This window comes from Mesorhizobium sp. BR1-1-3 (assembly GCF_020165455.1).
GTDB classification, from domain to species: Bacteria; Pseudomonadota; Alphaproteobacteria; order Rhizobiales; family Rhizobiaceae; genus Mesorhizobium; species Mesorhizobium ciceri.
This window is the reverse complement of sequence record NZ_JAIUIC010000012.1, coordinates 1-53,552: the sequence shown is the minus strand read 5'-3', so window position 1 is coordinate 53,552 and position 53,552 is coordinate 1. Positions and strand designations below refer to the sequence as shown.

The following is a 53,552-nucleotide window of genomic DNA, read 5'->3' as shown; positions in this document are numbered from 1 at the left end:
GGAAAGCGTCGCGGCCGTCGGCAAGCACAAGACCGTGGATGTGGTCGAGATGGGTGTGGGTGAAACAGACGGCACGAACTCGTCCGGCATCGATGCCAGCTTCGTCCAGCGCCTCGGGAAGTCGGCCCATGGTGGGATGCCAGGCGTTCGAGGCACCGGTATCGATCAGGATGATTCCGTCTCCATCGTCAATCGCGAAGGCATTGACGGACAGTCTGAGTTGACCATCAACCAATGCGACTTGTTGCGGCAATTCATCGCCAAATGGCTTGTCGCCGGGTTGCCGAAGCCGTCCGATCGGCATGTCGACATAGCCATCGCGCAAGGAGGTGATGCGCAAGTCACCAAGATCGTAGGTCTGATAAAGGTCGCCCGAAGCTATGCGGTGCATTTTTTCCGATCCGTTCTGCAGACAACCGGCAACATGCGACGGGCCAGCTGCGTCGGCAACCCGCCCCCTCAATTCGATCTGTGCCATGTGTGCGTGCGTCGCCTGCCGTGGCCGGATGATGCAGTCGGCGAGGCGGTCAGTTTCGTTCAACTCGCCGGCATGGTGCTGATACCCTGATGTCGCGATAGCCTCGGCCCAATCGGGGTTGGACTGCTACATCGACCGGGCTGCCATCTGGTCGCGCCCTTTGCCCTGATATATCCGGCTGCGATCCGTCACATGAGTGAAGCCGTGAAGACATCCAGCCCGACCGGCGCCGTTTCCCCGATGATCCCGGTGCTCGTATGCGCGCTTGCGATCTTCCTGCTGTCCGGGATGGATGCGGCGATGAAGATCCTGGTCATCGCGGTCGGGGTCTACAACACTTTGCTGTGGCGCAGCATGGTCGCGGCCGTGGTCGCGGGCGCAGCCTGGTTGGCGGGACCACGCTTAAAGCCGACCATTCCGGTGCTGAGGCTGCATGCGCTGCGTGCCGCAATTGTCGGCGTCGTGCTGATATCCTTCTTCTGGGGCTTGGCCAGGCTGCCGCTCGCGGAGGCGATCGGGCTCAGCTTCGTGGCGCCCTTGTTTGCGCTGTTTCTCGCCGCGCTGCTGCTGGGCGAACGGATCCGACGCCAGGCTGTCTGGGCATCGTTGGCCGGCATCGCCGGCGTCGCCATCATCATGGCCGGCCAGTTCGGGCAGGCAGACTATTCGCAGGACGCCATGCTCGGCACGGCAGCGGTGCTCGTATCAACCGTGTTCTACGGATACAATCTGATCCTCGCCCGGCAACAGGCGCAGTTGGCCAAGCCGATCGAGATCATGCTGTTCCAGAACCTTTGCGTTGCCATCCTGCTCGGCCTCGCGGCACCCTGGCTTGCCGTCGCCCTGCCGAGCGATCTTTGGCTTCCTTTGGCAGGGGTGACGGTGCTGTCGCTCGCCGGGCAATTCCTGATGAGCTGGTCCTACGCCCGCGCCGAAGCGCAATATCTGATCCCGACGGAATACTCGGCCTTCATCTGGGCGGTCGCGCTTGGCTGGTTCTTCTTCGGCGAGGAGGCGACCTGGACCACGCTGACGGGAGCGTGCCTGATCGTCGCCGGCTGCCTGATCGCCGCGCGGGCCAATCCCAGGCTTGCCGAGCCCATCGAAGTGGCGGTTTGAACGTCGACGTTCAACGCCCCGCAGGATCGCGAAATACCCCAGTCTCCACCTCGTGCATAAAGTGAGCGATGAGAGCCGCGCATTGGCGATGATGCGTTTCGAGAAGCATGTGCCCGCTCTCAAAGACATGGATTTCGACGGCGTCGAGATCGCGGCTGTAGGCCATGATCTCGTCCAGCGCGAAGAAGGCGTCGTGGCGCCCCCACAGCACCAGGCATGCTGGCTGTTGGTCGCGGAGATAGGCCTGGATGGCCGGGAAGCGCGCGATGTGCGAGCCATAATCGGTGAAGAGTTCGAACTGAATGTCGGTGTTGCCGGGCCTCGCCAGGCGCTCCGCATCGAGATACCAACCCTCGGGCGGAAACAACACTTTCAGACGCTCGGGGAGACCGCCGATATATTGGTTTCGGGTCCCCTCGAAATTCATCCAGTCCGGCAGTTTGGCGCGGTTTTCTTCAGTCGGTTCGGCGAAGAACGCCTTCGGCGCGTCCCATTCCGGTCCCAGCCCCTCGTCATGAGCGTTGCTGTCCTGGGCGATCAGGCCGAGGATGCGATCCGGCCGCCGTGTGGCGAGATGATAGCCGACGGGCGTGCCGAAGTCAGTGATGTGGAGGAAGAATCGCTGGAGGCCGAGGGCCTCGATGAAGGCTTCGATCGTGCTGGCCAGGTTGTCGAACGTGTAGTCATAGGCATCGATGGAAGGGGCGGACGAAAAGCCGAAACCGGGCAGATCCGGAGCCACCACATAGGCTGTCTCCGCCAGCGGTTCGATGACATTGCGATAGACGTGCGACGAAGTCGGATATCCGTGCAGCAGCAGGATTGCCGGTCTGCCGGGATCGCCGGCATGACGGTAGAAGATGTCGAGGTCGTCGACATTGATGGTTTCGTGGCGGGTCTTGTAACGATTGCTGCACATCCTCTCCCTCCCAGGGTTCCGCGCCGATCTGGCGACGCGCTGGCTTTGACACCACGTATCCGTATGATAGTGGTTACATCATGTAACCGTATAATCCAGTTAATGAGGTTATGTTCCATGGGCGATGAATACACCGAATGGGTACCGGATCACTTCATAGGCGGGCATCCCGCTTTGGACCTGTCGAACGCCGTGTTCGACCGGCGGGCGCCGGCAGCAGACAATGAACTCTTCAAGTCCGTCCGGGATGTTGCGAACTGGTTCAGCGCCTCAGGGCTTGCCGACGATCGTCAGGCGCAGGCCGTTGCCGAGATAGCGGATGGGCGGTTCGTGGAAGGGGTCCGCGAAATGCGGGAGGCGTCATTTCAGGTTTTCGATCCAATCGCCGCGGGCAAACCGGCTGCGGTCGAACCGCTCGGCGTGTTGTTCTCGCGCACGGCAAGCTCGCTTGCCGCCGGGTCTATCGAGCTGGATGGCACCAGGCCGGAGCTTGCCCTTGGCCGGTGGCGCGATCCGGACGCCGTCACCGCGTTGCTGGCCATGCTGTCCATCGAAGCGTTCTTCACCCTGCCGCGCGACAGGCTGCATTCCTGCCCTCGCTGTGGCTGGCTTTTCCTCGATACGTCGCGAGGTGGCAAGCGGCGCTGGTGCAGCATGCGCACCTGCGGCAACCGCGAGAAGGTGTCGCGCCACCGAGATCATACCGACGTCTAGACTGGGTTAGCGCACCACGTCGCCTTTGCAGCGGGCGGGCCGGATGCCGGCGCGTCACTCCGGAAGACCGGCCTTGCGAAAACCATCGACGAAATGCTCGAGCGTAGCGGCGTCGCGGAATGGCTCGGTCGTCGCCCAGTGATGGGTTGTGAAATGCGGGTTGCCGACGAGGAACAGTTCAGCCTCTGCGCGCGCCTCGTCGAGCCGGCCGAGTTGGGCCATGCTTGCCGCCAGGAAACGGCGTGAGCTTGTGCGATAGGTCTCGTCACGGCGCAACGTCTCGATCGCGGCTTGGTAGTCGCGCGCCGCATATTGCGCCTGGCCGAGCGTCAGATAGTACCAGCTCGCCGGAAACGGGTTCAGCCGGAACGCCTTGCCGATGTGCTCGAGGCCCTCTTCGACCCGTCCGGCCAGGACCGCGATGTCGGACAATGCCGCCCAGGTGTCGGCCTCGTTCGGGTCGAGCTCGATCGCTTTGGCGAATTCCGCATCCGCTTCAGTGAAGCTGCGCTCATAGGCAAGCAGATAAGCCAGGATCCAGCGACAGCCGGCATCGTTGGGATCGATCGCCACCGCCTTGCGCGCCAGCTCCAGGGCAACGCTGCGGGCAGCCTCGGTTGGTCCGCCCCAATGCACCTGTCCCATCCAGTGGTTCATGGCAAGCCAACGATAGGGCTCGGCATAATCAGGATCGAGCGACACCGCGCGCGTCAGCATCAGATGCGCTTCCTGCGCCATCTGCGGCGAGTCGTCGATCAGCTTTCGCGCCCGCACGCAGAGGTCGTAGGCCTCCAGATTTCGCGGCCGATTGCGCGGCGGCGGCGCGCGCAGCCGGCCAAGCAGCGCTTCCACGATCTTGGCCGTCACCTCGTCTTGAACGGCAAAGATATCCTCCAGGCCGCGATCGAAGCGTTCCGCCCACAGATGATCGCCACTCATCGCGTCGACCAGCTGTGCGTTGATGCGCACGCGCCCCGCGGCGCGTCTTGCACTGCCTTCCAACAGGTAGCGCACGCCAAGATCCCCGGCGATCTCGCGCACGTCCATCGCTTTTCCCTTGTAGGCAAAGGTCGAGTTGCGGGCGATGACGAACAGGCCGGAGATTCTGGACAGGTCGGTGATCAGGTCTTCCGTCAACCCATCCACGAAGGGATCCTGCTCGGGATCGTTGCTGAAATTGACGAAGGGCAGCACGGCTATCGACGGTTTGTCGGGCAGCGGCAAGGGTTTTCGCCTGGCCTCGCCCAGCTGTTCGACGGCCCCCGTGAAACGGTAGCCGACGCGCGGAACGGTGGATATCCATTCGCCGTTGTCGCCGACGGGGCCAAGCAGCTTGCGCAGTTGCGCGATCTGGACGGTGAGATTGCCTTCCTCGACGACCGTGCCCGGCCACGCGGCGTCCATCAGTTCGGCTTTTCCGAGGATTTCGCCGGGCCGCCCGACGAGTGCCGCAAGCAGGCTCAGCCCGCGATAGCCGACGGCAACGGGGACATCGTTCCGAAGCAGCGTTCCCGCATGCGGATCAAGCACGAACGGACCAAAGGCAAAACGCGATCCCTGCATAGGCGCATCTATAGGGCCGCTCTAGCTCGTTTGGAAGTTTTGGGAACTATTTGGGAGGGCTTAATTACGGCGCCGTCCGTATCGCGCAGAATTCAACCTCATCGAGAGCCCCAGGCCCTCAAACCATATGGAGGTTGCCATGACCAATACCCTCACTTGTGCAGCGCGGCCGGGAACGCCCGTGCGGCCGGCATCGCGCCGGCTCCTAAAGACCCTGCGAAGCATCATCGCGAGCTGGCACGATCGGACCTGGCGCGAGCGGATACGCTTTCGCTGGCAGCTCAGGCAAATGTCGAAGGACAATCCGCATCTGATCGACGATATCGGCCTGACGATACTGCAGGTCGAGGGAGAGATCGCCAAGTCCTTCTGGGAACGATAGAGCGAAATGCCGCAATTGCGTCGACCGTCAGCGCACCGGGGCGCCGGCCAGGCGGGTGGCGATCAGCTTGTCGATGCGGCGGCCGTCGAGATCGACCACCTCGAAGCGCCAGCCCTGCGCGTCGACGCATTCGCCAGTCGCCGGCAGATGGTGCATATGCGACAGCACATAGCCGGCGACGGTTTCGTAATCGCGGTTTTCCGGCAGGTCGATGCCGAGAATGTCGGCCATCTCGTCGGCCTGCATGTAGCCGGCGAGCAGCCACGAGCCGTCCTCGCGCTTGACCGCGTTTTCCTCGTCGCCGGCGTCGGTGTCGGCGCGGAACACGCCGGTGATGGCTTCCAGAATGTCGGCCGGGGTGACGATGCCTTCGAAATGGCCGTATTCGTCATGCACCAGCGCCATCGGCACGTCGGATTCCTTTAGCTTCTGCAGCACATCGAGCGCGTCGGCCTGGTCGTAGACGATGGGGGCTGCGCGCACATGCCTGCGCGGATCGAGCACGCGGCCGGCAAGCAGTGCGGCCAGCACATCACGCGTCTGGACGACGCCGACCATGACGTCGACGCCGCCGTCGCCTGCCGGCAGGCGCGAATGCTGGGTTTCCATGAGCAGCTTGCGGATGGCCGCCTCGTCGGATTGCAGATTGACCCAGTCGACTTCGGTGCGCGGCGTCATCACCGCGCGCACGGCGCGGTCGCCAAGCCGCATGACGCCGGCGATCATGCGCCGCTCGTCGGATTCGATGGTGCCGTGATGCTCGGCCTCGGCGACCAGCATCTTGATCTCCTCGTCGGTGACCTTTTCCTCGCTTTCGCCGCGCTGACCGAGCAGCCACAATATGGTGCGGCCGGAGAAGTCGAGCAGGAAGACCAGCGGCGCCGACACCGTGGCGAGGATGGTCATCGCCGGAGCGACCCTGGCGGCGACCCGCTCGGGATCACGCAACGCGATCTGCTTGGGCACCAGCTCGCCGACGATCAGCGAGAAATAGGTGATGATAGCAACGACGATGCCGACGCCGAGCGGGTCGGCGACAGTCTCGCGGATGCCGGTCGAAGCCAGGAACTGCGCCAGCCGTTCGCCGAGCGTGGCGCCGGAAAAGGCGCCGGAGAGGACGCCGACCAAGGTGATGCCGATCTGCACCGAGGACAGGAACTTGCCGGGATTTGAGCCAAGATCAAGGGCGCGGCCGGCGCCATTGGTGCCGCGGTCGATCATCGCTTTCAGCCTGGCCGGGCGCGACGAGACGATGGCGAGCTCGGACATCGACAAAAGGCCGTTCACGCAGATGAGGACGACCACGATAGCGATTTCGACGTATAACATGAGCGGTCAATAGCATTGTGGCGCGGTCTTCGAAAATAGTCCGGCGTGATTTTTGAGAAATGACCGGTATTTCGCTCACGCGGCATCCCAGGGCGGCGCCGAAAAATGTTCGACGAGGGCGTCGACGACAACCCGCACCTTTGGCGTGAGCGCGCGCGTCACCGGCCAGACGGCATGCACGACGATGTTCTCGACCAGGCATTCCGACAGCACCATTTCGAGATCGCCGCTTTTGAGGCTGTCGGCGGCCAGCCATGTCGGCAGGAAGGCGATGCCGCAGCCGGCGAGCGCCGCATCCAGCATCGGTTCGCCATGGCCGAGAACGAGCCGCGCCTTGGGCACGAAGGTTGCGAGATGGCCGTCGGAATGTCTGATCACCCAGGGGCGGACGATGCCCTCGCGACCGTAGCCAATGACGCTGTGATCGGCGAGATCCTCGACCGATTGCGGCCGGCCATGCCTGTCGAGATAGTCGGGAGCCGCGCATATGGCCGAGCGCTGAGCATAGAGGCGCCTGGCCGCTAGCGACAGGCTGTCGTCGAGTTCGCCCATGCGGATCGCCAGGTCGATGCCCTCCTCGATCAGGTCGACGCGGCGGTCATTGAAGGAGATTTCAACCGTCAGGTCCGGAAATTTCCTCGAAATCTCGAACAGCACCGGGGCGACGCAGCGTCGGCCGAAGGCCAGCGGCACGTCGACCCGAAGCCGGCCAGACGGGACCTGCCGACGCGAGGCGAGCAGCGACTGTGCGGCTTCGATCTCGGCCAGGGCCCGGACGCAGGCTTCATAGTAGCCGATGCCTTCGCTGGTCGGGCTGAGACTGCGGGTGGTGCGGTTCAGCAAGCGAACGCCGAGCCTCTGCTCCAGCTGCGCGATCGATTTGCCGATCGCCGACTTCGTCACATGCAGCCGCTCGCCGGCGCTAGTGAAGCTGCCGGCCTCCACCGCCTGAACAAACGCAACGGTGCCTTGCAGGTCGGCCGTTTCCATGGCAATTTCCTATTGTCGACTTTTAGTCCGCAATCAGTGTCAAATTATACCGCACGGAAGCACTATTTTCTATAGTCGAAAGGCATAAATGTCTCGCCTGGCATCAATGCACGGAGCGCGAGACGACATGAGCACCCCAATCAACAGATCCTGGCAGATGAGCGGTTTTGGCCTGTCGAGGCTAAGCCAGGTGGAAGGCAAGGTGCCCGAGCCAGGGCCGCACGATTTGCTGGTCCGGACCAAGGCCGTATCGCTCAACTACAAGGACAAGATGATCGTGGACGGCGTGCTGATCCCCGACCTTGCCTTTCCCTTCGTGCCGACATCCGACGCGGTGGGCGAAGTGGTGTCCGTCGGCAGTGCCGTCAGCCGCTTTCAGGTCGGCCAGCGCGTGCTTGGCCAGGTGATCGCCGATTGGCCGGATGGCGACGCACCGCCGGTGCTGCATAAGCACACTCTGGGGTCGTCGCTGTCGGGCATGCTTTCCGATCATGTCATCTTCGGCGAGGACGCCGCGGTGCTGGCGCCGCCGTCGCTCGGCGACATCGAGGCCGCGACATTGCCGATCGCGGCGCTGACGGCCTGGTTCGCCATGGCCGAGGCGACCAAACCGGTGCCGGGTCAGACCATTCTGATCCAGGGCACCGGCGGCGTGTCGCTGTTTGCGCTGCAGTTCGCCACTGCGTTCGGCCTGCGCGCCATCGTCACCTCAAGCAGTGATGAAAAGCTTGAGCGGGCGAGAAAGCTTGGCGCCTGGCAAGGGATCAACTACCGCACGCAACCGGCCTGGGACGATGCCGCGCGTGAACTGACGAACGGGCTGGGCGTGAACCACGTGCTGGAAATGGTCGGCGGCGACAATGCAAGGCGATCTCTGAACGCGCTGGCCGCCGACGGCCGGCTGTCGATCATCGGCCTGCTGGGCGCGATGGAGCTCAGCTTCCCCATCCTGCCCTTCATGCGCAACCGCATCACCGTGCAGGGCCTGTCGATCGGCCATCGCCGTGCTTTCGAGCGTATGAATCAGGCGATCGAGGCGCTGGCGATCAAGCCGGTCATCGACAAGGTCTTTGGCTTCGATGAGGTGCCGCAGGCCTTGCAACATCTGGAGAAAGGGCCGTTCGGCAAGATCGTGATCACCACGACCTGACTTTTGCGATGTCATGGCAACTGCTTCAACACGCCGACAATTGCCTCGCCGTCCGTAAAATAGGGATCGCCGCCGCCATTGCGTCCCGCCTTGGTGGCGCCGACGCCCGATATGTCGCTGGTCGAGAGCAGCATGCCGGCAGTGGCCAGGTCGCGCATCAGGAAATCGCGCTCGGCGTCGATGTCGGGGCCGATATGGTGGGTGACGGCGCCGGTGTCGTGGCTGAAGCCGACGCCGCGATCGAAGCTGGCCGAGCCCAGCCACAGCGGCCGGCCATCGTCGCCGCTTGCATCGGTCTGCCAGAAGCGGACATGATGCCGTCGGTCGGCGCTGATGCCCTCCGGCTTTTCGAAGGCGAGATCCTGGGCACGGCCATCGAACAGCAGCCTGCTGACCGGCGCATCGGGATAGGGGTGGTCGAACAGCACGCTTTCACCGATCTCGATCGCGGTCTTCAGGGTGACGGCGTCGGCGGTGTCCCAGCCGGCAACGGCAAAGGCGTGGACCACCTCCTTCTGCGTGCCGACAAGGCCGACATTGATCGGGTCGCCCGGAATGCCTTGCGGCGTGTGCGTCAGCATCTCGAAGCGATGCGTGCGAAAACCTCGATCGCGGAACGTCCAGAATTCCGGTGCGACGAAATAGGCGAGCGCCAGATACGCGGCCAACAAGGTCGCCGCCCAGATCATAATGCGTCGCCGAACGCTTCGTTGACCCATGAATGCCGCTCAAATGTTCCGGCATCACATTAGGCGTTGTCATGGCATTCAGGCAAAGGATACCCGGCACCGATCTAACGGCAGGCGCGATAACCGTTCTTGCGGTTCTTGATGTCGAAATGAAAATGGTTGCGGTGGTCGTAATTGTAGCCGGGGCCGAGCACGGTGGTGAAGTACTGGCAGCCGTCGGCGCGCACATTGTTGAGGAAGCCACGGGTGCGGAAGGCGAACAGGCCGGGCTTGCGCACGTCGATGTCGTCGCCATTGTTGAGCTCGATGCTCATGACGTCGAGCGCATTGCCCTTGCCGTGTTCGGACAGGACGCCTTCGCCGGCAATCCGGCGGCAGGAATAGCTGGAGCCCTGGTGTATGGTCCTGACGCCGGAGAAATAACGCCAGCGGGCGGAGGGAACGAGTTCGTTCTTCGTCCAGCCGGCAAAGGTAGCTGCCATGTCGCAGGTCAGGGTTGCGGCGGGTTTCATCTGGATGTTGCCGATGGCCGAGACCTTGACCGGATAATCGATGCCGCACTGGCCTTCATGGATCGGCGCCAGATCGGTGTAGGCGACATCGAGGCGCTTCAATTGCTGACGGCAGTCGGTTTCGCTGGCCGGCATCTGCTCGACGGGCGACATCGGCTCGTCCATGCGCGGATAAGCGGCCTGCGTCATGTACGGATTGGAAGGGACAAGCTTCTGCATGCCGGCATATTGCGGCACGGCAGCCGTCTGCGCGCCGACGTCGACGGCCGGCTGCAGCGACAGCACACTGCCGGTGTTGCAGGCGGAAAGCGCCGCCAGCGCCAGACCGGCGGTCAGCATTGCTGCATATTTTGACTGGCGCGCGGTGGCGAAAAACACGGCCCGAAATTTGCCGGCCATTGGCGGAATCCCGTTGATGGATATCCGGCATTTTAACGATCAAGGGTAAAGGAAAACTCAGCGTCCGCGTTCATGCCTGCGGCCGAATTGCGGCACGCGGCCTGGATCAGCCATGATCACTGGCAGAACGTTCCGCCATGACGGCGCGGTTCGAGATCGAGATGGAAATGCAGGGAATGATCGGCGTCGGCGCCTGGGCCGAGCACTGTCTTGAAGGGTCCGCAGGCGGCCTTGCGAACATTGTTGAGGAATTTGGCGTCTTTCTCCGGCGGCGCCGGGCCGACCTCGATCTTCTTGCCGTCCGACAGCGTGAAGCTGGCGATGTCGAGCGCGTTGCCGAACGCGTGTTCCGACAGTTTTCGTGTGCCGTTGCGTGGCCGGCAGACAAAAGCCGATGCCTGGCCGATCGATTTCAGGTCCGCACCGAATTCGGCCTTTGCCGCCGGCTGGATGACATCGGCGGCAAAACGCGCCGTCGCCTCGGCCATCTTGCAGTTGAGCTCGGTGCCTGGGGCAATCGCGATCGACTTTCCAAGGGTCTTCAGCACGATGGGGTAGGGAATCGAACAGCCGATTTCGGGCTGGCTTTCCGCCTTGTGCTCTTCGAATTCGACGCCGAGCGTCTTTAGCCGTTCGCGGCATGCGACTTCCTCGGCCGGCATTTTTTCATCTGGCACGTCGGCCGAGCGCGGATCGGGCAGCATCTTCTCCTCGTCCGCGTCCGCCGGCTTTTGCGGTGGCTGCGGGGCGACGGTTGGCGGCTGGGCCTCGGGTTCTGCAATGTCAGGCTTTCGTGTCGGCGTTGGCGCGACGTCCGGCGGCTCCGGCTCGTTTTCGCCGGTTGATGGCTCCGGAGCCAATGGCTCGGGACGTGCCTGCTTTTCCTGGTGGGATTTTTCTTCCTTGAAACGGTCGGGCGCTTCCGCGGCTTTCGGCCCTACGCGCTTTTGCTCCTCGGTCTTTGCAGCTTCAGCCTTTGGTGCGTCCGCCGGGCGTGGTTCGGGCACCGGAATGCCGGGTTGGGTTATCGGAGTGCCGGGTTCGGGCACGGGAACATCGGCAGGCGAGGGCAGCGATGCCTGCGTTTTCTGCTGTGTCTGCTTTGGCGTGACCTGCCGGTGGCGCCGTGGTTTCAAACGCTTTCCGCCCCTTGGTTTCAGGGGCTGGTCGGCTCGTGGTGTCAGCGGCTGCTCGACCCGCGGCGTCGGGGGCTTATGATGCCGATGGCGATGTCTCGCCTCGACCGGCATCACCAGCAAGGCCGTGACGGCCACGGTCAACGCAATCCTGCATATTCGGGAAAAGACGATCGACCCCATCGCCCTCAACGGCGCCGACGCAAGGTGGTTGCCTTGGCCGCATCACGAACGGTAACCGCTCCGTTACGCACCGATCGCTTCCAGCCCTTCCTCCAGCCAGTCGGCGAGCAGCGGCATGCCAAGCAGGTATTTCGCGGTGCGCTTGTTGGCGCGTTCGCGCGCGGCGGCCAGCGCGTCCGCCCATTCGGTGGCGTCGTAGTCGCCGCGACCGACCCAGGCCAACGCGATCAGCTCGGCTGCTTCGTCGACATTGAGGTCGTTGATCAGCTCGCGCAGCTCTTCTTCGGTCAGGTTCTCGGAGCTTTCCTCGGCAAGGCCGTCATGGTGATGGTTGACATGGGACTCGCCGTCGAGTTCGACCTCGTGCTCGGCGCCATCGGCATAGTCTTCATTGACGGCCGCACTCAGTGCCTTGGCCTTGAGGATGAACAGGCGCACCGTATCGGGGCCGATCGAAAGCTCCCAGTCCTTTTCAAGCCGCCGCTGCAAGGGCCGTCTCCCTCAGGTCGTTTGCCGGATGATAGCGGATTCGCAGCATCCGTCACCTGATGTTCTCCCGCCCGCATTTTTCCGGGATGAAACGCAAGCCGACCGGCGTTAGTATTGCATTCTCACCCCTCCAGGAGGTTTCGATGCATAAAAGAATGCTGATCCAGGCTGCGACCGCGCTTCTCGCGCTGCAGTTCCTCGCTATTCCCGTGTACGCCGCCGGCAGCGGCGGCAGCGGCGGTGACGAAACCGTCACCCAGTGCAAGAAGGGCCAGGTCTGGGACAAGAAGAAGAAAAAGTGCGTCGCGCCCCAGGAAGGCATGCTCGACGACGACAGCATCTATGATGCAGGCCACGCGCTGGCGATGGCCGGGCGCTATGACGAGGCGATTGCCGTGCTCAGCCTCGCCGCCAACAAGCAGGATCCGCGCATCCTCAACTATCTCGGCTATTCGCACCGCCATTCCGGCCGCGTCACCGTCGGCCTCGGCTATTACGAGGAAGCGCTGCGCATCGATCCGAACTACACGCTGGTGCGCGAATATCTCGGCGAAGCGCATCTGCAGATCGGCGATCTGGCCGGCGCCCAGCAGCAGTTGATGGAAATCGAGAAGCGGACCGGCAAGGGTTCGCGTGAATATGGCATGCTGGCCGAGCAGATCGACCATTTCATGAGAAGCTGAAAAGATCCCAGGGCTCTTCCAAGCGGCCGCGAGCGATCGCGGCCGTTTGTTGTTGCCCCCGGTCTCATTCATCGCCCCCGACTGATGAAAACGGGGATGATTTTAGCAAAACCGATTTTTGGGCGTGAAAAACCCGCTGACATTGCTATATTCAGGGAAATTGCGGTGAAACGGTTCCGTAAGCTCGAGGCTGCCGGACCCGTTTTCTTTTTGTACCATCGACAAGGCTTTCCCCGATACGCGGGGGTGGCAGCAGGAAAGGCAGGCATCATGAACAAGGTCCCGATGACAGGCGAGGGGTTCGCGTCATTGAAGGAAGAACTGCGCTGGCGCCAGCAGGAAGAGCGGCCGCGCATCATCGAGGCGATCTCCGAAGCGCGCTCGCATGGCGACCTGTCCGAAAATGCCGAATATCATGCCGCCAAAGAGGCGCAGAGCCTCAACGAGGGCCGCGTCAACGAGCTTGAAGATTATATTGCGCGCGCCGAGGTGATCGACGTCAGCAAGCTCAGCGGCGACAAGATCAAGTTCGGCGCCACCGTGGTGCTGGTCGACGAGGACACCGAGGAAAAGAAGACCTACCGGATCGTCGGCGACCAGGAGGCGGACGTGAAGTCCGGCCGCATCTCGATCTCCTCGCCGATCGCGCGTGCGCTCATCGGCAAGGAAGTCGGCGACGCCATCGAGGTCAACGCGCCTGGCGGCGCCAGGGGGTATGAGATCGTCCAGGTGCAGTTCATCTAGGACCTTTGATAATTCTACTCTGGCGGCCGACTACAGCGCCGCGCGTCCTCTCGGACGCGCAAAGGACGCTGTTGGATTTTCAGTTAGCGCATGATCCCTTTCCGAAAATCAATTACGATTTTCGGGGTCATGCGCGGGCGGTTTTCTGCGCTTCCGGTGCTCACGTACTTTAAGTACGCGCCGCTCCGGTTCTCGAAGAACCACGCTATTCGACTCGCCAGAGCGAATTCTGAAAGGTCCTATGCCGGCGCTTGTAGTTTAAGTGCCAATAGCTTTTCTGCTTCCGCCACTACCTCCACCGGCACAACACGCCCCCCATGCGAGGCCAGCAGTGTCGATGCGTAGCGTCCGCGCGGGCCGGTCAGACCCGGCTCTGTTGCCAGGAAAATTGCGACCGTCGGCAGGCCAAAGGCACTGGCAAGATGGGTCAGCCCGGTGTCGGCGCCGATAACCAGCGTCGAGCCGCCGATAGTCGCGGCGATGTCGGACAGCGGCGATTTCGGTACCACGATCGTTGACGGCACGGCGCCTGCGATTGCCTCGGCCACGGTTTTCTCACGCTCGTTCGACCAGGTCGTGACCGGCGTCATCCCCCGCTCAATCAGGAGGCGGGCGGTTCCGATCCAGTCTTCGGCCGGCCATTTCTTGTCTTCGCGGCTGGTTCCGTGCAGCAGGAAGGCGGTTTTTCCAGAAATGCCCGCCAGGGTGCCGGCGGGCGGCACGATGCCGGAGTCCAGCGTCGAAAGATCGGGTTGATAGGCGAGCGCCAGGCCAAACAACCGCCGCATCCGTTCGATGGCGTGGAGATCGCGCGGGACGGCATACGTGGCATCGTAGAACAACGTGGCCGAGGGTTCGCGCGCGCTCGAACGGTCGAAGCCGGCAATGGGGGAGCCCGCCTGTCTTGCCACCAGGGCCGATTTCAGCAGGCCTTGCGCGTCGATGACCAGATCGTAGCGGCAATTGCGCAAGGTGCGGCGCAGGGCGGCCGCCTCGCGCCAGGTGGCGCCGTCAAGCAGCGCCTTGCGCCAGCGCCGGATCGCCACCGTATGAATCTTGTCGATCGCCGGGTGAAGCGCGACGATTCCGGCGAATGCCTCTTCGACGCACCAGTCGAAGGTCAGGTCCGGGCGGTGGCGACGGGCATCCTCGACCGCCGGAAAGGTGTGGATGACATCGCCCATCGACGACGTCTTGACGATCAGCACCTTCATGCCGCGGCCGGAATTTCCAGCAGCCGGTCCGCCGCTGCCGCGACCTGGCCGACTTCCAGCGTCTTCAGGCAGTTGAGGTGGCCGAGCGGACAGACCTTCTCGTGGCAGGGCGAGCACGACAGGCCGAGCCAGACCAGCTCGCGGCGCTCCGCCAGCGGTGGCGTGTTTTCGGGCGAGGTCGAGCCGTAGACGGCGACGATCGGCGTGCCGACGGCGGCCGCGACATGCATCAGTCCGCTGTCATTGGACACAGCCAGCCTGGCGGCGGATATCAGGTCGATGGCGTCCTCCAGCCGCGTCTGTCCGGCGAGGTCGACGACGCCGGGGGCCAGGGCTGCGATCTCCGCCGTCACGTCGCGGTCGTTCTTCGAGCCGAACAGCGCAACCTTCAAGCCTTTGCCCATGAAGCCGCTGGCAAGCCCGGCATAGCTTTCGCTGGGCCAGCGCTTGGCAGGGCCGAATTCCGCGCCGGGCATCAGGGCCACGAATTTCTGCGGCGCCAGCCCGAAACGGCCGAGCAGGTCGACCTGGTTTTTCGTGTCCACGCTAAGCCGGGGCGCCCGGAAACTGCCGCCCTGGGCAAGGCCGAAATAGGCCTGCGCGGTGCGTCGTTTGATGCTGTCGGGCAATGGCACGATGTCGGTCAGCAGGCCATAGCGCATCTCGCGCAGATTGCCGACACGGCGCGGAATGCGGGCAAAGAACGGAATCAGCGCCGACTTCCAGCTGCCCGGCAGGATATAGGCCATGTCGTAGCGGCCGCGCAGCAGGCGGCCGAAGCGGCGGCGATGGGTGAATTCGAGCGCGCCGGGTTTGAGCGGAAAGTCGATCTGCTGGCGGATTTCGGGCATGCGCTTGACCAGGGGTGCTGCCCAGGCAGGCGCCAGCACATCGATGGCGGCGTTGGGATACAACTCCTTCAGCGCCGAAAACAGGCACTGCGCCATCACCATGTCGCCCACCCAGCGTGGGCCGATCACGAGGATCGTTGGGCTTTCAGCCATTCGACATAGTCTCTGACACCGGTTTCCACTGTCCGGAATTGGCCATTGTAACCGGCCGCGCGCAAACGGGACATATCAGCTTGCGTAAAGCTCTGGTAGCTGCCCTTGAGATGGTCGGGAAAGGGGATGAATTCAATCTCCCCTTTACCCAACGTGTCGATCACCGTTTCGGCGATGGCGCGGAAGGGCTGGGCACGGCCGGTGCCGCAATTGAAGATGCCGCTTGAGCCCCGTTTCCACAGCCACAGATTGACGTCGGCGACATCACCGACATGGATGAAGTCACGGCTTTGTTCGCCGGGTCCGAATCCATCATAGGCGCCGAACAGTTTCGGGTTCTCGCCTCGCTCGACCTGGTTGAACAGATGGAAGGCGACGGAAGCCATGGCGCCCTTGTGCGCTTCGCGCGGGCCATAGACGTTGAAGTAGCGCAAGCCCACGACCTGTGAATGGTCGGCCTGCCCGGCGAACACGGTTCGCCTGACATAGTCGTCGAACAGCTTCTTGGAATAGGCGTATACGTTGAGCGGCCGTTCCAACGCGGGATCCTCGAGGAACTCCGAGCCGCCGCCATAGACGGAAGCCGAGGAGGCATAAAGGAAAGGCACGCGCAACGTCTGGCTTGCATGCAGCAACCGTTTCGAGAAGGCGTAATTCACCTCCATCATGAATTTGCCGTTCCACTCGGTGGTGGTCGAGCAGGCGCCCTGGTGGAACACGGCCTCGATGCGGCCGAGCGAGCCGGCCTCCATGCGGGGCAGGAAATCGTCCTTGTCGAGATAGTCGGCGATCTTGAGATCGGCAAGATTGACGATCTTGTGACCGTCGGTAAGGTCGTCGACGACGAGGATGTCGTCATGCCCTTCGGCATTCAGCGCGGCGACGATGTTGGAGCCGATCATGCCGGCGCCGCCCGTGACGATGATCATGAAGGACCTCTGGTTGCTTGCGATTCCGGTCCTTATAGGGGAGGCTAGCCGGGCTGTCGACAAAGCCAGGTGCATGCGCCTGTCCTGCCATTTTATGCGCTTGTCTGTTTTGTCCATTTTGTCTATTATGGACAAAACAGGGTATCCCATGAAAAACTATCCGTCGACCGATCTGAAACAGAATCTTGGAGATGTGCTTGCAGCTGCCAGCCAGCAGCCGGTCTCCATCACTCGCCACAACAAGCCGAGATACGTCCTGATGAGCATCGAGGCCTACGAAGCGCGCTTCGGCAACGACAGCCGCCGCGTCTACGCTGCGAAGGACGCCCCGACCGAACATGTCGAGATGCTCGAGGAGTACGCCGCGGAATTGGACCGTGATTAAACCCGCTGCTGCGGACGTCTTTGGCATCGCCAACACGGAGACGGCGAGACCGAAGGCCGGAAGTCACGGCCTGTGGCCTTTGTGGCTGTCCTTCCTGGGAAAGCCGGGGGTACCAACCTCTTCATACTTGCAATCACTTCCACACAGCCGGGTCGTGATCGCGTTGCAGTCAGCATCCCGGAAATTGAACGCCACCGTGCGGGCCTCGATCCTATGCCCCTTTGGGTCATGGTCGACGAGTACAATCATGATATCCTGGAAGCGTCGGCCTATTTCGAGCCGGGTGCGCGAATTGGCGCGTTCAGCCCGTCATTTCACAAGAAAATTATGTTCGCTTTTACTGCGGTTGTCCGCACGGGTCAGTCCAAAGCAATCCCGCGCGCGGACTGAATCGACAGGGCAGAGCACGATCGTGAGGGACCAAAAATGCCATCGACCGAACTGCTCATCGCGTTTTTCGCCACCACGGCGATCTTCGCCTACATTCCAGGCCCGGCCATGCTCTATGCCGCCGCGCAGACGATGGCGCGCGGCCGCTGGTCCGGCCTGACGGCGGCGCTGGGCATTCATCTGGGCGGCTATGTGCATGTTTTCGCCGCGGCCGCCGGGCTGTCGGTGCTGTTTCATGCCGTGCCGACGCTCTACCTGGCGGTCAAGCTGGTCGGTGCGCTCTATCTGATCTGGCTTGGCATCTCGCTGTTTCGCAAGCGCTCGGACGGCGATGCGGCGCTGCCCGCGATCGAGCGCAAATCGGCGCGGCGCGCCTTTTTCGAGAGCATCACCGTCGAGGTGCTCAATCCGAAGACAGCGATCTTCTTCATGGCGTTCCTGCCGCAATTCATCGACGCCTCGGCGGCGTTTCCGGTCTGGCTGCAGTTCGTCGTGCTCGGCACGATAGTCAATCTGATGTTCTCCTCGGCCGATATCGTCTGCGTGTTCCTGGCGGGCGCCGTGATCGGCCGCCTGCGGCGTTCGAGCCGCGCCCAGCGGCTGATGCAGCGGGCGGGAGGGGCGGTGCTGGTCGGGCTGGGCGTCCATGTTGCCCTGCAGAAGAGCTGACGCATCGGACAGTCGCGGGTCATGTCCTGACGTTGCGCTGCGTGGATTTGCGGTATATCGGCAGGCATGAACGATCCGGCCCGTAAATTGACAATTTTCATCACGATTGAGATTTGCCTTACCCTCGCGTTGCCAGTGACATGATCAAGCACAATCCGCCTTCTCCAGAACCATTGCACCGCGCCATTGCGCGGTTCGGCCAAGCCACCGTGCTGGTGGTCGGCGACTTCATCCTCGATCGTTTCGTCAACGGCGTCATCGAGCGGATCTCGCCGGAAGCGCCGATCCCGGTGCTGCATGGGCGCGGCGAGACCTCGACCATGGGCGGCGCCGGCAATGTCGTGGCCAACATCGTTTCGCTCGGCGCTGCCGCTGTCCCCGTTTCCGTAATCGGCGCCGATCTGGCGGGCGACAGTCTGGTGCGGATGCTGCGGGAACTTGGCGCCGATACGGCGGGCCTCGCGCAGGAGCCTGGTCGCATGACATCGTCCAAAAGCCGCTTCAGCGCGCTCAACCAGCAGGTGCTGCGTTTCGATGAAGAGGAGATCAAGCCGCTCGGCGCCGCGGAGCGAGCCGGCCTGATCCGCCATTTCCGCGCCGCGCTGGCGCACGCCGACATCGTCATCCTGTCCGATTACGGCAAGGGCATCCTGCTCGACGGCGTCGCCGGCGACTTGATCGCCATCTGCCGCGAGGCTGGAAAGCCGGTGCTGGTCGACCCGAAGGGCCGCGATTACGCGCGCTATGCCGGGGCGACCGCCATCACCCCCAACCGCAAGGAACTCGGCGAGGCCGTCGGCCATGCGGTGTTCGCCGATGACGAGATCGTGGCTGCCGCGCGCCAGCTGATTTCGGCACATGGTTTCGATTTCGTCGTTGCGACGCGCAGCGAAAAGGGCATGAGCGTGGTCGGCCCCGACGAGGCGCGCCACATCGCAACTCAGGCGCGCGAAGTGTTCGACGTTTCGGGCGCCGGCGATACGGTGATCGCGAGCTTCGCGCTGGCGCTGGCCGTAGGCGCCGATACGGTCATGGCCGCTTCGATCGCCAATGCCGCTGGTGGCGTCGTTGTGGGAAAACGCGGCACAGCGCGGCTGACGGTCGAGGAACTCACCGGTGCGCTGTTCCGTTCACATGGGCCGACCGCCCACAAGGACGCCATCCTCGACGCCACATCGGCCGCCCGCATGGTGGCGGCGTGGAAGGAAGAGGGCCTGAGCGTCGGCTTCACCAATGGTTGCTTCGACATCCTGCATGCCGGCCATGTCAGCTTGCTGCACGCGGCGCGAAGCCAGTGCGACCGGCTGGTGCTCGGCCTCAACAGCGATGCCTCGGTGCGGCGCCTGAAGGGCGCCGGCCGGCCGGTCAACGACCAGCACGACCGCGCCTGCGTGCTGGCAGCACTCGCCTCGGTCGACGCGGTCGTGGTGTTCGAGGAAGATACGCCGCTGGCGCTGATCGAAGCGCTGCTGCCCGACATACTGGTCAAGGGCGCCGATTACACGGTCGATACCGTGGTCGGCGCCGATGTGGTGCAGAAGGCCGGCGGACGCGTCGTGCTGGTCGATCTCGTCGCTGGAAAGAGCACCACCAACACCATTGGCAAATTGCGCGCCGGCGGCACCACAAACTGAGGGTTTCATGTCCGACTTGAACGATTACCTTGTCCGCTCGGCGGCTGCCATATCAGCCATGGTCGAACGGGACCTGACCGGTGAGATGGAGCGGGCGGCGAGCGCGGTGGTGACGGCGCTTTCGTCGGGGAAGGCCTTGCTCATCGCCGGCAATGGCGGCTCGGCCAGCGACGCCATCCACATTGCCGGCGAACTGGTCGGCCGCTTTCTCAAGGAGCGCAAGGCCTACAATGTCATCGCGCTGCCGGCCAATGCGGCGGTGCTGACCGCCTGGGGCAACGACTATGGCTTCGACACGGTGTTTTCGCGCCAGGTCGAGGCACATGGCGCGGCCGGCGGCGTGCTTCTGGCAATCTCGACCAGCGGCAATTCGCCGAGCATCCTCGCCGCCGCCGAACAGGCACGGAGGATGGACATGACGGTGATCGGCATGACCGGCGATACCGGCGGCAAGCTGAAGCCTCTGTCCGATATCCTGCTCAACGTTCCGTCGACCTCGACGCCGATCATCCAGCAGGGGCATCTGTGCCTTTATCATCATCTGTGCGAGGTGGTCGAAGCGCGCCTCAGCAATGGCTGATCCCACGACCTCTGGCCGCTATCCGCTGGCTGAGCCGGGCCTGTGGGTCGAGCAGGTCGGCTCAAAGGTGTTCGCCGCCGGCTCGCCGGCGCTGTTCCTCGATCGCGACGGCACCATCAATATCGATACGGGCTATCCGGATGATCCTGCCGAAATGGTGCTGCGCGCGGATATAGCCGCGGTGATAGCCGCCGCCAACGGGGCCGGCATTCCCGTCATCGTCGTCACCAACCAGTCCGGCATCGCGCGCGACTATTTCGGCTGGAGCGATTTCGCCGCCGTCAATGGCCGCGTGCTCGAACTGCTACGCGCCGACAATGCGTTCGTCGACATGGTCCTTGCCTGCGCCTATCACGAGGCGGGCTCCGGCCCGCTCGCGGCCGCAGATCATCCGATGCGCAAGCCCAATCCGGGCATGCTGCTGGAGGCGGCCAGGCGCCTCGGGCTCGATCTGCGGCGTTCGCTGATCGTCGGCGACAAGGAGGCCGACATGGAGGCGGGACAACGCGCCGGCCTCTCGCAGGGCTGGCTGGTAGACGGGCAAGCGGCTGTCCGACGGGGCTTCACAATTCGGCCTTGGTGCGACCGCGCGGACTTCGACGGCCTGCTCGCCGCAATAGCTGCACTTGGGGCCGCCTCGGGCGCGCCCTAACGGTTTATACCCGATCGTTGTCCCGCCAGGCTTCATAGAGCTTGGCCTCGGTGGCGAACGAATACACCATCACCAGCATCGAATAGACGAACCCGTGCCGGCCGCACAGGAAGTAGCGCTTGGCCAGGTAAAACTTCAGGAAGTTGCCAAGCGGCGACAGCACCAGTCTTATCAGGCCAGGCTTCTTGGCTCGTTCGACCAGCGTGGCGACCTTGAGGCTGGAGTAGGTGTTGGCTCTCGCCAGATCCTCGGCAATAGTCATTTCGCGGCGATGCAGCAGCACGCCATTTTCTATGGTGCCGGTTTCGCCCGGCACCTCGAACGACTCATGGACCCGCAGATTGAGGTCCATGGTCGCCTTGTCGCGCCGGAAAAGACGCAGCAGCCTGTTGTGAAGCACCCAGCGGTGCGCATAGCCATAACCCTTCAGCTTGTCGCGGCGCCTGATGTACCATCCGTCGAAAGCATCGTTCCCAAGCTGCGTCACATTCGTGATCGACTGCCTGAGAACGTCATCGATGGCCTCGTCGGCTTCAATCGAAAGGCACCACGGTTGGGTGGCCTGATCGAGCGCGAATTGCCGCTGACGAGGAAAGCCCGGCCAATCATTGTGAAACAGCCTTATCGGGTAGCCCTTGGCGATGAACGCATTGACGACGTCCAGAGTGCTGTCCGTCGAGCCTGAATCGACGACGATGATCTCGGCGCAGAAGTCGACGCTCTCCAGGCATTCGCCGATCATGTCGGCCTCGTTCATACAGATGACCAGCGCCGAAACCGGGCTAGAAAATCGAGTCATCGTCCCACCCCACGGCACACTGTTCTCGGAATTGGGCTGCCCTGCGCCACCTGTATTATGCAATCCCGAAAGCGCTATGCGCTTTTCCCAGGAAAACCGTTACACACTTTTTCTGGAATTGCTCTAGGAAACCAGCAAGGCGGCTACGGCAGGACATCCGGCTTCACAGAAGTGCCTATCGAACGCCAAAGCGGCGCTGATATGGCGAGGCGCTCAGGCCGCATCGGCGAAAGCCGTTTGCGGTTCAACCGGCTCAAGGCTGTGTGAACGAGACCAACCCTTCGTCCTTGACCCGGCGGATGGTGAGCGCGGTTCGCACCGTGTCGACATTCGGGGTCGAGGTCAGTTCCTCGATGACGAACGTCTGGAAGGCGCCGAGGTCGCTCGCCACGCAATGCAGGAGGAAATCGGATTCGCCCGACACCATCCAGGCGTCGCGTACGATCGGCCAGCCGCGGGTGCGCTCGGCAAAGATGCGCAGCTCGGCATCGGCCTGATGATGCAGGCCGACCAGGCAGAAGGCAACGACATCAAGGCCGAGCGCTGGTGCGTTGAGCAGAGCGCGGTAGCCACGGATGATGCCGGCTTCCTCCAGGCGCTTGACGCGGCGCAGGCATGGCGGTGCCGAAATGCCGACGCGGTTCGACAGTTCGACATTGGTCATGCGGCCGTCGCCCTGCAATTCGCGCAGGATCTTCCAGTCGATGGCGTCGAGGTCGGCCTTGAGCGGCATGAGGGCTCTCGATCATGAGGGGCAACACGCAAGAATCTTGCGTGATTTTGTAATTAAACGACTTCGCTGTCCATTCCATCCTCCGCCCGGAATATTTCGCGGGATCCGCGGGCGACAGGGGTGTGACAAAGCTTTCCGGGGACGAACTCCAACTTGCCTTGCTGGCGTCGTGGGCAACACTTACATTACGCGCGACAATGATCGAGTTTTCCATGCCGCAATTGCCGGCAGCCCTCCGCAGAGGCTTTAGATGACCACCAAGCACGCGCCCGTTCTCATCATCGGTTCCGGCCCGGCCGGCTATACGGCGGCGGTCTACGCCGCCCGCGCCATGCTGAAGCCGATGCTGGTCGCCGGCCTGCAGCAGGGCGGGCAGTTGATGATCACCACCGATGTCGAGAACTATCCCGGCTTCGCCGACCCGATCCAGGGTCCGTGGCTGATGGAGCAGATGCTGAAACAGGCCGAGCATGTCGGCACCGACATCATCAACGACATCATCACCGAGGTCGACCTCAACGTGCGACCGTTCCGTGCCAAGGGCGATTCCGGCACCACCTACACCGCCGACGCGCTGATCATCGCCACCGGCGCGCAAGCGAAATGGCTGGGCATCCCGACCGAGCAGGACTTTATGGGTTTTGGAGTCTCGGCCTGCGCCACCTGTGACGGCTTCTTCTACCGGGGTAAGGATGTCGCGGTGATCGGCGGCGGCAATTCGGCGGTGGAAGAGGCGCTCTATCTGTCCAATCTCGCCAAGAGCGTGACGGTCATCCACAGGCGCAGCGATTTTCGCGCCGAACGTATCCTGCGCGAGCGGCTTCTGAAAAAGGACAATGTCCGCGTCATCTGGGACACGATCGTCGACGAGATCACCGGTCGGCCCGGCAAGACGCCGCTGCCGCCCTCGGTCGAGGGGCTGAAGCTCAAGCATGCGGTGACCGGCGAGGTGTCGCACCTCAAGATCGACGGCGTGTTCGTGGCCATCGGCCATGCGCCGGCGGTTGAACTGTTCGCCGGCAAGCTCAAGCAGAAGCCGAACGGCTATCTGTGGACGGCGCCGGATTCGACCCGCACCGATGTGCCGGGCGTGTTCGCGGCCGGCGATGTGACCGACGATATCTACCGCCAGGCGGTGACAGCAGCGGGGCTTGGCTGCATGGCCGCACTCGAGGCGGAGAAGTATCTGGCCGGCATCGAAGTGCATCGCGAAGCGGCCGAGTAGAGAGTTCAGAGAGCGGCTTAGAAACGCCGTGTAAAAGCCTGATTTTTCATTCAGACGCCAAAACAGAACGAGGGGAATCATGGCGTTGGACTGGGACAAGCTACGCGTGTTTCACGCTGCGGCGGAGGCGGGGTCGTTTACCCATGCGGCCGAGACATTGCATCTGTCACAATCGGCGATCTCGCGGCAGGTCAGCGCGCTCGAGCATGATGTCGGCGTGCCGCTGTTCAACCGCCACGCCCGCGGGCTGGTGTTGACCGAGCAGGGTGAGATGCTGTTTCGCACGGCGCATGACGTGCTGATGAAGCTGGAGACCATCAAGTCCCGGCTGACCGAGACCAAGGATCGCCCGTCGGGCGTGCTGCGGGTAACGACGACGGTGGGGCTGGGCGCCGGCTGGCTAACCGAGCGGGTGCAGGAATTCATCGAACTCTATCCTGAAATCAGCCTGCAGTTGATCCTCGCCAACGAGGAGCTCGATCTCACCATGCGCCAGGCCGATTGCGCCATTCGGCTGCGCCAGCCGCAGCAGCCGGACCTGATCCAGCGCCGCCTGTTCACCGTGCATTTCCACCTCTACGCGGCCCCATCCTATGTCGCCAAGCATGGCAGGCCGTCTTCCGTCGCCGAGCTGAAGGCCCATCGCATCGTCACCTTCGGCGTGCCGGTGCCGTCGCATCTGTCGGAGCTGAACTGGCTGGAAACGGTCGGTGATTTCGAAGGCGGGCAAAGGGTGCCGACGCTGCAGATCAACGACATATTGTCGATCAAGCGGGCGGTGCAGGGCGGTGCCGGTATCGCCATGCTGCCCGACTATGTGATCAGCAAGGACTCCGACCTCGTGCAGCTGCTGCCGGAGACCGAGGTGCCGTCTTTCGACACCTATTTTGCTTATCCGGACGCGATGAAGAACCAGGCCAAGCTGCACGTGTTCCGGGACTTTATCATCGCCAAGGCGAGAAGCTGGTCATTCTAAGGACATGTCGATTGCCTGGCCCGACCTGAGCCTCAACATGCCCTGAGACGGCGCTGCCGGTTTCACCTACCCCCGCCAGGGCGACAGTCGAGGCAACCAGCCGGGTACGTTGCGGCGGTAGGCGTCGTATTCGGCGCCGTACCGATGAGCCAAAGTCGGCTCCTCGTAGAACCGCACGAAAGAGCCCATGGCGATCGCGCCGATGACCGCATAAGCGGCCAGCGTCCAGCTCGAGAACAGCAATGCCTGGCCGAGGATGATCGACAGCACGGCGACATACATCGGGTTGCGGACATGACGGTAGATGCCGCCGATCACCAGCCTCTCGGTTGGCGCGACCGGAGCGGGCGTGCCGAGGCCCTCAAGCGCGAATCGACCGAAGGCATGCAGCAGTGCTGCGATCGCGACGGCGATCAGAAGCCCGCCGACAGGGACAAAGCCCGGCAGACCAGACCACGGCAAGCCCCAGCGATCGGTCAACAGCCAGGGCACCAGCCCGGCAACCACGCAGGGCGCCGCGATGAAGAAGGCCGCACTGCCGGCGATCGCCGAAAACGTCCGCATTGGCTGCTTCCTCCCCGATTGCCTTAGAAATGCACGCCTGCTGCCTGCTTCCACATCATTGCCCGGTTTTGGCATTTTGAGCCGAAAGCCAGCCGAGATCGGCGATTCTGTAGTTGCAATTGCCCGATTCGGCGGCCCATTTCGACGATTCTGCTGGTCCTATTGGCTTCTGGAATGGGTTAGACCACAGCCTGCGTCTTTTTGCATGCGTGTGTTGCAAAATAGATGCTTGTTTCTTGGGCATGATGAGCACATATATAGATCATCTCCTGGGCGCGTTCTCCTCCCATTAGCGCCCTCGAGTGTTCCCCTCTGGAGGTTAGCCTTAACAGGCACTCCAATCAAACTCAGCCGGATCTTCATTGATCCGGCTTTTTTGTTGCCTGTGCTCTGCTGGGCCGGCAAAAAATTCCATCACAATTGCGACGTAACGGTGACATGTAACCTCTGGTAACATAGCCCGGACGCCCGCGACCTGCTATGTGGATCACAGGACGCGGTGTGGTTCGGACGGGAGATGGGGGCATCACTCGTACGGCCCGGGCTCAGGCGGCTACCGCGTCCGAACCGTTTTTTCCGCCGAACTCGGCGGCACCAAATGCGGCGGACCTGCCGTTTTACCTCCCAAGGAAACGGTCCGCGAACAAAGCGACGTCCGGTCCCCGCCGGACGTCGTTTTCTTTTGTCCCCTCGAATCAGGTTCGAGAGGAACGCTACGCCATCAGGCAGCCTTGCCGTTGGTGTTCATCGCCTCGTCGGCCAGACGGCCGGTGAGTTCGGCCATGTGGTCGAAGACGGCACGGTAGCTGGCAACGCCCGCGGTCGCCGAGCGCAACTCGATGATAAGGTCGCCGATCTCGGCTTGCGGCATGGTTGCCTCGACGACATCCCATCCTGGCCAGCCAGGCCGCGCGTCGTAGCCGAGTATCTGGCCGCGCCGTTGCGGGATGAGAGCGATGATCTTCGAGGTGGCGTCGGAGGGTGTGACGATCTCGACCTTCATCACAGGCTCCAGGAGCACCGGCAAGCACGCGGCCATGCCTTCCTTCATTGCCAGCCTGGCCGCCATCTGGAAGGCCATGTCGGAGGAATCGACCGCATGGTAGGAGCCGTCCGACAGGTTGACTGCGACATCCACGACCGGAAAGCCCAGCGGCCCGGATTTCAGATAGTCGCGCACCCCGGTCTCGACCGACTGGATGTAGGTCTTGGGCACGACGCCGCCGGTAATGGTGTCGGTGAACTGGAAGCCGGAGCCGCGCGGCAGCGGCTTGATCTCGATCACCACGTCACCGAACTGGCCATGTCCGCCGGACTGTTTCTTGTGACGGCCGCGCTGTTGCGCCGATTTGCGGATCGTCTCGCGATAGGGCACCGCCGGCGGATGGCCTTCGACCGGTATCTGGTTCTTGCCTTCCAGCCGCTCGCGCACCACGCGCAGATGCATCTCGCCATGGCCCGACAGCACGGTTTCAGCCGAGTCCTGGTTGTGGCGCAGGCTGAGCGAGGGGTCCTCCTCGGCCAGCCGCTGGATGGCAGCCGACATTTTCACTTCGTCCTTGCGCTCCTTGGGACGGAGCGCGAAGGCGAAGACCGGCTGCGGCGGCTCGAACTGGACGAGCGGCTTGATGCCGCCCTTGGCCGAACTCAGCGTCTGGCCGGTCTTGACCTCGTCCAGCTTGCCCAGCGCGACCGTATCGCCGGCCTTGGCGATGGAGAGCTTGGACTGGTCCTTGCCGAGCATCCGGTAGATGCCGGAAACCTTGGCCGTGTCGCCGCCGGGCAGCCAGAGTTCGGAACCGTCGACGACCTGGCCGGAGAGGATGCGCGACACCGACAGCTTGCCGCCATGCGAGGTGTGGATGGTCTTCATCACCTGGACCAGGGTAGCCGCGCCGTCGGGTGCACCGAGCCGCTTGCGGGTCGCCTCGATGTCGGGCGCGTCGTGGCGGATCGCCTTCAGGAGACGCAGCACGCCGTTGCCTTTCTCGGCGGTGCCGATCAGCACCGGGGTCACCGCGCCGTCGCGCAGGTCGGCGGCGAGATCGTCGAAGATCGCGTCCTTGGGCGGTTCGATCTCCTCGAGCAGCTGTTCCATCAACTGGTCATCATGGTCGGCCAGCGTCTCCAGCATCGAGAAACGCGCTTCGAGCTCGCGCGCCTTCTCGTCGCCGGGAATCTGCGCCACCTCGCTTTCGGCATATTCGCGATAGATGTAGGCGCGCTCCAGCGCCAAGTCGATCGAACCAATGACGACGCCGTCCTTGCGCAGCGGAATCTGGCGCAGCAGCAATGGCACGGCACTGGCCGGCTGCAGCATCTTCAGCGTGTCGCGCACGCCGGTGATTGCCTTGTCGACCTTGTTGAGAAACAGGATGCGCGGCACGCCGAGATCGTCGAGCTTGCGCATGATCAGTTGCAGGGCAGGGATCTTCTTTTCATCGGCCTCGGCCACGACCACCGCGAGGTCGCAGGCGGCCAGCACCGGTTCGGCTTCGAAAGAGAATTCGATGGAGCCGGGACAGTCGACGAAGGTGATCTGCTCGCCCATGAATTCGGTGGTGGCGATCGTCGCCTCGACGCTCATGGCGTGGGCGCGCGCCTCGGGCGAATGATCTGAAACGGTGTTGCCTGATGAAACGGGATTTTGTCGGGGAATTGAGCCCGTACGGGCCAATATGGCTTCGAGAAGTGTCGTCTTACCGCTTGCGAAGGGACCGACTATGGCAATGCATTTCGGTCCCGTGCGTCGTCCTCCGGCGCGAGTACCCATGACTGACCTCCACTCAGGCGTTTCCCGTAGGACCGACTGGCATGCATGGTTCAGGCGTGGTCAATCGGTCCTGAGCGGCGGCCGGCCTGTTCGACCGTCGCGGGCGGGGTTCTTTTCAAGTCCACCTGCCCAAAGCCATCGTCCCACTTGTTTGCCGGCAGGGCAAGGAAAATAGAAATCCTTTGCTCGGCCGTGGACCCGTGCTGGCCATATAGGGGGCTGGCAGCCGGAAGCTGTTGCACGTCGACCGATATCGGCGGAAACTGAAGCTGGCGACCCGTCGCCCGCTGTTTTGAAGGACCATCGACCCATGAAGATCATTGCCTGCGGCAGCGTGCCGACCGTCATCGCGCCGGAAAAATACTTCACCGGCCGGGTGCTGCAGACGCCGATCATCGAGAAAGAGGCGCCGGCGCGGCTGCGAGCCACGCTGGTCAGCTTCGAGCCGGGCGCGCGCACCCACTGGCATACGCATCCGCTTGGCCAGACGCTCTACGTGACGGTGGGCGCCGGGCTTGCCCAGACGTGGGGCGGCCCGGTCCAGGAGATCAGGGCCGGCGACGTCATCTCGTTCGCGCCTGACGAAAAACACTGGCATGGCGCGGCGCCGAAATCGGCGATGACGCATATCGCCATGCAGGAGGCGCTCGACGATGTCCATGCCGACTGGCTGGAAGCGGTGACATCGGAACAATATGACGGCTGAATGCTCAGTCCGCAGGAACCCGGCTTCTATTCCAGCCGCAACATTTTCAGAAGAGGGCGACTCGCGGCGACGCCGGATCGACAGCGCCATGCCGCCCGTTCAACTGACCGTCGGTCAGTAATTTGCGAAACTCACGTCCGGACATAGCCATGTCAAAGCACCGTTTGCCCCTGGTCGCCGCTGTCTATCTTGGTTCGTTCGTGGCTCTGCTCGACGTCAGCATCGTCAATGTCGCGCTGCCGACCATCCAGCAGGCGTTGCAAACCGATTTCGGCGGCCTGCAATGGGTGGTCGACGCCTACACGCTGTGCCTGTCGGCCTTCATGCTGTCGTCCGGCCTGATCGGCGACCGCTATGGCCGCAAGCGCTCATGGCTGGCCGGCGTCGGCATCTTCGTGGCCGGCTCGCTGATCTGCGCCGTCGCGCCCAATTTGCCGGTGCTGCTGGCCGGCCGGGTCGTACAGGGCATCGCCGGCTCGCTGCTCATTCCAGGCGCGCTGTCGATCCTGACGCAAGCCTTTCCCGATGCGCGCCAGCGCGCCGGCGTCATTGGCGGCTGGGCGTCGTTCGCCGCCACCTCTCTGCTCGTTGGTCCCGTCCTCGGTGGCATCCTGGTCGAGACCGTCGGCTGGCAAAGCATCTTCCTTATCAACCTGCCGCTTGGTCTGATCACGATCGCGCTCGGTGCTGCTTCGATCAACGAGACGGCGCATCCCGAACATGCCCATCTCGATCTCGTCGGCCTGGCTCTCAGCATCCTGTGGCTGGGGGCGCTGACCTTTGGCCTGATCTCGGCCGGCGAGAATGGCTGGGGCGAGCCAAGGACGGTCACGGCGCTCATCGCAGGGGTCGTCGGCCTGGCTGCTTTCCTCGGCTTCGAGGCGCGCACGGCACGGCCGATGCTGCCGCTTGGCCTGTTCCGTGACGTCCGCTTTGCCGTCGCCAATGTCGCTTCGTTCGCGCTCGGCTTCACCTCCTATTCCAGCGTCTTCTTCTTCTCGATGTTCCTGCAGCAGGTGCAGGGCTGGTCGCCGACGCAGACCGGCCTGCGCATGGCGCCGGCCTTCATCGTCCAGATCGTGGTGTCGCCGTGGATCGGCAGGCTGAGCGCGCGCTATGGTCACTCCGCGCTGATGACCATCGGCTATGTTGCTATCGGCCTGTCCATGCTCGGCATGTGCTGGGCCGGTCCTTCGACGTCCTACGCGATGCTGTGCCTTCTGTTCGCCATCGGCGGCCTCGGCAATGCGCTTGCAATCCCGACCGGCAGCGCTGCCGCCATGTCCTATGCGCCGCGCGAACGCTCGGGCATGGTGTCGGCGGTCATCAATGCCACCCGCCAGAGCGGTCTTGCCATCGGCATCGCCTTGCTCGGCGCCTTGATGAGCATGCGGGCAACCAACCTTTTGACCGGGTATCTCGGCGATGCCGGTGTCGCCAACGCGGAAGCGGTCGCCCGTGCTGCAATTTCGCGGCATGATTTCGCAACCGATGCGGCGATGGGCGAAAGCGGCGTGCATGAACTCTATGCTGCCGCCTATGCCGGCGGCTTCCATGCCGCCATGCTGACGGCAGCGATCGGCGCGTTCCTCACCGCCGCACTGCTGGTTGCCGTGCTGGCGCCGGCCGAGGCGCGCTCGGCCAAAGAGACCAAGCACCAGGCGTGAGGCTGACGGCCCATTGAAAACCGGCAGTGAAGCCGGGTTCTGCGTTCAAAGCGCGCCGCTCAGGTCAGCGAAGCCGTAAAGCGCTGGATGCGCGTGCAGGCTTCCTCCAGAAGCGTCTCCGAGGTGGCGTAGGAGATGCGGAAGTTGGGGCCGAGGCCGAAGGCCGAGCCGAACACCACCGCGACGCCCTCGGCTTCGAGCAATTCCGAGCAGAAGGTTTCGTCGGTGTCGATCGGCTTGCCGGCCTTGGTCTTCTTGCCGATCAACTGGGCGCAGGAGGGATAGACATAGAAGGCCCCTTCCGGCGACGGACAGGTGATGCCGCGCGCCTGGTTGAGCATCGAGACGACGAGGTCGCGACGGCCTTGAAAGATCGCCTTGTTTTTGGCGATGAAATCCTGCGGGCCATTCAGCGCCTCGACGGATGCCCATTGCGCGATGGTGCAGGCGCCCGATGTCTGCTGACCCTGGATCATGTCCATCGCCTTGATCAGTTGGACCGGGCCCGCCGCATAACCGATGCGCCAGCCGGTCATTGCATAGGCTTTCGACACGCCGTTCATGGTCAGCGTGCGCTCGTAGAGCTTAGGCTCGACCTCGGCGATGGTCCTGAAGACGAAATCGCCATAGGTCAGGTGCTCGTACATGTCGTCGGTCAGCGTCCAGACATGCGGATGCTTCAACAGCACGTCGGCCAGCGCGCGCAGTTCGGCCTCGGTATAGGCGGCACCCGACGGGTTCGACGGCGAGTTCATCAGCAGCCATTTGGTCTTCGGCGTGATCGCCTTTTCCAGCACGGAAGCGGTCAGTTTGAAGCCGTTGTCGATCGAGGTGTCGGCAAACACGGAGGTGCCGCCGCAGATCGCCACCATCTCGGGGTAGCTGACCCAGTAGGGGCGAGGAATGATGACCTCGTCGCCGGGGTTCAGCGTCGCCATGAAGGCGTTGAACAGGATCTGCTTGCCGCCCGTACCGACGATGGTCTGCTCGGGCTTGTAGTCGAGATTGTTCTCGCGCTTAAACTTTTTTGCGATCGCCTCGCGCAGCGGCACGATGCCCGAAACCGGCGGATACTTGGTTTCGCCGCGGCGGATCGCCTCGATTGCCGCATTCTTGATGTTGTCGGGCGTGTCGAAATCCGGTTCGCCGGCGCCGAGGCCAATAATGTCACGGCCGGCATTTTTCAGCTCGCGCGCTTTCTGCGTGACCGCGATGGTGGCGGAAGGCTTCACGCGCGAAAGGGTGTCGGCAAGAAAGGCCATGAGCTTGACGTCTCCATGGAAGATCGGCGCGGCCAGGAGCGACCGCGGCGCTTCTCATGTCGCATGATTTCGCGCAACGCAAGCATTGTCGGCTGATCCAGGTCTCAAGGAGCTGTGATCGGACCAGGGGTCGGCAACAATAAATTCATTAACGAGCGGTAGAGGCTTGAGTGGCAGGATCGCAGACCAATTGCGGAGCGAGGAACCGTGTCGCGCAGCGTCGGGCTTGCCCACATCATCCGTCAGGACGACGGCACCTCCACCGGTGTCTGGGGCATCTACACGTTGCAAAGCGCTTTCCAGCCGATCTTCGCCTTCAAGGAAGGCAAGCTGTCGGTGGTCGCGTTCGAAGGGCTGATCCGACCGTTCCGCGACGGCGAGCCACAATCGCCGATGAATTTCTTCTCGACCTGTCCGGCCGCCGACCGGCTGCATATCGAGGCGCTGACCAGGACGCTGCATCTTCTCAACGCCGGTGCCTGCCTGCCGCGGGAAGCGTCGATCTTTGTCAATTTCGACCCGTCGGTGTTCACCGAACGCACTGTTGCCGACGCTGCCTTGCGCGAGATGCGGCTCGTGCTGCACGAGGCCGGCATCGACCCGCGTCGCGTCGTCTGCGAGGTGACCGAGCAGCGGTCGGCGTCGCAGGAAGCCTTGCACGGCTTCGTCGCGGCACTGAGAGCCAACGGTTTCCGCATCGCCGTCGACGACTATGGCGCCGACGATTCCGACATCAACCGGGTCAAGGAGTTGAAGCCGGATATCGTCAAGTTCGATGCCTACTGGATCACGCAGCTGATGGAGTCCGGCGCCGGCTTCGCGTTGCTGACCACCATGGTGAAGAACTTCGAGGAGCAAGGCATCCATACGGTGTTCGAAGGCATCGAGGAGGGCTGGCAACTGGAGCTCGCCGAGAAATCGGGTGCGTCGATGGTGCAAGGTTTCGTGCTGGCGCGACCCGAATTGGCGCCGACCAGCTTTGGCGTCTTCGACAAGGCCGGGCAGGCGCCTGTCGCTGCTGCCGTCGACACGTCGGCTGCTGCCGTGGCAACGGCTTCGGCGCGGCCGGTCAAGGCCTTCGGGCGCCGCGTCGCGACATGAGAGGTGATCGGCGGCGCAATGTCGGCGATGCGATCCGGGTCGACGAAGTCGGCATCGAATACGGCATGTATGGCGAGTTCCGGCTGCGCAGCGCCTATCAGCCGATTTTCGCGCCGCGCGGCCGGTTCCTTCACGCGGTCGCGGCCGAAGCCCTGATCGAGCCGCACCGTGCGGGCCGCCCCGGCGCGCCAAAGATGTTCTTCGAAAGCGTTGCCGTCTCGGACCGGCTGTTTGTGGAAACCATGTGCCGGGCGCTGCATCTCAGGAATTTTCGCAACATCGGCGTCGACGGGCTCGACCTGTTCTTCAACTACAATCCGTTGATCAACGACCATGCCGGGCGGGCACTGGCCGAGATTCGCCTGATGACCAGGCATCTCGGCGAGTTCGGCCTGGCGCCGGCCATGCTGGTCTGCGAAATCACCGAACAGGCGGCGGACGACGCGCTTCTCGCGCGGCTGGTGCGCGAAATGCGGCGCGACGGCATCCGCATCGCCATCGATGATTTCGGCACCGGGCACTCGACCGAGGAGCGGGTGAGCCTGCTCAAGCCCGACATCGTCAAGATCGATGGCACCTGGTTCGCGGAGTTCTGTCGCCACGCTGCCGCTGAACGGTTCTTCCGCCCGCTGGTTTCCAGCTTGCATGACCGCGGCGCCAAGGTGCTGGTCGAAGGCATCGAGCAGCCCACCCATCTGCGCGTCGCGCTCGAAGGCGGCGTCGACCTGCTGCAGGGTTTTCTCCTCGCCCGCCCAGCCTTGGCGGGGACCGTTTTCGAGGAAGAGCCACTGAACATCGACACGCTGCTGGGTACCGGCGGCAATGTCGTCCCGCTGTTCGGCTAGGGGCGCCACTATTCACACATCAGCGGCGCTGATCGTCGCGACAAAACAAATCATTGGTTGAGTCCGCCGCCGCTGCGATAATCGCGCGGAGAGAGTGCTCGGGGGAACAGCCATGATACTTTACGGCATGATCGACAGCGGCAATTGTTACAAGCCGCGCCTGCTGATGGCGAAGCTTGGCCTGGCCTTCACCAACGTCGAGGTGAGTTCGCACACAGGCGACACACGCAAAGCCGACTTTGTCGCCAAGAACCCGAACGCCATGGTGCCGCTGCTCGAGTTCGACGATGGCCGGCGGCTGGCCGAATCCAACGCCATCCTGCTCTATCTCGCCGAAGGCACACGCTTCCTGCCGGCGGACAGGTATGAGCGTGGGCTCGCGTATCAATGGCTGTTCTTCGAACAATACAGCCACGAGCCCTACATCGCCGTGCGTAAGGCGCTGCTGACCTTTCCCGAACGTGCTGGGGATGCGACCCCGGAGCGGCTGGCGGTGACGCTGGAGCGCGGCAACAAGGCGCTCGGCGTGATGAACAGGCATCTGGAAAACAATGCCTTCTTCGCCGGCAGCGCGCTCAGCGTCGCCGACATCGCGCTCTATGCCTATACGCATACGGCGGAGCAGGGCGGTTTCCAGCTCGACGCCTATCCGGCGGTGTCGGCATGGCTTGGCCGAGTGGAAGCGGATCCGGGGCATGTGCCGATCGAGTGGGTGGGGTAGCCTTCTCCTCCTGAAGGAGGGGCTATTTCAACAAATGGTCGTAGTCGGCGTGGGTGCCGACCCAGAACCAGATCACATCTTCATTGTTGCGTATGGCAACAGCCCGATAGTTTTCGTCAACTCGCGCCGACCAATAGCGACCGACCTGTTTGAAATGCAGTGAGGGATGAAAAGGATCGAACGCAGTCGGGCAAAACGCCTGTCCGCCTTTGCTCTGATTGACGATGGCAGTTTTTCATAAGCCTCCCAGAACGGTGGAGAGGCGACGTGGTTCACAGAGGCCGCGTCCGACCAGCGCGATGGTCAGCCAGCGCCTGTTCGGCAAGCCTGTCCAAACGGCCCGCCTTCGCGTCGGCTTCCATCTGCCGGTCCCACATATCCGCCTGGAGCGCCTCGAACCAGGCGGCAAACGCCTTCAGTTCCTCGGGGCTCAGTTCGGCGACGGATTGTTCGATCTGCTCAAGTTTGGTCATGGCCGAATGGTACCACTACTGGGCTAAAAGTACCACAAGTTGGAACCATAGTGCGGGCTGCGCCACCTAACCCAGACAGCAAAAAAGGCGGGATAAATCCCGCCTTCCCATGCTTGGTAGCCTGATCGGGAGCGTCCGGTCCGGGCTGGCAGCTATCTGCTGATCCAGCTTGTCGGGTCTTTCCGCTCCAGCGCGCTTCTCGCGCGACTGTCAGTACATCCGTGACTTGCCGCGCGCCCCGAACTCTCGCCCGGCGCGCGCTATCGCAAAATCAGGCTGCCTTGCTCAGAGATCCAGCGGACGACTTGCCAGTGCGGCGGTCCTGCTCGATCTCGAAGTTGATCTTCTGGCCTTCGACCAGGGTCGACAGTCCAGCACGCTCGACAGCGGAGATGTGGACGAATACGTCCGCGCCGCCCGCGTCAGGCTGAATGAAGCCGAAGCCCTTGGTGGCGTTGAACCACTTGACCGTTCCAGTTGCCATTTAGATAGTCCTTCACATTTGCTTTAGATTGACCGGACCGAGGTCCAGCCGGTGTGCATCGAGATTTTGGAGATAGACGTCAGCAAACGCGATTATCGCGAGGCCCGGATCGATCGGCCGAAATATCAATGGAAGGCATATAGGCTGCTTTCGCACAAAAAACAAGACTGTGTGAGAAAGCCGTGATCAGGGCGCTGCCCAATGGCCGCCCCAATCGCGTGAGAGCGTCACGACGGATCGCGACGTCCCTGGGCGGCGGATCAGGGAGAGGACCATGAAAACCATTCTGCTTGCCGCCTGCCTGACGCTTGTCGCCGCTCAGGCTCAGGCGATCTCGCGCTACGACCCGACGCGTATGAGCTGCGGCAAGGTTCAGGCGACGATCGCCCGGCAGGGGGCGGTCATCCTGCGCTACCAGTCGAAGCGGGTGCCGGGACTGCCGCTCTACGACCGTTATGTGCAGAGCCAGCGATTCTGCAGCATGGGCGAGGTGAGGACACGAGCCTACGTGCCGAGCGCCGACACAAAGTCCTGCCCGGTCTACAACTGCAAGCGGCCGGACAACGACCGGCATTTCCGCCGGCGGTTCTTCCATAACAACTAGCGCTTGTCGACCGGCAGCCATTGCTCTCAATCCCGGATATGCTCCGTGAGCATGGATACGAATTGCGTCACCTTTTGCGGGCGAAAGCGCGCCGCCGGATAGACCACGTGAATGCCGCCGGAGGGCAGCGCCCAGTCGGGGAGCACGTGGACGAGGCGGCCTTGCGATAGATAGTCGACGACCAGATAGTCCGGCAGAACTGCCAGTCCGCCGCCGGCGAGCGTCGCTTCCAGTACGGCGGGCGTCGAGTTGATGGAGAACGCCTCGCGCAGGGTGATGGTGCGCGGCTCGGAATCGCCTCGGGTGAAGTTCCAGGTGAACGGCTTGCGAAGCACGGCATTGGCAACGAGCGGCAAGGAAGAAAGATCTTCCGGCTTGTCCACCCTGATCCCGGCCGCGAAATCCCGCGACGCGACCAGGATTTGCCGGAAGGTGCCGATGCGTCGCGCCTGCTGGCTGGAGTCATCCAGCCAGCCAACCCGGATGGACAGGTCGATCTTGTTGCCGATCAAGTCAATTATGGCATCGGAAATGACCAGTTCGACGCCGCAGGCCGGAAATCTCTGGCGAAAGCGGGCGGCGATCGGGGCCAGCACGATCGCGCCATAGTCATTGGACGCGGAAACACGCAGCACACCGGCCACCTCGGCGTTGGCCTCGCCAACCTCGGCGACCGCTTCTTCGACATCCCGCAGGATCAGAACGCAGCGTGCATGCAGAAGACGGCCTGCTTCCGTCGGCTCGACCCTTCGCGTCGTGCGCACGAGAAGCGTGGTCCGCAGCTCAGCCTCGAGGCGAGCGACTTGTTGGCTGACGACTGTTTTCGTGATGCCAAGCCGCTCGGCCGCGCGGGTAAAGGAACCTGCGTCGACCACGGTGGCAAAATAGGCGAGGCGATTGAGGTTTATCGATTCCACCACGAAGGCTCATTGTAAGCTTTCAACATACAGTTTGTATTATTACGGCCAATTTATTGATTAATCCAGAGGGCTTACCGTGCCGTCTACCGTCCGCCCTGCGGGCCCGTAGCCGCACCCGATCCCCTTTCATTCAACGGAGATATTCCATGTTCACGAGGAGACAGATCATGAAGACCTCATTGGCCCTCGGCGCAACCGCCGTTTTCGCGCCCATCGACAGCGGCCAGGCCGCCGGCGCCAAGCTTGGCTGGAAACACTTCCCGGCGGGTCCAAACGGTTTCTTCCGTGCGCCGGTGCTGCTGTCGGGGCCGAGCGAAGCCCTGTTGATCGACGGCGGCTTCACCTATCCGGACGGCAAGGCGCTCGCCGATGCCATCAAGGCCACCGGCAAGAAGCTGACCACCATCTATGTCACTCAGTCCGATCCCGATTACTACTTCGGCCTGAAGCCGGTGCGGGACGCCTTCCCGGAGGCAAAAGTCATCGCTGCCTCCGCCACGCTGGAAGCCATCAAGGGCAATGTGGAGAAGAAGCTCGCCGTCTGGGGTCCGCAACTGAAGGAAAATGGCCCGCAGGCGCTTTCCGACATCGTCCTCCCCGAGGCAGTCGACGGCGCAACGCTGACGGTCGATGGCGAGACTGTAGAGATCGTCAATGCGGAAGAAGGATTGGCCAACCGCCGCTATCTGTTCGTGCCGTCGCTCAATGCCGTTTTCGGCGGGGTGATGATCTTCTCGGGCGTTCACGTCTGGACCGCCGACACGCAGACCAGGGAAAGCCGTGCCGCCTGGATCAAAACGCTGGACGCGATTGCCGCCCGCAAGCCCGCTGTCGTGGTGCCCGGCCACATGGCCCCCGATGCCGCGATCGGTCCTTCGGCGGTGGAGTTCACCAAGTCCTATCTCCTCACCTTCGAGGAAGAACTGGACAAGGCGGCAGACAGCGCCGCGTTGAAGGCGGCCATGGAGACCCGCTTCCCCGGCCTCGGTATGGGCGTCGCCCTCGATGTCGGATCCAAGGTCGCCAAGGGCGAGATGAAGTGGGGCTGACATGGCGACGAACCTCGATTTGATCCGTGGAACCTACGAGGGAACTTCCGAGGAGAACGGCCGCAATCTGCTGGCCGTTCTTTCCGCCGACATCGAATGGACCGAGGCGGAAGGATTCCCCTATGCCGGCACCTATGTCGGCATCGAGGCCCTGATGCAGGGGGTCTTCAAGCGGCTCGGCTCGGAGTGGATCGGATACCATGCCGACGTGCACAGCTTCATTGCCGATGGCGATCGGGTGGCCGCCTTCGGCGTGTATTCCGGTACATATAAGGCGACGGGAAAATCCATGACGGCCCCGTTCGCTCATCTCTACGAACTGCGGGACGGCAAGATCATCCGCATGCGGCAGTATGTCGATACGGTGCTCGTTGCGCGCGCACTGGCCTGACACCGAAGCAACCGAGGGAGACATCCGTGCTGCAACTTAAATCCTTCGCGGCGGCCGCTTTCGCGGTCGCGGCGCTCACCGCCGCGGCGCATGCGGGAAACACCAAGCCGGTCAAGCAGGTGCTGCAACAGCATGAATTGACTCAAAAAAAACAGGACGCTTGTCCTGAAAGCCTATCAGGCGCTGTTCGGCGACCATGACCTTACCGCGCTGGACCGCTATTGGGCCGAGGCTTACATTCAGCATAACCCGACGATGACGGATGGCCGAGACTCGGTCAAAAAGCTTCTCGAAAGCATGGGTGTCGCCAATTGGCCAAAACAAAAAGTCGACTTCAAGCGGGTGATCGCCGAAGGCGACCTCGTCATGACCCAGGTCGTTCAACCGAAGGCAGGCAACATGCCGGAGACCGTCATCGTGGACATTTTTCGCGTTGAAAACGGCAAGATCGCCGAGCATTGGGACGTGATGCAGCCGGTGCCCGCCAACCCGGTCAATAAGCGACCGATGTACTGATCCAGGCCTTCTGCCAGCGCCGGCCGCCGCTCAAAACCCGAACGATACCTGCGCCGGCGGCGGCGGGCCGACGCGCACGCCTTCCATGGCCAGCATCTTCTCCTTGGTGACCGAGCCGCCCGGCGCCGAGAAGCCGCCGATCTTGCCGCCGGCGGCAAGGATGCGATGGCAAGGGATGACCAGCGGCACCGGATTGGCGCCAAGGGCGGCCCCGGTTTCGCGGGCGAGCCCGGCATGGCCGGCGGTCTTGGCCAACTCGCCATAGGTGGTGGTTTCGCCGAAGGAGAGTTTTCGCGCCGCGTCGTAAATGGCGAGGCGGAAATCGTCGACGCCGTCGAGATCGACCGGCACGGCGGAGAAGTCGACATCCTCGCCCGCCGCATAGGCCTTGATCGCTGCGATCAGCTCGACCACCCATGGCGGCTGCGCCGTGGCGCTGGAAACGCCGCCATGGCGCAGCAGGCGCCGTTCCACCGCTTCGCGGCTGCGTTCGGGCAGGCAGAGCCGGATCAGGCCCTTTTCGCTCCAGGCAATGCCCATGAAACCGATCACTGTTTCTAACACTGCGTGGCCGGCCGTGATCGAAGCTGTCGTGACCATGATGCGTTCCTTCCCGCAAAGTGGCGAAATCCGGGATTCGTCCCAGTACATATCCGGAACAATATGGCATCGCCGCCTGCGTCTCGTCACCCGAAAACCACCTGATCGCCCCGATTGCCCGGCCTGAATCGCTGGTGTAAGGGATTTCTTAACAACCCGACAAACCGGACCCGAGCGCGGCTTGCCAGCAAAACTCAACCTTATCGCGATCGGCGTGATCCTGGCCGCCGCCGGCATCAGCGGCTGCACGTCGACCTCGCAGATGAAGTCCGCGCCTGCTCTCACCGAAACAGCGACCGCCGCCGGCGCTGATGCCGGCTTCACCGTGCCTCTGCCGGAGACGGTTTCGGTGCTGCCGGAATCATCGGGGATCGCCCCCGTTCAGACGGCCGAGCTGCCGCCCGATTCCGCCGCACAGCCGGCTGCGGCGACCGCCGCTTTTGCCGGATCGACACCGGCGGCACCAGCCGTGCCCGCGGTGATGACCGCCAATGCCTGGCAGGCGCCGCCGCCGGCAAATGCGAACGAACCGGTCAAGGCGGCCGAGACTTATACGACCGCGGGGCTGATCGTGCCGGCAACCGCCAAGGGCGACCGCATGCCCGGCGTCCAGCAGGTCGCCTATGTCGTGCCGCAGAACCCGGCGGCCCTGGTCCAGTTTCCGGCAGGGCCCGTGCAAGAAGAACACGCGACGGGCGTGCGTGGCGATGTTGAGCGGCTGATCGAGAAATATGCGGCGATCTATCAGGTGCCGGTGGACCTGGTGCGCCATGTCGTCAACCGCGAGAGCACCTTCAACCCGAAAGCCTACAACAACGGCCATTGGGGACTGATGCAGATCAAGCACGCGACGGCACGCGGCATGGGCTATGACGGACCGGCCAAGGGCCTGTTCGACGCCGAAACCAATCTGAAATACGCGGTCAAATATCTGCGCGGCGCCTGGCTGGTGGCCGGCGGCAACGCCAAGAAGGCCGACTGGCTCTATCAGACCGGCTATTATTACGACGCCAAGCGCAAGGGCCTGCTCGAGGCGACCGGCCTTGGCCGCGACCGCCAGCGCCGTCGCCTGCAACCCGACGCCTGAGCGCGATGCCTGAACCGCGCCCGCCGGCCCTGAACGACATCCGGCTGCGCAAGATCCTCGACGAGACGCTGGTTCCGCCGCACTGGCCCGACGGCTTTGTCATGCGCAGTTTCGAGCCTGGTGACGCGCCCGCCCTGCATGCGCTTTTGACGGAAGTGTTCGATGACGGCGCCGATGGTCCGTTCGACGAGTGGTGGCCGCGTATCGCGGACGATCCCGAATTCGACCCGGCGCTGTGCTTCCTCGTCATCGACGCCAAGGGCCGGCTGGCGGCGGCGGCGCTGTGCTGGACCCGCGCCTTCGTCAAGGATCTTGCCGTTCATCCCGAGGCGCGCGGCAAGGGTGTTGCCGAAGCGCTGATGTGGCACGCCTTCGCCGTTTTTCGCGAACGCGGCGCCGACCATGTCGACCTCAAGACCAACACGGTCGAGAATCCCGCCGCCGTCCGGCTCTATGAGCGGCTGGGTATGATGCCTGTCGCCTGGGAAGGCTAGGGTGTGCTGATATTCAGGTGATGCCGGCCTGCAAATGACGGCTTCCTGCGCTTCCGGTGCTCACGTACCCAAAAGTACGCTCCGCTCCGGTTCTCGGAAACCACCATTTTCGACTCGGCCTGACCTGAATCTCAACACCCCCTGATGGGTGTCGCCTCACGCAGGAACGGCGCGATTTGGGAACCCAAAGCGCCGCTTCGCATTCAGTGGGAGGTGAGGGCCTGACAAGCTGCCGGCGCGTGGGAGGATTTTCCGTGGCCGGCCGCGGAGGGACGTCCATCACCATGAAGTTTTCTCACGCATTCCTGGCGCTCGGCGTCGCCGCCATGCTGGTTGGTACGCCGGCGCGGGCCGTCGAGCTGTCGATGGTGTCGGGCGATACCGGCGACGGCATCAAGGTGCTGCGCGAGATCCTCGACCGTTACGAGAAAGACAGCGGCAACAAGGTCAACATCGTCGTCATGCCGACGTCCGGGACCGACCAGTTCGGCCAGTACCGGCTGTGGCTTGCCGCCGGAAACAGCGACATCGACGTCTACCAGACGGACGTGATCTGGGCGCCGCAGCTCGCCAGCCAGCTCGTCGATTTGACCGCAGCGACCAGGGACATCGTGGCCGAGCATTTCCCGTCGATCATCCAGTCGCAGACCGTCAATGGCAAGCTGGTCGCCTTGCCGATCTTCACCGATGCGCCGGCGCTCTACTACCGCAAGGATCTACTCGACAAATATGGCGCCAAGGTGCCGGCCACCTGGAAGGAACTGGCGGACACCGCCAGGCTGGTCATGGACAAGGAACGTGCAGCCGGCAATCGGGATATCTGGGGCTTCGTCTTTCAGGGCAACGCCTATGAGGGGCTGACCTGCGACGCGCTCGAATGGGTGATGTCGAATGGCGGCGGCCAGATCATCGAGCCGGACGGCTCCATCTCCATCAGCAATCCAAAAGCGGCGGCGGTGCTCGATATGGTCAAGGGCTGGGTTGGGACCATCGCGCCGCCCGGCGTGCTCGCCTACCAGGAAGAGGAATCGCGCGGCGTCTGGCAGACCGGCAACGCGGTGTTCATGCGCAACTGGCCCTATGCCTATGCGCTTGGCAACGGCGAGGGCTCGCCGATCAAGGGCAAGTTCGACGTGGCGCCGCTGCCGGCCGGCACCGGCGAAGGCGCCCGACCGGTCGCGACGCTGGGTGGCTGGAACCTCGCGGTCTCCAAATATTCGAAGCATCCGGATGCCGCGATCGAGCTGGTCAAGTTCATTGCCTCGCCCGCGATGCAGAAATACCGCGCGCTGAAGACGTCCAACCTGCCGACCATCCAGGCGCTGTATGACGATGCCGACATCGCCAGGCAACACCCGATTATTCCGCGCTGGAAGCAGATCTTTCTCAATGCGGTGCCGCGCCCCTCGGCCGCCACCGGGATCAAATACAACGAGGCGTCGAGCCAGTTCTGGAACGCCGTTCACAACACGCTCTCGGGCGACGGCACTGCCGCCGACAATCTGGCCGACCTCGAAGCGACGCTGACCAAGCTGAAGGGCCGAGGCTGGTGACGATACTGGGACAGCCGGCCGGCGGGACCGCAGCGAGCGGAGCGAGATGACAGGGATGAAACCGGAAACAGCCAAGGCCGCGCACGCGCCGTTGAGGGCACAGCGCGTTCGCTCGGCGTGGCTTTTCCTGGCGCCAATGCTTCTGGTGCTCGCCGCGGCGGCCGGCTGGCCGCTTGCCCGCACGGTCTATTTCAGCTTCACCGACGCCTCGCTGGCCGATCTCGACGCGCGCCAATGGGTCGGCTTCGCCAATTACTTTTCGGTACTTCACATGCCAAGCGGCCGGACCCTCTATGACGGGTTGCTGGTCGACCCTGTCTGGTGGCGTGCCGTCTGGAACACAGTGCGCTTCACCGTGATTTCGGTGACCTGCGAGACCATCCTCGGCACCATCGTTGCCCTGGTTCTCAACGCCGAATTCCCAGGCCGCGGCATCGTCAGGGCGGCGATCCTGATCCCCTGGGCGATCCCGACGATCGTCTCGGCGAAGATGTGGCAATGGATGCTCAACGACCAGTTCGGCATCATCAATGTGGTGCTGCTCAATCTTGGCCTGATCAGCACCAAGATCGCCTGGACGGCCAACGCCGACACCGCGATGGCGGCGGTCCTCATCGTCGATATCTGGAAGGCGACGCCATTCATGACGCTGCTCATCCTGGCCGCGCTGCAGATGCTGCCGAGGGAGATCATCGAGGTCGCCAGGCTCGACGGCGCCAACCCCTGGCAGATCTTCTGGCGGGTGACCTTGCCGCTGATCCGCCCCGCGCTGTTGGTGGCGGTGATCTTCCGCGCGCTCGATGCACTGCGCATCTTCGACCTGATCTATGTGCTGACGCCCAACAATGTGCACACCAAGTCGATGTCGGTGTTCGCCCGCGAGAACCTGTTCGAGTTCGACAAATTCGCCTATGGCTCCGCCGCCTCGACCCTGCTCTTCCTCATTCTCGCTCTGCTTACCATCGTCACCATCCGGATCGGCCGGATCAGCCTGGACGGGGACCGCTGAGATGTGGATCGTGAAGCGCACGGCCTTTTACCTGCTGGTCGGGGCAATCGTCTTCGTCGCGGTGTTCCCGTTCTATTACGCGATCGTCACCAGCCTGAAATCCGGGACCGATCTGTTCCGGGCTGATCTGTGGCCAACGACGATCAGTTTCGCCAATTACCGGAATGTGCTGACCGAGGGCGCCTTCGTGCGCAACCTCGCGAACTCGCTCTTCGTCTCCGGCGCAGTCGTCGCGCTGTCGCTGTTGCTCGGCGTCACATCAGCCTACGCGCTGGCGCGCATTCGATTCCGCGGCCGCTCGGCCCTGCTGTTCATCATCCTGTCGGTGTCGATGTTCCCGCAGGTGGCGCTGCTGGCCGGGCTGTTCGAACTGGTCCGCATGTTCGGCCTCTACAATTCGCTGTTCGCGCTGATCTTCTCCTACATGATCTTCACCTTGCCGTTCACCGTCTGGGTGCTCACCACCTTCGTCCGGGACCTGCCGGTCGAGGTCGAGGAGGCGGCGATCCTCGACGGCGCAACGCCGTGGATCATCGTCACCCGGGTCTTCCTGCCGCTGATGTGGCCGGCGCTGGCGACCACCGGACTGCTGGCCTTCATCGGTGCGTGGAACGAGTTCCTGTTTGCCCTGACCTTCACCTCCAACAACGTACAGCGGACCGTGCCGGTGGCGATCGCGCTGCTCTCCGGCAACTCGCAGTTCGAGATCCCGTGGGGCAACATCATGGCCGCCTCGGTGATCGTCACGGTGCCGCTGGTGGTGCTGGTGCTGATCTTCCAGCGCAAGATCGTCTCCGGCCTGACCGCCGGCGGGGTCAAGGGGTGAGGAGCGGTCAGCGTAGTTCGGACCGTTGTCAGATGTCCGGCGCGTTGCCTATCTTCTGCTTGAGATCAAGCGCCCAGGTGCGGCCTTCATCGCCGCCCCACAGCAGCCAGGCGATGTAGCCGGCCGAAGGGTTCTGCTCATTGCCGTAATTTCTGCCGCGCTTGTCGACCTCGTGGCGGGCGAAATAGCTGACCATGCGGCGAATGGTGGAGGGCGCGAGCTTTTCCCGGTTCTTCAGTTCGGTGGCGCGGGCGACGCCGATCTCGGTGCCGCCGCGGCCGAATTCTCCGCGCAGCCTGAGGCCCTTGGCGGCATTGTCGGCCACCACTTGCGGGCAGCGCAGATCGATCTCGTCGTCGTGCATTTCGTCCCCCGGATCACGCTGCCCGAACAGGGATTACGACATCTCACCATGCGCAATAAATGTCGGAGCCGATCACCGCCAAACGTCCTTGGGTCGCAGAGCAACCGCGCCGGGACGCCGGCGCCGCGACTTGAAGGAGCCGATCATGATCACCTTTCCCAACGAATCCGCGAAATACCGCACCGCGCGCGAAAAATTGCTGAAGAAGGAAATCGAGCTGCGCAGGGTCATGGAAGAGGTCGCCGAGGCCCGGCGCGCGCTGCCGCCGGGCGGGCTGATCCGCCAGGACTATGAATTCGACGCACTGGATGCCCAGGGCAAGCCCGCGAAGACAAGGCTGTCGGAGCTGTTCGCGCCCGGCAAGGACAGCCTGATCCTCTACAACATGATGTTCCCGCGCCACCCGCAGGAGAAGCGCGATGTGGCGACCAGCGGCGGCACGGCGAAGCTCGCCCGACCGGACCAGCCATGTCCGTCCTGCACGGCATTGCTCGATCAATTCGACGGCGCGGTCGGGCATCTCCAGGCGGCCGGCTTCAATTTCGCGGTGGTGGGCAAGACCGCGCTCGAAAACCTGGTCACGCTCGGCCGCGATCGGGGTTGGCGCAACATGCGGCTGGTGTCTTCGGCTTCCAACAGCTTCAAGCGCGACTACAATGCGGAGGCGGCCGACGGCTCACAGATCCCGCTGCTGTCGGTGTTCCACCGCGACGGCGACGGCATACGCCATTTCTGGAGTTCGGAACTGGATTTCGCACCGACGGAGCCCGGTCAGGATCCGCGTGGCCTCGGCACCTGCGAAACGCTGTGGAATCTGATGGATTTCACGCCGGAAGGTCGCCCGAACTGGAACGAGCAGCTGCAATATGGCGAAGCTTGCTGCCACTGAAGGCAGTTGTGGCCAGCCGCCGCGGTTCGGGTAATCGAGGCGACACGCGCAGGCTTCTTCCTCATGACCTGCAACCGGAGTGCCCAAGCGACGTTGGATTGTCCGAGGGACAATTCCAACCGGAGACATGCCATGAAGACGCTTACCATTCTGACCGCAGCAGCATTGCTTGCCGGCGCGCCGGCCTTTGCCCAGTCGAACACGACCGCCACGACCACGCCGCTCGCCGCCACGACGAAGGTCGACACTTCGACCTTCATCAAGACGGTGCCGAGCGCCAATGAGTTCGAGATCCAGTCCAGCAAGCTCGCCGAGCAACAGGCGACCGACGCCGACGTCAAGGCGTTCGCCAAACAGATGATCGCCGATCACACCAAGGCCGGCGAGGAATTCAAGGCGGCGCTTGCCCAGGGCCAGACAACCTCGGCCACCGCACCGTCCGGTCCGGCCCTGCAGCCCAAGGAGCAGAAGATGCTCGATGAGCTGAAGAGCGCCAGCGGCGATCAATTCCAGGCCAAATACATCGAGATGCAGACCAACGCTCATAAGGAAGCCGTCGCGCTGTTCAGCGGCTATGCGAAATCCGGCGACGACCCGGCAATGAAGGAATTCGCCAAGAAAACCCTGCCGACGCTGCAGATGCACGAAAAACACGTGAAGGAACTGGCCGCCGCGCATCAGGGGTGAGGGCGGTTCACTATGGCGCCCCCCTCTGTCCTGCCCGGCAGGACAGAGGGGGGCGCCGTAGAGCGCTACGATGGAAGCCAGCCCGCTTGGCCAACCAACACCACAATGTGGCCCTGTGCCTTAAGGACGGCACGCCCTACCGATCAAGGCTGAGCGGCGCTCAGGTCGACCTGATCTGCTCGACCGCGGTCACCAGCAGCTCTTCCATGGCGGTGCGTATCTGGCCATCCGACTGGGCGATGCCCGCCGCGTCGAAGTCGGCGCGGACCTTGCGGAACACATCGTTGTCGCCTGCCTCTTCGAAATCCGCGTGCACGACCTCCCTGGCATACGCGTCGGCGTCAGCACCGGATTTGCCGAGCTGTTCGGCGGCCCACAGGCCGAGCAGCTTGTTGCGGCGCGCCATGGCCCTGAACTTCGTTTCCTCGTCCATCGCAAACTTCTTTTCGAAGCCTTCCTGACGGTCTCTCATGCTGCTCATGGTTCGCCTCGTTTCCGATGGGAGTCCGATCTTCAGCCCAGGGGAAGAACGGCCAGGAAAGAGAGAGTGGCGCGCATGGGTGTCATTAACAAGGCGTCATGCCGGCGATTGGGCGGGCGCTTGGCGGTCCAGTCTTTCGCTCGATATGATTTGACGTTGCCGCGCCGTGTCCTACTCTCAAGTGCCTGCGGGATGAACCGAGGAGACGAGCGATGCAGTTCAAGGCAATTCGCAGCGTCGCGCTGACGGCGGCCGTGATGCTTGCCGCCGGCACCGCGGCCTATGCCCATCACGGCTGGTCGTGGACACAGGATGGGTTTTTCGAACTCAAGGGCAAGATCACGGCCATCTATATCGGCAATCCGCACGCCACGCTGGATGTCGACGCGGAGGGTGAGGCCTGGCGGGTGGAGATGGCGCCGCCATCACGCACGATCGCCGCCGGCTTCACGGAGGAGGTGGCCAAGGTCGGCGACGAGGTGACCGCGATCGGCAACCGCTCGGTGGAGGCGAGCGAAAAGCGCATGAAAGCTGTCCGCGTCATCGTCGGCGGGAAAACCTATGATGTCTATCCCGACCGAGTGCCGCCGGCGTAAATGGCCGAGTTCCTTGCCGGCATTGAGCATCTTGCGTTGGCGCGGTGGCTGAAGGCTTCCTTCATTGCCTACCCCATAGTCAATGCGCTCCACATCATGTCGATCGGTGCGCTGCTGACCAGCGTCGTTCTCATGGACCTCAGGATCTGCGGCGCCTTCCGTTCGCTGCCGCAAGCCGCATTCGTCGCGCTGCTGCGCCGCATTGCATTAAGTGCGTTCGCGGGTGCGCTCGTCACAGGCTCGCTGCTGTTTTCGGTCAAGGCGGGCACCTATGCGGCGATGCCGGTTTTCCTCGCCAAGATGGCACTCATCCTTCTCGCCGGCGTCAATTTCCTCGCCTTCATGCGCTTTCGCCGCGCAACAGGCGGCGACGCGCCGGCAGGCGGGATCGCCCTGGCCGTGCTCTCGATGCTGTTGTGGACTTCCGTGCTTTTCGCAGGACGGTTCATTGGTTTTCTTTAGCGCCGCATCTTCCTTCTCCCCCTGTGGGAGAAGGTGGCCTCGCGAAGCGAGGTCGGATGAGGGGTGTTCCAGGGAACGCCGCCGCCTCATTCCGCTGGAACACCCCTCAACCGTCCCGGCGCTAACGCGCCGATCCACCTTCTCCCACAAGGGGAGAAGGGAAGAACGGCGCTGGCGTTCCGCCAGTGCGGGGATAAGCTCCCTGCAAACAAGGGAGATTTGCCATGAAGAAAGAAATCATCGAAGTGCCGGTCATGTCGGACAAGGTGCGGGCGCTCGGCCTGCCCTGTTCGACGGCGGTCAAGGCCAACGGCTTCGTGTTCATCTCGGCGACGCCGCCGGTGGACATGGTGACCGGCGAGATGGTGCGCGGCGACATCGAGGTGCAGACCGAGGCGTCGCTGAAGGCGCTGAAGCATTGCCTGGAAGCGGCCGGCACCTCGCTCGACAATGTGGTGATGGTGCGCATCTACGCCGTCAATTCCGGCTTCTACAACGCCATCAACCGGGTTTATGCGAGGTACTTTAGCGTCAACCCGCCGGCGCGCAGTTTTGTGCCTGTGGCGTCTTGGCCGATGGAGTTTGATATCGAGATCGAGTGTGTGGCTGTGGCTTGAGGGGCTTCACCAATACGGCGTGGGCGATTCGCCAAGAAGATGCTGCAGGCACTCAATATGTACAAAAAACAGATGAAGGAGCTGCCGGTGTCGGGCGCAGCGATAGAGTGGCCGGAGGATTGCATGTAATGCCAGTCAGTTTATAATATTTCGAATAGGGCAGGAGGGGAAAGTGGCAGAAAAAGAAACTGGTTCAAACGCAGCCGTGGCCGCTGTGAAAGACGAAAAGAAGGCAGTACCCAATCGAGAGATACCCGGAAACATGCCATACACGTCTAGTGTTGGCGTGTTTAAAAGGGCGATTCAGAAAATACCTGTCAGCGAGAGACCGCCAAAATTTAATAGAGACTTCCTGAACACTGTATTTGAGATAACTGGTGGAAGTTCAATACCAGTTATACCTATTTTGAAAAGGGTTGGATTCTTAACTAGTGATGGCACACCTACCAACTACTACTCTGAATTTCAAACTGACGGAGGCAGGGCTTCAGCTGCACTCCACGCGTTGAAGACGGGCTTTTCCGAAATTTTTAAACGGAATCAGTACGCGCACAAGGCCGATCGCGACAAGATTATCGACGCAATCGTCAGCATCACTGGGCTAAATCGTGCGGACAAAGTTGTTGGCTATATTTACGGTACTTTCAGTGCGTTCCAAGAGTATGCGCAAGGAGCTGATGAGAATAAGGCTGCTGCCGTAAACGCCCCCGCGAACTCAGATTCGATGAGTTCTACACCGGATCGCATTAGCGCCCCTCAGCTAAGCCTTAACGGTATCTCATATCAGATTAATTTGGTTCTACCTGCGACTACAAACATAGAAATATACAACACAATATTTCGAAGCATCAGGGAAAACCTGATAAAATGATAGACCTTCATAAATTGGAGCTATACATTCTGAAATGCGCTGTAATCCAGGCGGAAGTGGAGAAATTTGATCAGGCTGACGGCTCTCCCTTAGGCATGAATCGTACGGATGCTGCTGCGGTTTACGACGAGCACCTGGCGCAATTTTCTAGGGAGAGCCGTTCTCGTGCTTCGAAGATGGCATCATACTATGAATTATTCTATCTCGTAGAGAACGAGATTAGAAGAATAATCCAAGAGACATTAGAGGAATCTTATGGCCGATCCTGGTGGGATACTTGTGTCGATCAGGTGATTAAAGACGAGGTTGATAAGAATCGTAAAAGAGAACTGGAGCTGGCTCTCTCGATCCGCTCCGAGCGGGAAATAGACTATACTACTTTTGGACAGCTTGGGGACATAATAAGAAAAAACTGGGCGAATTTCGCCGGCATCATGAGTAACCAACCAGCCCTATCAAGGGTACTGCATCAGCTTAACGTGTTACGTGGTACGATCGCCCATTGTGGTTTTTTGGCCGAAGACGAAGTCGACCGTCTTCATCTTACTATCAAAGACTGGTTTCGGGTGATGGCAGGCCCACGCTAGCTCCTCACGCAAAATACTCCTGCAGCGGCCGCACTTCCAAACTCCCCGCCTTCAGCGCCGCAATAGCCTCCGCCACCGCGGCCGCTCCCGACAGCGTCGTATAATACGGCACCTTCTGCATCAGCGTGGCACGGCGGAGCGACTTGGAGTCCGACACCGCCTTCTGGCCATCCGTGGTGTTGAAGACGATCTGGACCTGGCGGTTGCGGATGGCGTCCTCGATGTGGGGGCGGCCTTCCAGCACCTTGTTGATCTTCTGGGCGTCGACGCCGTTTTCGGCGAGGAAGCGGGCGGTGCCTGAGGTCGCCAGCACCTTGAAGCCAAGGCCGGCCAGGCGCTTGACCGCCGGCAGGATGCCTTTCTTGTCCTCGTCGCGCACCGAGACGAACAGCGTGCCGGAGCGGGGCAGGTCGACGCCGGCGCCCAACTGGCTCTTGGCGAAGGCGAGCGCGAAATCGCGGTCGAGGCCCATGACCTCGCCGGTCGAGCGCATTTCCGGTCCGAGCAGGATGTCGACGCCGGGGAAGCGGGCGAAGGGGAACACCGCTTCCTTGACCGCGATGTGGCCGGGGTTCCTGGGGTCGGGCATGGCGCCGTAATGGGCGAAGGCGTCTTCCAACCTCTCGCCGGCCATGATGCGGGCGGCGATTTTCGCGATGGGCCGGCCGATGGTCTTGGCGACGAAGGGCACGGTGCGCGAGGCGCGCGGGTTGACCTCCAGCACATAGACCGTGCCGTCCTTGATCGCGTACTGCACGTTCATCAGGCCGCCGACATTGAGCGCGCGGGCAAGGGCTGCCGTCTGGCGTTCCAGCTCGTCGACCAGTTCGGAAGGCAGCGAATGCACCGGCAGCGAGCAGGCGCTGTCGCCCGAATGGATGCCGGCTTCCTCGATGTGTTCCAGAATGCCGGAGACGAAGGTCGCCTTGCCGTCGCAGAGGCAGTCGACATCGACCTCGATGGCGCCGGAGAGATAGGTGTCGAACAGCAGCGGGTTCTTGCCCAGCAGCGTGTTGATCTGGCCGGTCTTGTCGTTGGGGTATTTCTGCTTGATGTCCTCCGGCACCAGGCCGGGCACGGTGTCGAGCAGATAGGTCTGCAGCATGCCCTCGTCATGGATGATCTGCATGGCGCGGCCGCCGAGCACATAGGATGGGCGCACCACCAGCGGGAAGCCAAGCTCGCCGGCAACCAGGCGGGCCTGCTCGACCGAATAGGCGATGCCGTTCTTCGGCTGGCTGAGGTTGAGCTTGTGCAGCAGCTTCTGGAAGCGGTCGCGGTCTTCGGCCAGATCGATCATGTCGGGCGAGGTGCCGAGGATGGGGATGCCGGCCTTCTCCAGCGCATCCGCCAGCTTCAGCGGCGTCTGGCCGCCGAACTGGACGATGACGCCGACCAGCTCGCCCGAGGCCTGTTCGGCGCGCAGGATCTCCAGCACGTCTTCGGCCGTCAGCGGCTCGAAATAGAGCCGGTCCGAGGTGTCGTAGTCGGTCGAGACGGTCTCCGGGTTACAGTTGATCATGATCGCTTCGTAGCCGGCATCGCGCAGCGCGAAGGCCGCGTGGCAGCAGCAATAGTCGAACTCGATGCCCTGGCCGATGCGGTTGGGGCCGCCGCCGAGGATGACGACCTTCTTGCGCGACGAGACCTGCGCCTCGTTGGCCAGCGCGCCGGCGAACGGCACTTCATAGGTCGAGTACATGTAGGCGGTGGGCGAGGCGAACTCGGCCGCACAAGTGTCGATGCGTTTATAAACAGGATGAACGTCGAGCTTTTCGCGAGCTTTCTGAATCACTTCGGCGTCGGTCTTCGTCAGCGACGCGAGGCGCGCGTCGGAAAAACCCATGGCCTTCAGCATGCGCAGGTTGACGGCATCCTCGGGAATGCCGTGCTCGCGGATGCGGGCTTCCATGGCTACGATGCCGGCGATCTGTTCGAGGAACCAGGGGTCGATCTTGCACATGGCGTGCACGTCTTCCAACGAGGTGCCCATGCGGATCGCCTGCGCCACCATGCGCAGCCGGTCGGGCGTCGGCGTGCCGAGCGCTGCACGAATGGCGTTGCGGTCGTCGGCATGGTTGGCGGAACCGAGGCCCCCATGGCTGAGACCAGGGATTTCGATCTCGTCCAGACCAGTCAGGCCGGTTTCCAGTCCACGCAACGCCTTCTGCAAGGATTCCTGGAACGTGCGGCCGATGGCCATGACCTCGCCGACCGACTTCATGGCGGTGGTCAGCACCGGCTCGGCGCCGGGGAATTTCTCGAAGGCGAAACGCGGGATCTTCGTGACGACGTAATCGATCGACGGCTCGAAGGAGGCCGGCGTGGCGCCGCCGGTGATGTCGTTCTCCAGCTCGTCCAGCGTGTAGCCGACGGCGAGCTTTGCGGCGATCTTGGCGATCGGGAAACCGGTCGCCTTCGAGGCCAGGGCCGACGAACGCGAGACGCGCGGGTTCATCTCGATGACGACGAGGCGGCCATCGGCCGGATTGACGGCGAACTGCACGTTGGAGCCGCCGGTCTCGACGCCGATCTCGCGCAGCACCGCGATCGAGGCGTTGCGCATCATCTGGTATTCTTTGTCGGTCAGCGTCAGCGCAGGGGCGACGGTGATCGAGTCGCCGGTATGCACGCCCATCGGGTCGATGTTCTCGATCGAGCAGACGATGATGCAATTGTCCGCTCTGTCGCGGACGACCTCCATCTCATACTCCTTCCAGCCGAGCACGCTCTCCTCGATCAGCACTTCGGTGGTCGGCGAGGCGTCGAGGCCGGACTGGACGATCTCGTAGAATTCGGCGCGGTTGTAGGCGATGCCGCCGCCGGTGCCGCCCATGGTGAAGGAGGGGCGGATGATGGCCGGCAGGCCGACATGGTCGAGCGCCTGGGCGGCGATCGCCATGCCATGGCTGATATAGCGCTGCTTGCGGTCGCCTTCGCCGAGGTTCCAGCGGGTTTCCAGCGCATCGAGCGCGGCGTCGAGATCGGCCGGCTTCTCGGCCTTGAGCGCCGCGCGCTCGGCCTCATGCGTCTTGCGGTCGGTGTTCTTGACGTCGGTGGCGTTGGCCAGCATCGACTTCGGCGTTTCCAGGCCGATCTTCTTCATCGCCTCGCGAAACAGCGCGCGGTCCTCGGCCTTGTCGATGGCGGTAGCATCGGCGCCGATCATCTCGACATTGTAGCGCTCGAGCACGCCCATGCGGCGCAGCGACAGAGCGGTGTTGAGCGCGGTCTGGCCGCCCATGGTCGGCAGCAGCGCGTCGGGCCGCTCCTTGGCGATGATCTTGGCCACCACTTCTGGCGTGATCGGCTCGATATAGGTGGCGTCGGCCAGTTCCGGGTCGGTCATGATGGTGGCCGGGTTGGAATTGACCAGGATGACGCGGAAGCCTTCCTCTTTCAGCGCCTTGCAGGCCTGCGTGCCGGAATAGTCGAACTCGCAGGCCTGGCCGATGACGATGGGGCCGGCCCCGATGATCAGGATCGACTTGATGTCAGTGCGTCTTGGCATGTCAAAGGTCCGTTCGGCGGGCGGCTTGCACAAAAAACCGGGACGGGAAGACCCGGCCGGTTGTGCTCGCGATTCTGGTATCAGGCTAGGAGGGCCTTATAGGGAAGAGTTTTGACTGATGTAACCCCGAAAATGCGAGGTAGGGGAATAGGGGAATAGGGGAATAGGGGAAT

Annotated in this window: 60 protein-coding genes and 1 pseudogene (1 of these 61 running past the window's edge); 36 read left to right on the top strand and 25 right to left on the bottom strand. The window is 62.8% G+C overall.

Features of this window, described 5'->3' with window-relative positions; translation table 11 throughout:
• Positions 1-304, bottom strand: the start of a protein-coding gene (locus LB559_RS24295) for an MBL fold metallo-hydrolase (RefSeq protein ID WP_224675227.1). It extends 419 nt beyond the left edge of the window; only the first 304 of its 723 coding nucleotides appear in the window; it begins with the start codon at positions 302-304; its stop codon lies off the left edge, out of view.
• A gap of 366 nt (positions 305-670) precedes the next feature.
• On the opposite strand from LB559_RS24295, the gene LB559_RS24290 reads away from it, so the two are divergent.
• Positions 671-1,597, top strand: a complete 927-nt coding sequence (locus LB559_RS24290; protein ID WP_024504166.1) for a DMT family transporter — start codon at positions 671-673, stop codon at positions 1,595-1,597.
• Positions 1,598-1,607: 10 nt separating this feature from the next.
• Here LB559_RS24290 and LB559_RS24285 read toward each other — a convergent pair whose 3' ends face one another.
• Positions 1,608-2,516, bottom strand: coding sequence for an alpha/beta fold hydrolase (locus LB559_RS24285; RefSeq protein ID WP_224675167.1), 909 nt, complete (start codon positions 2,514-2,516; stop codon positions 1,608-1,610).
• Between the two features lie 117 nt (positions 2,517-2,633).
• Between LB559_RS24285 and LB559_RS24280 the strand changes: the two genes are divergently transcribed.
• The gene (locus tag LB559_RS24280) at positions 2,634-3,230 is read left to right on the top strand and encodes a CGNR zinc finger domain-containing protein (protein WP_224675166.1); all 597 of its coding nucleotides are present in this window, start codon (positions 2,634-2,636) and stop codon (positions 3,228-3,230) included.
• A gap of 54 nt (positions 3,231-3,284) precedes the next feature.
• Here LB559_RS24280 and LB559_RS24275 read toward each other — a convergent pair whose 3' ends face one another.
• Positions 3,285-4,793 (bottom strand): winged helix-turn-helix domain-containing tetratricopeptide repeat protein, encoded by a 1,509-nt coding sequence (locus LB559_RS24275; protein WP_224675165.1) that lies wholly within the window; start codon positions 4,791-4,793, stop codon positions 3,285-3,287.
• 139 nt (positions 4,794-4,932) lie between these two features.
• Here LB559_RS24275 and LB559_RS24270 point away from each other — a divergent pair, with 139 nt between their 5' ends.
• Positions 4,933-5,175 (top strand): DUF1127 domain-containing protein, encoded by a 243-nt coding sequence (locus tag LB559_RS24270; RefSeq protein WP_224675164.1) that lies wholly within the window; start codon positions 4,933-4,935, stop codon positions 5,173-5,175.
• Between the two features lie 27 nt (positions 5,176-5,202).
• On the opposite strand, the gene LB559_RS24265 is transcribed toward LB559_RS24270, so the two are convergent.
• Complete coding sequence (locus LB559_RS24265; RefSeq protein WP_224675163.1) at positions 5,203-6,504, bottom strand: hemolysin family protein; 1,302 nt, start codon at positions 6,502-6,504, stop codon at positions 5,203-5,205.
• A gap of 75 nt (positions 6,505-6,579) precedes the next feature.
• A complete protein-coding gene (locus tag LB559_RS24260; RefSeq protein WP_224675162.1) occupies positions 6,580-7,494 on the bottom strand; it encodes a LysR family transcriptional regulator in 915 nt (304 codons plus the stop codon).
• A 127-nt stretch (positions 7,495-7,621) separates the two neighbouring features.
• Here LB559_RS24260 and LB559_RS24255 point away from each other — a divergent pair, with 127 nt between their 5' ends.
• On the top strand, positions 7,622-8,644 hold the full coding sequence (locus LB559_RS24255) for a zinc-dependent alcohol dehydrogenase family protein (protein ID WP_224675161.1): 1,023 nt from the start codon (positions 7,622-7,624) through the stop codon (positions 8,642-8,644).
• 11 nt (positions 8,645-8,655) lie between these two features.
• Here the strand turns inward: LB559_RS24255 and LB559_RS24250 are convergent, their stop codons facing one another.
• The 4 genes from LB559_RS24250 to LB559_RS24235 all read right to left on the bottom strand — a co-directional run bounded on the left by LB559_RS24250 (position 8,656) and on the right by LB559_RS24235 (position 12,052).
• Entirely contained in the window at positions 8,656-9,363 is a 708-nt protein-coding gene (locus tag LB559_RS24250) for an LssY C-terminal domain-containing protein (protein ID WP_224675160.1), read from the bottom strand.
• 74 nt (positions 9,364-9,437) lie between these two features.
• Positions 9,438-10,244, bottom strand: a complete 807-nt coding sequence (locus LB559_RS24245) for an extensin family protein (RefSeq protein WP_027162117.1) — start codon at positions 10,242-10,244, stop codon at positions 9,438-9,440.
• A 116-nt stretch (positions 10,245-10,360) separates the two neighbouring features.
• Entirely contained in the window at positions 10,361-11,494 is a 1,134-nt protein-coding gene (locus tag LB559_RS24240; protein WP_224675226.1) for an extensin family protein, read from the bottom strand.
• 132 nt (positions 11,495-11,626) lie between these two features.
• Positions 11,627-12,052, bottom strand: coding sequence for a DUF3775 domain-containing protein (locus LB559_RS24235; protein ID WP_013530064.1), 426 nt, complete (start codon positions 12,050-12,052; stop codon positions 11,627-11,629).
• Positions 12,053-12,195: 143 nt separating this feature from the next.
• Between LB559_RS24235 and LB559_RS24230 the strand changes: the two genes are divergently transcribed.
• Both LB559_RS24230 and greA read left to right on the top strand, forming a co-directional pair.
• Positions 12,196-12,735 carry a tetratricopeptide repeat protein gene (locus LB559_RS24230; protein ID WP_224675159.1) on the top strand — a complete coding sequence of 180 codons (540 nt, stop codon included), beginning with the start codon at positions 12,196-12,198 and terminating at the stop codon, positions 12,733-12,735.
• A 270-nt stretch (positions 12,736-13,005) separates the two neighbouring features.
• Entirely contained in the window at positions 13,006-13,479 is a 474-nt protein-coding gene (gene greA, locus LB559_RS24225) for a transcription elongation factor GreA (protein WP_013530066.1), read from the top strand.
• A gap of 239 nt (positions 13,480-13,718) precedes the next feature.
• Here the strand turns inward: greA and waaC are convergent, their stop codons facing one another.
• From waaC to rfaD, 3 genes are read right to left on the bottom strand one after another with little or no spacing between them, the layout of a single operon-like run.
• Complete coding sequence (gene waaC, locus LB559_RS24220; RefSeq protein WP_224675158.1) at positions 13,719-14,693, bottom strand: lipopolysaccharide heptosyltransferase I; 975 nt, start codon at positions 14,691-14,693, stop codon at positions 13,719-13,721.
• Complete coding sequence (gene waaF, locus LB559_RS24215) at positions 14,690-15,697, bottom strand: lipopolysaccharide heptosyltransferase II (RefSeq protein WP_224675157.1); 1,008 nt, start codon at positions 15,695-15,697, stop codon at positions 14,690-14,692. The genes waaC and waaF overlap by 4 nt, the downstream gene beginning before the upstream one ends.
• Positions 15,670-16,626 carry an ADP-glyceromanno-heptose 6-epimerase gene (gene rfaD, locus LB559_RS24210; protein ID WP_064994516.1) on the bottom strand — a complete coding sequence of 319 codons (957 nt, stop codon included), beginning with the start codon at positions 16,624-16,626 and terminating at the stop codon, positions 15,670-15,672. Before rfaD ends, waaF begins: the two co-directional genes overlap by 28 nt.
• On the opposite strand from rfaD, the gene LB559_RS24205 reads away from it, so the two are divergent.
• The 6 genes from LB559_RS24205 (at position 16,598) to LB559_RS24180 (ending at position 20,936) form a co-directional block, all read left to right on the top strand.
• Complete coding sequence (locus tag LB559_RS24205; protein WP_224675156.1) at positions 16,598-17,011, top strand: type II toxin-antitoxin system Phd/YefM family antitoxin; 414 nt, start codon at positions 16,598-16,600, stop codon at positions 17,009-17,011. The two genes, rfaD and LB559_RS24205, sit on opposite strands and share 29 nt — an antisense overlap.
• A gap of 72 nt (positions 17,012-17,083) precedes the next feature.
• Positions 17,084-17,401, top strand: coding sequence for a hypothetical protein (locus LB559_RS24200; RefSeq protein WP_127269902.1), 318 nt, complete (start codon positions 17,084-17,086; stop codon positions 17,399-17,401).
• 36 nt (positions 17,402-17,437) lie between these two features.
• Positions 17,438-18,070 (top strand): LysE family translocator, encoded by a 633-nt coding sequence (locus LB559_RS24195; protein WP_224675155.1) that lies wholly within the window; start codon positions 17,438-17,440, stop codon positions 18,068-18,070.
• Between the two features lie 140 nt (positions 18,071-18,210).
• Positions 18,211-19,704, top strand: a complete 1,494-nt coding sequence (gene rfaE1 / locus LB559_RS24190) for a D-glycero-beta-D-manno-heptose-7-phosphate kinase (RefSeq protein ID WP_063168811.1) — start codon at positions 18,211-18,213, stop codon at positions 19,702-19,704.
• A 7-nt stretch (positions 19,705-19,711) separates the two neighbouring features.
• Positions 19,712-20,284, top strand: a complete 573-nt coding sequence (locus tag LB559_RS24185) for an SIS domain-containing protein (RefSeq protein ID WP_024504153.1) — start codon at positions 19,712-19,714, stop codon at positions 20,282-20,284.
• Positions 20,277-20,936 (top strand): HAD-IIIA family hydrolase, encoded by a 660-nt coding sequence (locus LB559_RS24180; RefSeq protein WP_063172904.1) that lies wholly within the window; start codon positions 20,277-20,279, stop codon positions 20,934-20,936. The genes LB559_RS24185 and LB559_RS24180 overlap by 8 nt, the downstream gene beginning before the upstream one ends.
• A 4-nt stretch (positions 20,937-20,940) precedes the next feature.
• On the opposite strand, the gene LB559_RS24175 is transcribed toward LB559_RS24180, so the two are convergent.
• Complete coding sequence (locus LB559_RS24175; RefSeq protein ID WP_063168809.1) at positions 20,941-21,735, bottom strand: glycosyltransferase family 2 protein; 795 nt, start codon at positions 21,733-21,735, stop codon at positions 20,941-20,943.
• 253 nt (positions 21,736-21,988) lie between these two features.
• A complete protein-coding gene (locus tag LB559_RS24170; protein WP_064994522.1) occupies positions 21,989-22,468 on the bottom strand; it encodes an Lrp/AsnC family transcriptional regulator in 480 nt (159 codons plus the stop codon).
• A 250-nt stretch (positions 22,469-22,718) separates the two neighbouring features.
• On the opposite strand from LB559_RS24170, the gene trxB reads away from it, so the two are divergent.
• Entirely contained in the window at positions 22,719-23,693 is a 975-nt protein-coding gene (trxB, locus tag LB559_RS24165) for a thioredoxin-disulfide reductase (RefSeq protein ID WP_013530078.1), read from the top strand.
• 79 nt (positions 23,694-23,772) lie between these two features.
• Entirely contained in the window at positions 23,773-24,669 is an 897-nt protein-coding gene (locus tag LB559_RS24160) for a LysR family transcriptional regulator (RefSeq protein WP_013530079.1), read from the top strand.
• A 66-nt stretch (positions 24,670-24,735) separates the two neighbouring features.
• Here LB559_RS24160 and LB559_RS24155 read toward each other — a convergent pair whose 3' ends face one another.
• Both LB559_RS24155 and LB559_RS24150 read right to left on the bottom strand, forming a co-directional pair.
• Entirely contained in the window at positions 24,736-25,233 is a 498-nt protein-coding gene (locus LB559_RS24155; protein ID WP_027162108.1) for a methyltransferase family protein, read from the bottom strand.
• 721 nt (positions 25,234-25,954) lie between these two features.
• Entirely contained in the window at positions 25,955-28,006 is a 2,052-nt protein-coding gene (locus LB559_RS24150) for an elongation factor G (RefSeq protein ID WP_013530081.1), read from the bottom strand.
• A 310-nt stretch (positions 28,007-28,316) separates the two neighbouring features.
• Between LB559_RS24150 and LB559_RS24145 the strand changes: the two genes are divergently transcribed.
• Together LB559_RS24145 and LB559_RS24140 are read left to right on the top strand one after the other, a co-directional pair.
• Positions 28,317-28,712 carry a cupin domain-containing protein gene (locus LB559_RS24145; protein WP_224675154.1) on the top strand — a complete coding sequence of 132 codons (396 nt, stop codon included), beginning with the start codon at positions 28,317-28,319 and terminating at the stop codon, positions 28,710-28,712.
• A 149-nt stretch (positions 28,713-28,861) separates the two neighbouring features.
• Positions 28,862-30,379: an MFS transporter gene (locus LB559_RS24140; RefSeq protein WP_224675153.1), complete on the top strand. Its 1,518-nt coding sequence runs from the start codon at positions 28,862-28,864 to the stop codon at positions 30,377-30,379.
• A gap of 59 nt (positions 30,380-30,438) precedes the next feature.
• Here LB559_RS24140 and LB559_RS24135 read toward each other — a convergent pair whose 3' ends face one another.
• Entirely contained in the window at positions 30,439-31,641 is a 1,203-nt protein-coding gene (locus LB559_RS24135; RefSeq protein WP_027162106.1) for a pyridoxal phosphate-dependent aminotransferase, read from the bottom strand.
• 207 nt (positions 31,642-31,848) lie between these two features.
• Between LB559_RS24135 and LB559_RS24130 the strand changes: the two genes are divergently transcribed.
• The 3 genes from LB559_RS24130 (at position 31,849) to LB559_RS24120 (ending at position 34,308) form a co-directional block, all read left to right on the top strand.
• Positions 31,849-32,742 (top strand): EAL domain-containing protein, encoded by an 894-nt coding sequence (locus LB559_RS24130; RefSeq protein ID WP_224675152.1) that lies wholly within the window; start codon positions 31,849-31,851, stop codon positions 32,740-32,742.
• The gene (locus tag LB559_RS24125) at positions 32,739-33,587 is read left to right on the top strand and encodes an EAL domain-containing protein (RefSeq protein WP_027162105.1); all 849 of its coding nucleotides are present in this window, start codon (positions 32,739-32,741) and stop codon (positions 33,585-33,587) included. The genes LB559_RS24130 and LB559_RS24125 overlap by 4 nt, the downstream gene beginning before the upstream one ends.
• Before the next feature lie 112 nt (positions 33,588-33,699).
• Positions 33,700-34,308: a glutathione S-transferase family protein gene (locus LB559_RS24120; RefSeq protein WP_013530087.1), complete on the top strand. Its 609-nt coding sequence runs from the start codon at positions 33,700-33,702 to the stop codon at positions 34,306-34,308.
• Between the two features lie 22 nt (positions 34,309-34,330).
• On the opposite strand, the pseudogene LB559_RS24115 reads toward LB559_RS24120, so the two are convergent.
• From LB559_RS24115 to LB559_RS24105, 3 genes and pseudogenes are all read right to left on the bottom strand, one after another.
• Positions 34,331-34,584 (bottom strand): annotated as a pseudogene (locus LB559_RS24115) (type II toxin-antitoxin system RelE family toxin).
• The gene (locus LB559_RS24110) at positions 34,581-34,781 is read right to left on the bottom strand and encodes a hypothetical protein (RefSeq protein WP_224675151.1); all 201 of its coding nucleotides are present in this window, start codon (positions 34,779-34,781) and stop codon (positions 34,581-34,583) included. The pseudogene LB559_RS24115 and the gene LB559_RS24110 overlap by 4 nt, the downstream one beginning before the upstream one ends.
• A gap of 271 nt (positions 34,782-35,052) precedes the next feature.
• The gene (locus tag LB559_RS24105; RefSeq protein WP_010910991.1) at positions 35,053-35,265 is read right to left on the bottom strand and encodes a cold-shock protein; all 213 of its coding nucleotides are present in this window, start codon (positions 35,263-35,265) and stop codon (positions 35,053-35,055) included.
• A gap of 274 nt (positions 35,266-35,539) precedes the next feature.
• On the opposite strand from LB559_RS24105, the gene LB559_RS24100 reads away from it, so the two are divergent.
• Complete coding sequence (locus LB559_RS24100; RefSeq protein ID WP_027162103.1) at positions 35,540-35,869, top strand: hypothetical protein; 330 nt, start codon at positions 35,540-35,542, stop codon at positions 35,867-35,869.
• Positions 35,870-35,895: 26 nt separating this feature from the next.
• On the opposite strand, the gene LB559_RS24095 is transcribed toward LB559_RS24100, so the two are convergent.
• Positions 35,896-36,786, bottom strand: a complete 891-nt coding sequence (locus LB559_RS24095; protein ID WP_024504141.1) for a LysR family transcriptional regulator — start codon at positions 36,784-36,786, stop codon at positions 35,896-35,898.
• Positions 36,787-36,935: 149 nt separating this feature from the next.
• Here LB559_RS24095 and LB559_RS24090 point away from each other — a divergent pair, with 149 nt between their 5' ends.
• From LB559_RS24090 to LB559_RS24075, 4 genes are read left to right on the top strand one after another with little or no spacing between them, the layout of a single operon-like run.
• Entirely contained in the window at positions 36,936-37,838 is a 903-nt protein-coding gene (locus LB559_RS24090) for an MBL fold metallo-hydrolase (protein WP_224675150.1), read from the top strand.
• Between the two features lies 1 nt (position 37,839).
• Positions 37,840-38,229, top strand: a complete 390-nt coding sequence (locus LB559_RS24085) for a nuclear transport factor 2 family protein (RefSeq protein WP_013530093.1) — start codon at positions 37,840-37,842, stop codon at positions 38,227-38,229.
• Between the two features lie 26 nt (positions 38,230-38,255).
• Positions 38,256-38,429, top strand: a complete 174-nt coding sequence (locus LB559_RS24080; RefSeq protein WP_224675149.1) for a hypothetical protein — start codon at positions 38,256-38,258, stop codon at positions 38,427-38,429.
• On the top strand, positions 38,395-38,745 hold the full coding sequence (locus tag LB559_RS24075; RefSeq protein WP_224675225.1) for a nuclear transport factor 2 family protein: 351 nt from the start codon (positions 38,395-38,397) through the stop codon (positions 38,743-38,745). Before LB559_RS24080 ends, LB559_RS24075 begins: the two co-directional genes overlap by 35 nt.
• Before the next feature lie 30 nt (positions 38,746-38,775).
• Here the strand turns inward: LB559_RS24075 and LB559_RS24070 are convergent, their stop codons facing one another.
• Positions 38,776-39,345 (bottom strand): methylated-DNA--[protein]-cysteine S-methyltransferase, encoded by a 570-nt coding sequence (locus LB559_RS24070; protein WP_224675148.1) that lies wholly within the window; start codon positions 39,343-39,345, stop codon positions 38,776-38,778.
• 181 nt (positions 39,346-39,526) lie between these two features.
• On the opposite strand from LB559_RS24070, the gene LB559_RS24065 reads away from it, so the two are divergent.
• From LB559_RS24065 to LB559_RS24045, 5 genes are all read left to right on the top strand, one after another.
• Complete coding sequence (locus LB559_RS24065; RefSeq protein WP_027162099.1) at positions 39,527-40,432, top strand: lytic transglycosylase domain-containing protein; 906 nt, start codon at positions 39,527-39,529, stop codon at positions 40,430-40,432.
• 5 nt (positions 40,433-40,437) lie between these two features.
• Entirely contained in the window at positions 40,438-40,926 is a 489-nt protein-coding gene (locus LB559_RS24060; RefSeq protein WP_024504138.1) for a GNAT family N-acetyltransferase, read from the top strand.
• Positions 40,927-41,210: 284 nt separating this feature from the next.
• The gene (locus LB559_RS24055) at positions 41,211-42,479 is read left to right on the top strand and encodes an ABC transporter substrate-binding protein (protein WP_224675147.1); all 1,269 of its coding nucleotides are present in this window, start codon (positions 41,211-41,213) and stop codon (positions 42,477-42,479) included.
• A 55-nt stretch (positions 42,480-42,534) separates the two neighbouring features.
• Positions 42,535-43,488 carry a carbohydrate ABC transporter permease gene (locus LB559_RS24050; protein WP_411970114.1) on the top strand — a complete coding sequence of 318 codons (954 nt, stop codon included), beginning with the start codon at positions 42,535-42,537 and terminating at the stop codon, positions 43,486-43,488.
• 1 nt (position 43,489) lies between these two features.
• Positions 43,490-44,314: a carbohydrate ABC transporter permease gene (locus LB559_RS24045; protein WP_224675146.1), complete on the top strand. Its 825-nt coding sequence runs from the start codon at positions 43,490-43,492 to the stop codon at positions 44,312-44,314.
• 28 nt (positions 44,315-44,342) lie between these two features.
• Here the strand turns inward: LB559_RS24045 and LB559_RS24040 are convergent, their stop codons facing one another.
• The gene (locus tag LB559_RS24040) at positions 44,343-44,678 is read right to left on the bottom strand and encodes a hypothetical protein (protein ID WP_013530101.1); all 336 of its coding nucleotides are present in this window, start codon (positions 44,676-44,678) and stop codon (positions 44,343-44,345) included.
• 145 nt (positions 44,679-44,823) lie between these two features.
• On the opposite strand from LB559_RS24040, the gene LB559_RS24035 reads away from it, so the two are divergent.
• Positions 44,824-45,567 carry a DUF899 family protein gene (locus LB559_RS24035; protein ID WP_224675145.1) on the top strand — a complete coding sequence of 248 codons (744 nt, stop codon included), beginning with the start codon at positions 44,824-44,826 and terminating at the stop codon, positions 45,565-45,567.
• A gap of 132 nt (positions 45,568-45,699) precedes the next feature.
• Positions 45,700-46,254: a DUF4142 domain-containing protein gene (locus LB559_RS24030; protein ID WP_027162094.1), complete on the top strand. Its 555-nt coding sequence runs from the start codon at positions 45,700-45,702 to the stop codon at positions 46,252-46,254.
• Positions 46,255-46,414: 160 nt separating this feature from the next.
• On the opposite strand, the gene LB559_RS24025 is transcribed toward LB559_RS24030, so the two are convergent.
• Positions 46,415-46,735: a DUF1476 domain-containing protein gene (locus LB559_RS24025; protein ID WP_224675144.1), complete on the bottom strand. Its 321-nt coding sequence runs from the start codon at positions 46,733-46,735 to the stop codon at positions 46,415-46,417.
• 212 nt (positions 46,736-46,947) lie between these two features.
• On the opposite strand from LB559_RS24025, the gene LB559_RS24020 reads away from it, so the two are divergent.
• The 5 genes from LB559_RS24020 to LB559_RS24000 all read left to right on the top strand — a co-directional run bounded on the left by LB559_RS24020 (position 46,948) and on the right by LB559_RS24000 (position 49,868).
• Positions 46,948-47,331, top strand: a complete 384-nt coding sequence (locus LB559_RS24020; protein ID WP_127368180.1) for a DUF6152 family protein — start codon at positions 46,948-46,950, stop codon at positions 47,329-47,331.
• Positions 47,332-47,793 (top strand): hypothetical protein, encoded by a 462-nt coding sequence (locus LB559_RS24015; RefSeq protein ID WP_127368181.1) that lies wholly within the window; start codon positions 47,332-47,334, stop codon positions 47,791-47,793.
• Positions 47,794-48,017: 224 nt separating this feature from the next.
• Entirely contained in the window at positions 48,018-48,410 is a 393-nt protein-coding gene (locus tag LB559_RS24010) for a Rid family hydrolase (protein ID WP_063172891.1), read from the top strand.
• Between the two features lie 172 nt (positions 48,411-48,582).
• Positions 48,583-49,281 carry a DUF5343 domain-containing protein gene (locus LB559_RS24005; RefSeq protein ID WP_127368182.1) on the top strand — a complete coding sequence of 233 codons (699 nt, stop codon included), beginning with the start codon at positions 48,583-48,585 and terminating at the stop codon, positions 49,279-49,281.
• A complete protein-coding gene (locus LB559_RS24000) occupies positions 49,278-49,868 on the top strand; it encodes a Swt1 family HEPN domain-containing protein (RefSeq protein ID WP_127368183.1) in 591 nt (196 codons plus the stop codon). The genes LB559_RS24005 and LB559_RS24000 overlap by 4 nt, the downstream gene beginning before the upstream one ends.
• A gap of 4 nt (positions 49,869-49,872) precedes the next feature.
• Here LB559_RS24000 and carB read toward each other — a convergent pair whose 3' ends face one another.
• Positions 49,873-53,379, bottom strand: coding sequence for a carbamoyl-phosphate synthase large subunit (gene carB / locus LB559_RS23995; RefSeq protein ID WP_224675143.1), 3,507 nt, complete (start codon positions 53,377-53,379; stop codon positions 49,873-49,875).
• Between the last annotated feature and the right edge of the window lie 173 nt (positions 53,380-53,552).

What these genes read in the sequence shown, in the direction of transcription:
- LB559_RS24290 (WP_024504166.1), top strand. Translation starts at nt 671, where the DNA reads ATGAGTGAAGCCGTGAAGACATCCAGCCCGACCGGCGCCGTTTCCCCG.
- LB559_RS24285 (WP_224675167.1), bottom strand. Translation starts at nt 2,516, where the DNA reads ATGTGCAGCAATCGTTACAAGACCCGCCACGAAACCATCAATGTCGAC.
- LB559_RS24280 (WP_224675166.1), top strand. Translation starts at nt 2,634, where the DNA reads ATGGGCGATGAATACACCGAATGGGTACCGGATCACTTCATAGGCGGG.
- LB559_RS24275 (WP_224675165.1), bottom strand. Translation starts at nt 4,793, where the DNA reads ATGCAGGGATCGCGTTTTGCCTTTGGTCCGTTCGTGCTTGATCCGCAT.
- LB559_RS24270 (WP_224675164.1), top strand. Translation starts at nt 4,933, where the DNA reads ATGACCAATACCCTCACTTGTGCAGCGCGGCCGGGAACGCCCGTGCGG.
- LB559_RS24265 (WP_224675163.1), bottom strand. Translation starts at nt 6,504, where the DNA reads ATGTTATACGTCGAAATCGCTATCGTGGTCGTCCTCATCTGCGTGAAC.
- LB559_RS24260 (WP_224675162.1), bottom strand. Translation starts at nt 7,494, where the DNA reads ATGGAAACGGCCGACCTGCAAGGCACCGTTGCGTTTGTTCAGGCGGTG.
- LB559_RS24255 (WP_224675161.1), top strand. Translation starts at nt 7,622, where the DNA reads ATGAGCACCCCAATCAACAGATCCTGGCAGATGAGCGGTTTTGGCCTG.
- LB559_RS24250 (WP_224675160.1), bottom strand. Translation starts at nt 9,363, where the DNA reads ATGGGTCAACGAAGCGTTCGGCGACGCATTATGATCTGGGCGGCGACC.
- LB559_RS24245 (WP_027162117.1), bottom strand. Translation starts at nt 10,244, where the DNA reads ATGGCCGGCAAATTTCGGGCCGTGTTTTTCGCCACCGCGCGCCAGTCA.
- LB559_RS24240 (WP_224675226.1), bottom strand. Translation starts at nt 11,494, where the DNA reads ATGCCGGTCGAGGCGAGACATCGCCATCGGCATCATAAGCCCCCGACG.
- LB559_RS24230 (WP_224675159.1), top strand. Translation starts at nt 12,196, where the DNA reads ATGCATAAAAGAATGCTGATCCAGGCTGCGACCGCGCTTCTCGCGCTG.
- greA (WP_013530066.1), top strand. Translation starts at nt 13,006, where the DNA reads ATGAACAAGGTCCCGATGACAGGCGAGGGGTTCGCGTCATTGAAGGAA.
- waaC (WP_224675158.1), bottom strand. Translation starts at nt 14,693, where the DNA reads ATGAAGGTGCTGATCGTCAAGACGTCGTCGATGGGCGATGTCATCCAC.
- waaF (WP_224675157.1), bottom strand. Translation starts at nt 15,697, where the DNA reads ATGGCTGAAAGCCCAACGATCCTCGTGATCGGCCCACGCTGGGTGGGC.
- LB559_RS24205 (WP_224675156.1), top strand. Translation starts at nt 16,598, where the DNA reads ATGCCGGCGCCGCCCGTGACGATGATCATGAAGGACCTCTGGTTGCTT.
- rfaD (WP_064994516.1), bottom strand. Translation starts at nt 16,626, where the DNA reads ATGATCATCGTCACGGGCGGCGCCGGCATGATCGGCTCCAACATCGTC.
- LB559_RS24195 (WP_224675155.1), top strand. Translation starts at nt 17,438, where the DNA reads ATGCCATCGACCGAACTGCTCATCGCGTTTTTCGCCACCACGGCGATC.
- rfaE1 (WP_063168811.1), top strand. Translation starts at nt 18,211, where the DNA reads ATGATCAAGCACAATCCGCCTTCTCCAGAACCATTGCACCGCGCCATT.
- LB559_RS24185 (WP_024504153.1), top strand. Translation starts at nt 19,712, where the DNA reads ATGTCCGACTTGAACGATTACCTTGTCCGCTCGGCGGCTGCCATATCA.
- LB559_RS24180 (WP_063172904.1), top strand. Translation starts at nt 20,277, where the DNA reads ATGGCTGATCCCACGACCTCTGGCCGCTATCCGCTGGCTGAGCCGGGC.
- LB559_RS24175 (WP_063168809.1), bottom strand. Translation starts at nt 21,735, where the DNA reads ATGACTCGATTTTCTAGCCCGGTTTCGGCGCTGGTCATCTGTATGAAC.
- LB559_RS24170 (WP_064994522.1), bottom strand. Translation starts at nt 22,468, where the DNA reads ATGCCGCTCAAGGCCGACCTCGACGCCATCGACTGGAAGATCCTGCGC.
- trxB (WP_013530078.1), top strand. Translation starts at nt 22,719, where the DNA reads ATGACCACCAAGCACGCGCCCGTTCTCATCATCGGTTCCGGCCCGGCC.
- LB559_RS24160 (WP_013530079.1), top strand. Translation starts at nt 23,773, where the DNA reads ATGGCGTTGGACTGGGACAAGCTACGCGTGTTTCACGCTGCGGCGGAG.
- LB559_RS24155 (WP_027162108.1), bottom strand. Translation starts at nt 25,233, where the DNA reads ATGCGGACGTTTTCGGCGATCGCCGGCAGTGCGGCCTTCTTCATCGCG.
- LB559_RS24150 (WP_013530081.1), bottom strand. Translation starts at nt 28,006, where the DNA reads ATGGGTACTCGCGCCGGAGGACGACGCACGGGACCGAAATGCATTGCC.
- LB559_RS24145 (WP_224675154.1), top strand. Translation starts at nt 28,317, where the DNA reads ATGAAGATCATTGCCTGCGGCAGCGTGCCGACCGTCATCGCGCCGGAA.
- LB559_RS24140 (WP_224675153.1), top strand. Translation starts at nt 28,862, where the DNA reads ATGTCAAAGCACCGTTTGCCCCTGGTCGCCGCTGTCTATCTTGGTTCG.
- LB559_RS24135 (WP_027162106.1), bottom strand. Translation starts at nt 31,641, where the DNA reads ATGGCCTTTCTTGCCGACACCCTTTCGCGCGTGAAGCCTTCCGCCACC.
- LB559_RS24125 (WP_027162105.1), top strand. Translation starts at nt 32,739, where the DNA reads ATGAGAGGTGATCGGCGGCGCAATGTCGGCGATGCGATCCGGGTCGAC.
- LB559_RS24120 (WP_013530087.1), top strand. Translation starts at nt 33,700, where the DNA reads ATGATACTTTACGGCATGATCGACAGCGGCAATTGTTACAAGCCGCGC.
- LB559_RS24110 (WP_224675151.1), bottom strand. Translation starts at nt 34,781, where the DNA reads ATGACCAAACTTGAGCAGATCGAACAATCCGTCGCCGAACTGAGCCCC.
- LB559_RS24105 (WP_010910991.1), bottom strand. Translation starts at nt 35,265, where the DNA reads ATGGCAACTGGAACGGTCAAGTGGTTCAACGCCACCAAGGGCTTCGGC.
- LB559_RS24100 (WP_027162103.1), top strand. Translation starts at nt 35,540, where the DNA reads ATGAAAACCATTCTGCTTGCCGCCTGCCTGACGCTTGTCGCCGCTCAG.
- LB559_RS24090 (WP_224675150.1), top strand. Translation starts at nt 36,936, where the DNA reads ATGTTCACGAGGAGACAGATCATGAAGACCTCATTGGCCCTCGGCGCA.
- LB559_RS24085 (WP_013530093.1), top strand. Translation starts at nt 37,840, where the DNA reads ATGGCGACGAACCTCGATTTGATCCGTGGAACCTACGAGGGAACTTCC.
- LB559_RS24070 (WP_224675148.1), bottom strand. Translation starts at nt 39,345, where the DNA reads ATGGTCACGACAGCTTCGATCACGGCCGGCCACGCAGTGTTAGAAACA.
- LB559_RS24060 (WP_024504138.1), top strand. Translation starts at nt 40,438, where the DNA reads ATGCCTGAACCGCGCCCGCCGGCCCTGAACGACATCCGGCTGCGCAAG.
- LB559_RS24055 (WP_224675147.1), top strand. Translation starts at nt 41,211, where the DNA reads ATGAAGTTTTCTCACGCATTCCTGGCGCTCGGCGTCGCCGCCATGCTG.
- LB559_RS24050 (WP_411970114.1), top strand. Translation starts at nt 42,535, where the DNA reads ATGAAACCGGAAACAGCCAAGGCCGCGCACGCGCCGTTGAGGGCACAG.
- LB559_RS24045 (WP_224675146.1), top strand. Translation starts at nt 43,490, where the DNA reads ATGTGGATCGTGAAGCGCACGGCCTTTTACCTGCTGGTCGGGGCAATC.
- LB559_RS24040 (WP_013530101.1), bottom strand. Translation starts at nt 44,678, where the DNA reads ATGCACGACGACGAGATCGATCTGCGCTGCCCGCAAGTGGTGGCCGAC.
- LB559_RS24035 (WP_224675145.1), top strand. Translation starts at nt 44,824, where the DNA reads ATGATCACCTTTCCCAACGAATCCGCGAAATACCGCACCGCGCGCGAA.
- LB559_RS24030 (WP_027162094.1), top strand. Translation starts at nt 45,700, where the DNA reads ATGAAGACGCTTACCATTCTGACCGCAGCAGCATTGCTTGCCGGCGCG.
- LB559_RS24025 (WP_224675144.1), bottom strand. Translation starts at nt 46,735, where the DNA reads ATGAGCAGCATGAGAGACCGTCAGGAAGGCTTCGAAAAGAAGTTTGCG.
- LB559_RS24020 (WP_127368180.1), top strand. Translation starts at nt 46,948, where the DNA reads ATGCAGTTCAAGGCAATTCGCAGCGTCGCGCTGACGGCGGCCGTGATG.
- LB559_RS24015 (WP_127368181.1), top strand. Translation starts at nt 47,332, where the DNA reads ATGGCCGAGTTCCTTGCCGGCATTGAGCATCTTGCGTTGGCGCGGTGG.
- LB559_RS24010 (WP_063172891.1), top strand. Translation starts at nt 48,018, where the DNA reads ATGAAGAAAGAAATCATCGAAGTGCCGGTCATGTCGGACAAGGTGCGG.
- LB559_RS24000 (WP_127368183.1), top strand. Translation starts at nt 49,278, where the DNA reads ATGATAGACCTTCATAAATTGGAGCTATACATTCTGAAATGCGCTGTA.
- carB (WP_224675143.1), bottom strand. Translation starts at nt 53,379, where the DNA reads ATGCCAAGACGCACTGACATCAAGTCGATCCTGATCATCGGGGCCGGC.